Origin of the sequence: Stenotrophomonas sp. GD03680 (assembly GCF_029844625.1) — a bacterium.
Classification (GTDB): domain Bacteria; phylum Pseudomonadota; class Gammaproteobacteria; order Xanthomonadales; family Xanthomonadaceae; genus Stenotrophomonas; species Stenotrophomonas maltophilia_P.
This window is the reverse complement of sequence record NZ_JAOCKC010000021.1, coordinates 1-53,531: the sequence shown is the minus strand read 5'-3', so window position 1 is coordinate 53,531 and position 53,531 is coordinate 1. Positions and strand designations below refer to the sequence as shown.

The following is a 53,531-nucleotide window of genomic DNA, read 5'->3' as shown; positions in this document are numbered from 1 at the left end:
GAACCCCGCTGCTCACGCAGCGGGGTTTTTCCTTTTAATGAAGGCACTGCATTTTCCGGGTGGCTTCCGCCCAAGGGCAAGATCGCGAAGCTGGCGCCGCAGGCGCTGCTGCAACCGTCTCCCTGGTGAAATTAGCGCTGTGGAACCACCCGATCCCATCCCGAACTCGGAAGTGAAACGCAGCTGCGCCGATGGTAGTGTGGCTCAAGCCATGCGAGAGTAGGTCATCGCCAGGGTTTACACCCAAAACCCCGCTGCTCGCGCAGCGGGGTTTTTCTTTATGCGCGGAAAGCGGCCACTGAGCTGGGATCGCACAAAAAAAAGCGGCGCCCCGTAGGGCGCCGCTCTGACATCGATAGCGTTCAGTCGAGCATGGCGCGACGTTAGCGGGCCGGGGTCTTGGCCTTCATCATCGTGTCGCGGGCGGCTTTGAAGGGATTGCCTTCATACCAGTTCGGCCAGCGGTCGCCACCGGCAAGCTCCTTGCCGACGCCGTACATCAGCTGCAGGTCTTCGACAGTGCCGTCCAGCTTCCAGCTGGCCGCGTCGAACTCATCCTTCGGTCCATGGTAGCGGTTGGCGCCGTAGTCGGCTGCTGACTTGCGGCCGGCTTCCACTCCGCCTTCGCGCAGATCTTCGCCACCGTCGGCGTACAGCGCCGGGACGCCTGCCTTGGCGAAATTGAAGTGGTCGGAACGGAAGTAGAAGCCACTCTGTACCGAGCTTTCGCCGTGCAGGGTGCGTCCCTGGGCCGCCGCCAGCGGCTTGAGGATGTCTTCCAGCTCGGAGCTGCCGAAGCCGGTCACCGTCACGTCCTTGGCGCGGCCGGCCACGGACATGGCGTCGATGTTGATGACGCCGGCGATCCTGTCCAGCGGGAACGTCGGATGCGCAACGTAGTACTTGGAGCCGAGCAGGCCGGATTCTTCCAGGGTCACGGCAAGGAACACCACCGAACGCTCCGGCTTCGGATCCTGGTGGGCCATCGCTTCGGCGACTTCCAGGATGCCTGCCACGCCGGTCGCGTTGTCGATCGCACCGTTGTAGATGTTGTCGCCCTCCTCGCCCTCGTGCTTGCCCAGGTGATCCCAATGGGCCATGTACAGCACGGCCTCGTCGGCACGCTTGGTGCCCGGCAGGACGCCGACCACGTTGCGCGACTGCTTCTGTGCGATACGGCTCTTGAGGTCGACGGATGCGGTGGCTTTCAGCGGCACCGGCTTGAAGCCGCGCTTGCTGGCGTCCTTGTAGGCCTGGTCAAGGTCCAGGCCCGCAGCGGCGAACAGCGAGCGTGCGGCGTCGGCGCTCAGCCAGCCCTGCACCGGGATGCGTGCTTCCGGATCGTCCTTGGCCGGCAGGTCGTACTGCGGGCCGGCCCAGGAGTTCTTCACCACATCCCAGCCGTAGGAGGCGCCGGCCGTGTCGTGCACGATCAGGGCCGCGGCGGCGCCCTTGCGTGCGGCCTCCTCGAACTTGTAGGTCCAGCGGCCGTAATAGGTCATGCGCTTGCCGTCGAACAGGGTCTCGTCATCGACGTGGAACCCCGGGTCGTTGACGAACATGACGACCGTCTTGCCCTTCCAGTCCTGGCCGGCATAGTCGTTCCACTTCTGTTCCGGTGCATCGACACCGTAGCCGACGAACACCAGGTCGCTGGCATCGATGCTGATCTCGGCCTGGCCGGTACGCGTGCCGACCACCATGTCAGTGCCGAACTTCAGCTCGGTGGTCTTGCCGCCCTGGTTGATCTTCAGCACGGTGGACTCATCGGCCGTGGTTTCGGTCATCGGCACGTCCTGGAACCAGCTGTCGCCATTGCCTGGCTTCAGGCCGATGCGCTGCATCTGGTCGCGGATGTAGTTGACCGTCAGCTCTTCGCCCTTGCTGCCCGGTGCTCGCCCTTCGAACTCGTCGGAGGCCAGGGTCTTGACCATCTCGGCGAAATCGGTGGCATTGATCTCCGGCGAGAACGCATGGCCCGCGGTCGCGGTGGACGGGGCGGTACTGTCGGTGCCGGCGCTCGGCGCCGGGGAGTCATTGCCTTTGCAGGCACTGAGCGCGGCCGCGGCGGCCAGGCACAGGAGGAGTTTGCGGGGCATCATCGGTTCCTGGGAAACAAGGGAGGGCCGCATGGTGGTGCGGCCGGGAACGGGGAGTATCCCCGAATCGTTGGGCTCAGTCCGCCGGCGCGGTTTCGCTGTCGAACGGAATGGGATCGGCGCCGCTGACCGGGCCGATGCGCGCGGTGCGGTGCACGTACAGCACCACGTCCCGCTCGAAGTGCAGGGCGCCACTGACCACGGCGTTCGGGCCGATGATGACCCGCGGCTTGCGGACGGCCGTCAGCGAGACGCTGAAGCTGGGCTTGCGCACGCGCACGCCGCCGTCGACCTGGGAGCCGATGCCCACGGTGATATCGCCATTGACGGTTTCCACGTCCTTGCTGACGCGGCTCTCGACCAGGCCGATGCCACCGTTGACGGTCTCCACGCCGCCTTCGATCTGGCTGCCGCGATCACTGAAGATGCTGCCATTGACCGTGCTGACGTTGCCGCGGGCGATCACCTCACGGCCCAGGCGCACCCCGCCGTTGACCGTTTCGATGCTGCCGGTACGGGCGCGGTCGGCGACCTTCACCCCACCGTTGACGGTATCGATGCTGCCGGTTTCGCTGCCTTCACCGACGCGGATGCCGCCGTTGACGGTATCCAGCTTGCCGTAGCGCTGCCCGGCTTCGGCGGTGATGCTGCCGTTGACCTTGCTGATGTTGTCCTGTGCCCAGGCGGGACTGCTGGCCAGCAGCACGCCCAACAGCAGCGGAATGGATCGAATGTTCATGGGTCCCTCGGTGGATGTGCGGCTGGCAGGCCGCGTGCGTTGATGTCACCATTCCCCAATCGCCCCTGCAACTGCCTGAAGTCACTGGAAAGCCCTTGCGCAACAACGCCTTCCCCTCACGCCGACATCACATCGCCGCTGCCCGCGGCGGGCGCTGCCTGCTGCTGGGGCTGGCCTTGGCATTGGCGCTGCCGCTTCCGTCAGGTGCACAGAACACGTTCGAAACGGAGCGCAAGCTGCAGAAGCTGCGCAGCGAGCTGAAGGGCGTCGCGCAGGAGCGCCGCCAGCTTGAGGGCCAGCGTGGCCAGGCATCTCAGCAGCTGCGCGCGGCCGATGAGAAGGTGGCCCGCAGCGGCCGTGTGCTGGCCCAGACCGAGGCGGCGCTGCGCGAGCAGAACCAGGCACTGGCCGAGGCCGAGCGACGTCGCACGACCCTGCAGTCCAACCTGGCGCAGCAGCATCGCGAACTGGCCGGGTTGCTGCGCGCGGCCTATCAGCTGGGCAACCACGCCCCGCTCAAGCTGCTGCTGTCACAGGACACGGTGGCCGATGCCAACCGTGCACTGGCCTACCACCGGTACCTGCAGCGCGAGCGCGCGCAGCGCATCACCGCATTGACTGCCGATCTCAAGGAACTGGAGGCGCTGCAGGCACAGATTGCCGAACGCCAGCAGCAGCTGCAGGGGACCCAGCGCGAGCAGAAGCAGCAGGCGGCTGCGCTGGCGGCCGATCGTCGCGAACGTGCGCAGACCGTGGCCTCGCTGGACGAACGCTTCAAGGACCGGCGCGAGAAGGAACAGGCATTGGGGCAGGATGCCAAGGCACTGGAAACCCTGCTGGCCAATCTGCGCGCGGCCGCAGCGCGGGCCGAAGCCGAGCGTCGCGCGGCAGCGCGCCGGGCTGCCGCGGAGAAGGCCGCCGCCGAACGCGCTGCACGCCAGGCCGCCGCCGAAGGCCGACCGCCGCCGGCGACCAAGGTGCCGCCGGCCGTGGCATCGGCGCCGGCACCGAAGGTGGGGGGACTGGGGTGGCCGCTGTCGGGCAACCTGCTGGCACGCTATGGCGGCAAGCTGCCGGATGGCCGCACCAGCAGCGGCGTGCTGATCGGTGCCCCGGCCGGCAGCACGGTGACCGCGGTAGCCGATGGCACGGTCGTCTTCTCCGATTGGATGACCGGTTACGGCATGATCCTGATCGTCGATCACGGCAACGGCTACATGAGCCTCTATGCGCATAACGACACGCTGCTGAAGGATGCAGGTGCGCGGGTCAGCCGTGGCGATGCGGTCGCCAAGGTCGGCAACTCTGGCGGCCAGGGCGTGACCGCACTGTATTTCGAGCTGCGTCGTGGCGGGCAGCCGGTCAATCCGGACAGCTGGCTGCAGCGCCGCTGAACCCGGGGCCTGCACGGACTGCGTGGGTTCAACGGGAATTTAGCTGTGCTTCGCGCATAATCGGTGCCTGTGCCTTGGGCACGATGCCACCGTCGACAGGAGTGCTCCATGCGCGCAGCCCGTACCGCCACCCTCTTGCTGGCCCTGTTGCCAGCGCTGTCCTGGGCGCAGCAGACCGCGCCGGCCCCGACCGCTGCGAACAGCGGGCAGGCGGCGAGCAGCGAGGAGGCGGTGACCTCGAAGGTGCCGCTGGAAGACATCCGCCGTTTCGTGGCGGTGTACAACGCGGTGCGCGCGGCCTATGTCGACCCGGTCGACGACAACAAGCTGATGCAGTCGGCGGTCCGTGGCCTGCTGCTCGACCTCGACCCGCACAGCACGTATTTCAACAAGGAAGATGCGCAGGCCTTCGACGAGCAGGCCTCCGGTGCCTACGAGGGCATCGGCGTCGAGCTGCAGCAGCAGCCGGACAACGCCAGCATGAAGGTGATCGCGCCGATCGATGACACGCCGGCGGCCAAGGCCGGCATCCTCGCGGGCGATCTGATCATCGCCATCGATGGCAAGCCGATCAGTGCGATCGATGCCAGTGAGCCGCTGCGGGGCCCGGCCGGCAGCAAGGTGGTGCTGACCATCGTGCGCGACGGCCGGCCGAAGCCTTTCGATGTCAGCCTGACCCGGCAGACGATCCGCGTCACCAGCGTGCGCAGCCGCCTGCTGGAACCGGGCTATGGCTACATCCGCCTGAGTACCTTCCAGGCCGACACCGGTTCGGATTTCCAGAAGCATGTGCAGCAGCTGCAGAAGCAGTCCGGTGGAACGCTGAAGGGGCTGGTGCTGGACCTGCGCAGCAATCCGGGTGGCCTGCTGACCGCCGCTGTGCAGGTGGCCGACGATCTGCTGGACAAGGGCAACATCGTCAGTACGCGGGGCCGCATCAGCATCAGCGATGCGCGTTTCGACGCCACGCCGGGCGACCTGTTGAAGGGCGCACCGGTGGTGGTGCTGGCCGATGCGGGTTCGGCCAGCGCCTCGGAAGTGCTGGCCGGTGCATTGCGCGACAATGGCCGCGCACGCGTGGTTGGCAGCCGCACGTTCGGCAAGGGCTCGGTGCAGACCGTGCTGCCGCTGGACAACGGCGATTCGGTGAAGCTGACCACGGCGCGCTACTACACGCCCAGCGGCAAGTCGATCCAGGCCACCGGCATCGTGCCGGATGTGGAGCTCAAGCCTGCGCCGCGCCCTGAGGATGACGCGCTGCCGGCCAGCCTGAGCGACTACAGCGAAGCCACCCTGCCGGGTCATCTGCGCGGCGACGATGAAGGAACCGAAGGTTATCGGGCAGGCGCGGTGTTGCCGGGCGATGGCCCGATCAACGATGCGCTCGCCGAACTGAAGCATCCCGGCTCGGTGGCCGCGCGACTGAAGGCCGAAGCCGCGAAGGCGGAAGCGGAAAAGGCCGCCGACGCGGCGACCGCCAAGCCGGAAGCAAAGCCGGAAGCAAAGCCGGAAGCAAAGCCGGAAGCAAAGCCGAGCCCGGCCCCGGCAAAGCCCTGAGGTAGCGCCGGGCCACGCCCGGCGACGCCGGCCGGTTGCCTAGAACCCGTGCCGCTTGCGCAGGCGGCGCGCGATCGCTGCGCGCACGTACACGCCATACACCACGCCGAACACGAAGCCGCCGATGTGGGCCCACCAGGCCACCATGCCGAAGGTCGGGCCGATATAGGCGAACACCACCTGCAGTGCTGCCCACACGCCGATCAGCAGATAGGCCGGGGCGCGTACGAACTCCAGGAACAGGCCGAGGGGAATCACCACGCCCAGTCGCGCGCCCGGGAACAGGGCCAGGTAGGCGCCGATCAGGGCCGACACCGCGCCGCTGGCACCGATGATGATCTGGTCCGGGCTGCCCATGGTGTAGATCGCCACCAGGTTGGAGACCGCGCCGCCGACCAGGAACAGCAGCAACAGGCGCCATGGCCCCAGTACCCGCTCTGCCGGCAGGCCGAAGATCAGCAGGAAGACCAGATTGCCCAGCAGGTGCGACCAGTCCGCATGCAGGAACAGGGCTGTGAACAGGCGCAGCACGCTGCCGTCCTGCAGGGTGGCCCACCAGTCCAGCGGATGGGTCAGGCCGGTGGAGAGCGCGCCCCAGTCGAGCCACAGGCTGCCCCTGGCATCATCCGGCCGTGAGATTGACCACAGGAAAGCCAGCCACAGTGCCGCAAACAGCACGGGTGTGGCCCAGCGCAGGGCGGCCTTCTTGCGCGACGGAAGGGAAACGAACATGGCGACAAGCCTAGCGCGCCGGGCTCCGTGGCGGGGGCGCTCCTGTTCAGGTTTTGCGACGAAAAAAGCGCCGCCGCTGTTATTGTTTCATTAACGGCTCTGGGTAATACTCGCATACGGCGTCGTATGTCGGGAGGGGAATCCGGCGCGCTCCGATGGGCCCCAGGGCCTGCCGGGCGCAGGCGCACTCAGAGCAACATCACCGCTTACCGGAGAGAGAACTACGATGCAAACCGCTTCCACCATTGCCCGTCTGACCCTGCTGGCCGTCGGCGTTGCCGGTGCGCTGGCCGCCGCCGACGCCAACGCTGCTGCCTTCCAGCTGAAGGAAAACAGCGCCAAGGGCCTGGGCCGCGCCTTCGCCGGCTCCACCTCGACCGAAGGTGACGCCTCGGTCATCGCCACCAACCCGGCCTCCATGCGCCTGCTCGACGGTACCCTGCTGCAGGGCGACGTCAGCGCGATCAGCTTCGGTGCCAAGTTCCGCGGCCGTGGCGAATACGGCAACGGCGCGCCGATCTCGGGTGGCAACGGCGGCGACGCCGGCATGATCGCCCCGGTCCCGGCGGCCTACTTCCACCTGCCGTTCGGCGAGAACGAGAACATGCACTTCGGTGCCTCGCTGACCGTTCCGTTCGGCTTCAAGACCGAATACGACCGTGACTGGGTCGGCCGCTACAACGGCGTCAAGACCGAACTGCAGGCGATCGACCTGGGCGTCGCGTTCTCGTACGACGTCAACCCGTACCTGTCGTTTGGCGCTTCGGTGTTCGCCGAGCGCCTGAACGTCGACCTGACCAACGCCGTCGACACCGGCACCGCGATCAATGCCACGGCCCAGCGTCAGGCTGCCGCCCGCGTGCTGCAGGCTGGTGGTACTCCGGCCCAGGCCGCTGCCGCTTCGCAGGCTGCTGCCCGCCAGGCGGCCCAGCTGGGCTTCGCTCCGGGCACTGCTGATGGCTACCTGCGCATCAAGGGTGACGAAGTGTCGGTCGGCTATACCCTGGGCATGACCGTCAGCCCGGTGGAAGGCACCAACATCGCCTTCAGCTACCGCTCGGAGGTCGAACACAAGATCACCGACGGCACTGCCGACTTCACCATTCCGCAGAATGCCGCGGCCTTCCTTGCCAATACCGGCACCTTCATCGACAGCAACGGCCGCGCCACCATCACCCTGCCGGCCAGCGCGACCGTCGGCATCACCCATCGGGTGAACGACCAGTGGCAGGTCATGGCTGAAGTCACCCGTACTGCGTGGAGCAAGTTCGACCAGGTCACCGTCGACTATGACTCCAACCAGCCGGACAGCGTGCTGCCGTTCCACTACCGCGATACCACCTTCGCGGCGATCGGTACCGATTACAAGGTCAACGACAAGCTGACCCTGCGCGGCGGCCTGGCCTACGATCAGACCCCGACCACCTACGAGCACCGTGACGTCCGCGTGCCGGACACCACCCGCAAGTGGCTGTCGCTGGGTATGACCTACGCAGCGTCGGACAAGCTGGAGTACAGCGTGGGCTACACCCACCTGTTCACCAAGGATCCGGACATCTACTCGACCTCGGCGACGGCCAACACCGTCATCGGCAAGTACAAGGTCAGTGGCGACGTGCTGGCCGCATCGCTGCAGTACAAGTTCTGATCCAGGCTTCGGCCTAATCCAGTACACGAAGGGCCCCGCGCAAGCGGGGCCTTTTGTTTGTGCAGCGCGCATCCACGCGGGCTGTGGATCTACGACAATGGCCGCATGAACCTGTCCGATCCGAACTTCCAGCTGGAGCTGGCCGCCAACGTAGCGGTCGCAGGCTCGATCCTGCTGGCGGGACGCAACAACGTCCACACCTGGTGGCTGGGCATCGTCGGCTGCGCGTTGTTCGCCGTTGTCTTCGAGCGCTCACACCTGTTCGCCGACATGGTGCTGCAGTTCTTCTTCATCGCCATCAGCGTGCTGGGATGGTGGCAATGGCTGCGTGGCAACCACGGCGCACCGCTGCCGATCACCTCGCTGCGCCCGCGCACGGGAATGTGGCTGCTGCCGACGGCGGCCCTGGCCACGTTCGGCTACGGCTGGATGCTGACCCGCCTGACCCACGCCTATGCGCCCTACGTCGATTCGGCGGTACTGGTGCTGAGCGTGATCGCGCAGATCCTGATGATGCGCCGCAAGCTGGAATCGTGGTGGGTGTGGCTGCTGGTCAATACGATCGCCGTGCCCCTGTACTACAGCCGTGGCCTGCACCTGACGTCGATCCTGTACGTCGGTTTCTGGATCAATGCACTGGTGGCGTTGCGCCACTGGCGCAATCTGATGCGTGCCGAGGCCACGGCGGCACCTGGCTCCCTGTAGAGCCGAGCCCACGCTCGGCTGCGCTGGAAAAGCCAAGCGCGGGCTCGGTTCTACAGCAAGCGAGGCACAAAAAACCCCGCTTCCGCGGGGTTTTTCGTTGACCACATCAACCCGGTGATCAGTCGCCCAGCGTCAGCAGCGAGGCGTTACCACCAGCGGCCGTGGTGTTCACCGTGACGGTCTTCTCGGTGGCAAAGCGCAGCAGATAATGTGGGCCACCGGCCTTCGGTCCGGTGCCGGACAGGCCCTGGCCGCCGAATGGCTGCACACCGACCACTGCACCGATCTGGTTGCGGTTGACATACACATTGCCGACCTGGATGCCGTTGGTGATGCGATCGACGGTCTCGTCGATGCGCGAGTGCACGCCCAGGGTCAGGCCGTAGCCGGTGGCATTGATCTGCTCGATCACCGCGTCCAGCTGCTCACCCTTCCAGCGGATGACGTGCAGGACCGGCCCGAAGATCTCCTTCTGCAGCTGGCCCAGGTTCTTCAGTTCGTACGCGCGCGGTGCGAAGAAGGTGCCGTGGGCAGCCTCGGCGGACAGTTCAGCCGCAGCGATCAGGCGCGCTTCGCGGTCCATGCGTTCGGCATGGTCCTGCAGGATCTTCAGCGCATCGGCGTCGATCACCGGGCCGACGTCGGTGGACAGCAGGCCGGGGTCGCCGACCTTCAGTTCCTTCATGGCGCCGGCCAGCATGGTCATCACCTTGTCGGCGATGTCGTCCTGCACGAACAGCACGCGTGCGGCCGAGCAGCGCTGGCCGGCCGAGGTGAAGGCCGAACCGATCGCATCCTTGACCAGCTGTTCCGGCAGCGCCGAGGAGTCGGCGATGAAGGCGTTCTGGCCACCCGTCTCGGCGATCAGCACGCCGATGGCGGCATCACGCGCGGCCATCGCGCGGTTGATCGCACGTGCGGTGTCGGTGGAGCCGGTGAAGGCCACGCCCGCCACGCGCGGATCGGCGGTCAGCGCCGCGCCGACGGTGGCACCATCGCCCGGCAGGAACTGCACCACCTCGGCCGGCACGCCGGCGTCATGCAGCAGCTTCACGGCGTAGTAGCCGACCAGGTTGGTCTGCTCTGCCGGCTTGGCGATGACGCTGTTGCCGGCAGCCAGTGCGGCGGCCACCTGGCCCAGGAAGATCGCCAGCGGGAAGTTCCACGGGCTGATGCAGACAAACACGCCACGGCCGTGCAGCTGCAGCTCGTTGGATTCGCCGGTGGGGCTCGGCAGCTTCTCGGCATGTCCGAACTGCTCGCGTGCCTGCTTGGCGTAGTAGCGCAGGAAGTCGACCGCTTCACGCACTTCGGCAATGCTGTCGGGCAAACTCTTGCCGGCTTCCTTCACGCACAGCGCCATGAACTCGGGCATGCGTGCTTCGAGCTGGTCGGCGGCGTGCTCGAGAATGGCGGCGCGGCTTGCTGCCGGGGTGCGGTTCCAGGCCGGCTGCGCGGCCACGGCATTGGCCAGCGCCTTCTGCACGGTGGCGGTATCGGCGGGCAGCCACTGGCCGACCACTTCGCGGGTATCGGCGGGGTTGGTTACCGGTTGCGGCGCGCCTGCGGGGGTCGCACCCGGCACCAGCGGCGCGGCCTGCCACGGCTTCACTGCCGCGTTGAGCTGCCCGGCCAGGGCGCGCAGTTCGTTGTCGTTGGCGAGATTGGCGCCCATGGAGTTCTTCCTGTCGTGGTTCTGGCTGCGCAGCAGGTCAACCGGCAGCGGGATCTTGGGATGCGGAATCGATTCGAACGAGGACACCATCTCGACCGGATCGCGGATCAGATCGGAGATCGGCACGCGTTCGTCGGTGATGCGGTTGACGAAGCTGGAGTTGGCGCCGTTTTCCAGCAGGCGCCGCACCAGATACGGCAGCAGATCCTCATGCGATCCGACCGGTGCATAGACGCGGCAGGGAAGGCCGAGACGATCGGCCGGCACCACTTCGGCGTAGAGATCGTCGCCCATGCCGTGCAGCTTCTGGTGCTCGTACACGCCGCCGTTGGCAATGCTGCGCACGGCCGCGATGGTGTGCGCGTTGTGGGTGGCGAACATCGGGTAGATCACATCGGCATGCGTGAACAGACGCTTGGCACAGGCCAGGTAGGACACGTCGGTGTTCTGCTTGCGGGTGAACACCGGGTAGCCCGGGTAGCCCTCGATCTGCGCGCGCTTGATCTCGGCATCCCAGTAGGCGCCCTTGACCAGGCGCACCTGCAGGCGGCGACCGGCACGGCGGGCCATGTCGGCCAAGTGGTCGATCGTGTACGGGGTGCGCTTCTGGTAGGCCTGCACCACGACGCCGAAGCCGTCCCAACCGGCCAGCGAGGCGTCGCAGAACACCTGCTCGATGATGTCCAGCGACAGCTCGAGGCGGTCGGACTCCTCGGCGTCGACGGTGCAGCCGATGCCGTAGCTCTTGGCCAGCTGCGCCAGTTCCAGCACGCCCGGCACCAGGTCCTTCAGCACGCGCTCGCGCTTGGCATGTTCGTAGCGAGGGTACAGCGCCGACAGCTTGATCGAGATGCCCGGTGCGTTGTTGACGTCGCCGTCGGGACGGCCGCCGCGTGCCTTGTGGTCACCGCCGATGGCGTGGATCGCACGACGGTAGTCTTCCAGATAGCGCAGCGCATCCTTCATGGTCAGGGCACCTTCGCCCAGCATGTCGAAGGAATAGCGATAGCTGGCGTTGTCGCCCTTGTGCGAACGCGCGAGCGCCTCGCTGATGGTGCGGCCCATGACGAACTGATGGCCCATGATCTTCATCGCCTGGCGCACGGCCAGGCGGATCACCGGCTCACCCACGCGTCCGACCAGGCGCTTGAACGCGCTGGGTGCGTCGGCACGGGTGGCATCGTTCATCTGCACCAGCTTGCCGGTCAGCATCAGGCCCCAGGTGGAGGCATTGACCAGTACCGAGTCACTGCCGCCCAGGTGCTTTTCCCAGTCGGCGTCGGCCAGCTTGTCGCGGATCAGTTTGTCGGCGGTGTCCTGGTCCGGAATGCGCAGCAGCGCTTCGGCCACGCACATCAGCAGTACGCCTTCCTCGCTGCCCAGATCGTACTGGCGCATGAAGGCTTCGATCGCGCCCTGGTCCTTGGCGCGCACGCGCACGCGGCCGACCAGATCGGCGGCCAGCGCCTGCACCCGGGCCTGTTCCTCGGCGGGCAGGCGGGCCTGCGCCAGCAGCTCACGGACGTGGCTGGCCTCGTCCTTCAGCCAGGCGTCGGTAATGGCCTGGCGGAACGGGTTGGGGGACGCCGGCAGTTCCGGCGACAGCAGCGCGCCATGACGCGGGGCGTCGTGGGCGGCAAGGGAGGAGGAGGGTGCGTTCATGCCGGTCCGGCCAATGGAAAACTTGGCGATTTTAATCATTTTTGCGCCCTCCGGAAGTGCCCCGCGGCCGCCTTCGTGAATGCTGATAGCCCCTAACGGCGGTGGATTCAGCGTGTTCAGCAAGCGCGACACTATTTGTGCTGAATTCGTCATTTGCGGCGCCGGGCGAATGCTGTATTGCAGCATGGCAAAAAGTGTGAATGCACCCTTGCTACCGGTGAGACGGCGGGGCTACCATCGAGACGTTTCCCGCGGCAGGAACGCGGTTGCGACATGATCGAGGTGCTTCCAGCTCCAGATGGGTCAGGTACGCAGCTGCGGCTGCGTCCCCCACGGGCGCTCGATGCCCGGCAGTTCGTCCTGTTGTTCACCGTGTTGTCGGGAGCGATGTGGCTGGTCTCCGCCCTGGGGTGGTTGGCCGGCAATGCATTCGCCCCCCTGTTCGCGCTGCTGTACAGCCTGTTGCTGGCAGCCGCGTTACGTGCCCTGTGGCGCAGCGGCGAACGGCAGGAGGAAATCCGGGTAGTGCCGGCGTATGTGGAGGTCATCCCCGTACCCGGTGGATTGCCGGTGTTCCGGGCTCACCCGCATTGGGTGCGCCTGCTCGCCGACGATGAGAGGGTCCGGCTTGCGTCCAGCGGCCGGCAGGTGGAGGTGGGGAGTTTCCTCGCGCCGGCCGAACGTCAGACGCTCGCAGAGACACTTGAAGGCTTGCTCGCCGCCAGCGATGGCGGCAACCGACGACGCTAAGGGTCTAGGCAATGAAGCAAAGCAGCAGGTGGGGCACGAAGTGCGTTGCAATGGCCGCCGCAGTGGTGGCCGGGGGATGGGTTCCGGCGATGGCATGGGCCCAGGCGGCCGATCCCAAGCCGTGGCAGCTGAACATGGGCAAGGGGGTAACCCAGACCTCGCGCCTGGCCTGGGAGTCGAACAATCTCTCGCTGATCGTCTGCACGGTGATCGGCGTGATCGTGTTCGGGGCGATGGCCTACGCCATCTTCAAGTTCCGCAAATCCAAGGGGGCGGTCGCAGCCACCTTCAGCCACAACACCAAGGCCGAGATCATCTGGACGGTGATCCCGGTGATCATCCTGGTGGTGATGGCATGGCCGGCCACGGCCAACCTGATCAAGATGTACGACACCCGCGATGCCGAGATGACGGTGAAGGTCACCGGCTACCAGTGGATGTGGAAGTACGAGTACCTGGGCGAGAACGTCACCTTCACCAGCCGCCTGGACCGCGAGTCGGACCGCATGCGGCAGAGTGGCAAGGTGCCGACGCGCGAGAGCCATCCCCACTACCTGCTGGATGTCGACAACCGGCTGGTGCTGCCGGTCGATACCAAGGTCCGTTTCGTCATCACCTCCGACGACGTGATCCACGCCTGGTGGGTGCCGGCGCTGGGCTGGAAGCAGGATGCCATTCCCGGCTTCATCAACGAGGCCTGGACCAGCATCGAGCAGCCGGGCGTCTATCGCGGGCAGTGCGCTGAACTGTGCGGCAAGGACCACGGATTCATGCCGATCGTGGTCGAGGCCGTATCCAAGGAGGAGTTCAGGCAGTGGCTGGCGCAGCGCAAGCCGGCACCGCCGGCCGCAGCCCCGGCCGAACCGGCTGCGCCTGCGGCGGAGACGCCTGCCGCGCCGGCCGAACCTGCCGCCGCCGAAGCGGGTGCCGCCCCTGCCACCGCGGCCAGCGGCGCGTGATGTAAATCCCGCGGCCGCCTGCGGCCGTGGCGACAACCGATTCTGAGAGGTGTTTTGCAATGGCGCACTCGGCAGTTGGGCACGACGATCACCACCACCACCCGGGTTTCTTCGAGCGTTGGTTCTTCTCGACCAACCACAAGGACATCGGCACCCTGTATCTGCTTTTCAGCTTCATCATGTTCATCATCGGCGCGGCGATGAGCGTGATCATCCGCGCCGAGCTGATGCAGCCGGGCCTGCAGTTCGTCAGGCCGGAAACCTTCAACCAGCTCACCACCGTGCACGCACTGGTGATGATCTTCGGCGGAGTGATGCCGGCCTTCGTCGGCCTGGCCAACTGGATGGTGCCGTTGCAGATCGGTGCGCCGGACATGGCCCTGCCACGCATGAACAACTGGTCGTTCTGGCTGCTGCCGGTGGCCTTCAGCCTGCTGCTGCTCACCTTCCTGCTGCCCGGAGGTGCGCCGGCCGGTGGCTGGACGCTGTATCCGCCGCTGTCGCTGCAGGGCGGCTACAACGTGGCCTTCACTGTGTTCGCCATCCACGTGGCCGGCATCAGTTCGATCATGGGCGCGATCAACATCATCGCCACCGTGCTCAACATGCGCGCGCCGGGCATCGACCTGCTGAAGATGCCGATCTTCTGCTGGGCCTGGCTGATCACCGCCTTCCTGCTGATCGCGGTGATGCCGGTGCTGGCCGGTGCGGTGACCATGCTGCTGACCGACAAGTTCTTCGGCACCAGCTTCTTCAACGCCGCCGGTGGCGGTGACCCGGTGATGTTCCAGCACATCTTCTGGTTCTTCGGCCACCCCGAGGTGTACATCATGATCCTGCCCGCCTTCGGCGTGGTCAGCGAGATCATTCCCACCTTCAGCCGCAAGCCCCTGTTCGGCTACCAGGCGATGGTGTACGCCACGGCTGCGATCGCCTTCCTGTCGTTCATCGTCTGGGCCCACCACATGTTCACCGTGGGCATGCCGCTGGGCGGCGAGATCTACTTCATGTTCGCCACCATGCTGATCTCGATCCCGACCGGCGTGAAGGTCTTCAACTGGGTCAGCACGATGTGGCGTGGCTCGCTGACGTTCGAGGCGCCGATGCTGTGGTCGGTGGCCTTCGTCATCCTGTTCACCATTGGCGGCTTCTCCGGTCTGATGCTGGCCATCGTCGCCGCCGACTTCCAGTACCACGATACCTACTTCGTCGTTGCCCACTTCCACTACGTGCTGGTGACCGGTGCAGTGTTCGCGCTGATTGCCGCGGTGTACTACTGGTGGCCGAAGTGGACCGGTCGCATGTACAGCGAGAAGTGGGCCAAGGTGCACTTCTGGTGGTCGATCGTGTTCGTCAACCTGCTGTTCTTCCCGCAGCACTTCCTCGGCCTGGCCGGGATGCCGCGCCGTATTCCCGATTACAGTGTGGCGTTCGCCGACTGGAACCTGATCAGCTCGATCGGCGCATTCGGCATGTTCGTCACGCCCTTCATGATGGCGGCGATCCTGCTGTCCTCGCTGCGCAATGGCGAGAAGGCGGCCGATCGGTCCTGGGAAGGTGCGCGTGGCCTGGAGTGGACGCTGCCGTCGCCGGCACCGGCCCACACCTTCACCACCCCGCCGACCCTGCGCCCGGGCGATCTGGCGCATGACGACATCACGCATTGAGGTGGGGCATGCATAACGAGAGCCCGCTCCAGACCTGTAGAGCCGAGCCCGGCTCGGCTGTCGAAAAGCAGCCGGGCAGGGCCCGGCTGTACGGTGGCGAGACTCAGGGCATCGAACAGCAGCGCCGGCGTGCCCGGCGCACGGCAGTCGTGGTGGGCGCCATCGCCGTACTGGTCTATGCCACCTTCATTCTCAGCGGGGTGATCGGACGATGAGCCCGACACCGGCCAGCACACCGTCGCCCAGCGCCGGCCTGCCGCGCCTGATCGGCGTTGCCGTGGCCGTGTTCCTGCTGACCTTCTCGCTGGTGCCGCTGTATCGCATCGCGTGCGAGAAGGTGTTCGGCGTGCGCCTGGAGCGCGGCCCGGGCAGCGAGGCCAGCGTGGGGGCTGCCACCGCAAAGCGCACCGTGCGGGTGGAGTTCGATGGCGGGGTCAATTCGCGGCTGCCATGGGCATTCCATCCCGAGCAGCTGACCATGGACGTGGTGCCCGGTGAGTTGAACGAGGCGCTGTACTACGCCCGCAATGACGGCCCACAGGCGATCGTCGGCAGTGCGGTGCCCTCGGTCGCGCCAGCACGTGCCTCCGGATTCTTCAGCAAGACCGAGTGCTTCTGTTTCACCGCGCAGACGCTGCAGGCCGGCGAGAAGCGCGACATGCCGGTGCGCTTCATCGTCGATCCGGATCTGCCGCCGGAAATCAAGACGATCACCCTGTCCTACACCTTCTACCGCAACGACGCGCTGTCCGATCGGCTGGCTCCGGCCGCCACCTCGGAAGGCGCGCACGCCGCTCCCTGACCCGGATAACGACATGGCCCAGACACCGACCGACGCCAACGTGTACTTTGTCCCGGCCCAGAGCAAATGGCCATTCGTGGGCTCCATCGCGATGATGGTGACCATGGTGGGCGTGGCCAGCTGGCTCAACGATGCCAGCTGGGGGCGCTGGACGTTCTACATCGGCATCGCGATGCTGGTGCTGACCCTGTTCTGGTGGTTCAGCGACGTGGTGCGCGAATCGCAGGCCGGCAACTACAACCGCCAGGTCGATGGTTCGTTCCGGATGGGCATGGTCTGGTTCATCTTCTCCGAGGTGATGTTCTTCGGCGCATTCTTCGGCGCACTGTTCTACACCCGCCACCTGGGCCTGTCCTGGCTCAGCGGCGAGGGACGCGGGGTGATGACCAACGAGCTGCTGTGGCAGGGCTACTCCGCGGGGTGGCCTACCAACGGCCCGGCGGCGATCGGCGGGGCCTTCCAGACCATTCCGGCCTGGGGCCTGCCGTTGATCAATACGCTGATCCTGCTGACTTCCGGCGTGACGCTCACCATCGCCCACCATGCGCTGAAGGCCGGGCACCGTCGCCAGCTGCTGGTCTGGCTGGGCCTGACCGTGGCGCTGGGCCTGGGCTTCCTTGCCCTGCAGGCGGAGGAGTACATCCACGCCTACAAGGAGCTGAACCTGACGCTCGGCTCGGGCATCTACGGGTCGACGTTCTTCATGCTGACCGGTTTCCACGGTGCGCACGTGCTGCTGGGCACGATCATGCTGATCGTGATGTGGCTGCGCTCGGCGAAGGGGCATTTCACCCGCGACAACCATTTCGCGTTCGAAGCCGCTGCGTGGTACTGGCACTTCGTCGACGTGGTGTGGCTGATGCTGTTCCTGTTCGTCTACGTGCTGTAAGCGCCGATGCCGGTGGCGTGCTCAGCCACCGATGCCGTGCGGTTTGATCCAGCCCATGTAGATGCTCACGATCACCAGTACGATCAACGCCACCGACACCGCGATGCGGCGCGTCAGTGCGTTGACCGTGCGCTTGGTCTGGCCCCGGTCGACCAGCAGGTAGTACAGCCCGGCGCCCAGGTTCCAGACGATGACGATCAGAAACGCGATCACCAGCAGGGTCTTCAGCGAATCACTCATGCGCGGCTCGAGGGCAGGGTGGATGTGCCTATCTGACCGCGTTTGCGCGGACTTGTCATGATGCGCCAGCACACGCGGGTGATCGGCTGGTTGCTGGCGCTGGTGGCGATCACGGGATTCACCGCGCTGGGCCTGTGGCAGTTGCAGCGCATGCATGCAAAGCAGGCCATGCTGGATGCGCAGGGCCCCGCTGCGGCGCAGGCACTCCCGCTGGCGCAGGCACTGGCGGCGCCGGGCGCGCTGCATGGCGTGGCCGACCATGGCCGCTTCCTGCCGGGCGTGGTGCTGCTGGACAACCAGACCCGGCACGGCCGGGCCGGGGTGAAGATCTATCGCCCCTTCCGCAGCGACGGCGGCAGCGTGCTGCTGGTCGACCTCGGCTGGCGCGCGCTGCCCGCCGACCGCACGCTCCCCGACCTGCCGCCGCCGCCTTCGCCGGTGGCCGTGCGCGGGCTGCTGGCGCCGCCGCCGTCGGCAGGGTTGGCGCTGGGCCCGGCGTTCTCTGCAACCGGTGAGGCGCAGCGCTGGCTGGCCAGCCGGCTGCCTGCCGAGGGCCTGGCGACGGCGCTGGGGCTGCCTGCACTGCCGGAGCGCGTGCTGCGGCTTGATCCGGCGCTGCCCTTCGGTGATGAACGCGACCTCGATCTGCTGCCGAACACGCTGCCCCCGCAGCGCCACCTGGGTTACGCCGTGCAATGGTTCGGCCTGGCGCTGACCGTGCTGGTGGTTGCGCTGGTGCTGGAAGGGCGCAGCAGGCGCGTTCCACGATAGCGCGGGCCCGACTTCGGGCGCCCGGCATCCCCTGTCCAACCATGAGAAAATGCCCGCATGAACACTGCTACATCCCCGCAGGCGCGCGGTTCCGGTCGCCGGACCCTGGTGTTGTTGTTCGCCGTGTTCTTCGGGGCAATGGCGCTGGCGGCCGTGCTGCGCTTCTCCGGATGGCAGCCTACCGGCCACCGCAACAGTGGACAGCTGCTCAAACCCCCGGTGGACCTGCGCCAGCAGCCACCGACCCTGGCCGACGGCACGGCCTATCCCTGGAATCCGGAGGCGCGCACCTGGCGCCTGCTGGTGGCACCGGCCGGTGCCTGCGACGCGCAGTGCGTCACTTTGTCGCAGGGGCTGGGCAAGGTGTGGCAGCTGTTCGGCCATAACGCCGATAATGTCGAGATCCTGTGGCTGGGTCCGCCACCGGCGTCGATCGCCTCGCTGCCCGCGCTGCGGCCGCTGGCACCGTCGCCAGCGCTGCGCGCGGCCCTGCCCGGCGTCGACGATCCGGCTGGCCTGCCGGTCTACGTGATCGATCCGAACGGCTTCGTGATCATGCGCCATGCCCCGGGCAGCGACCTCGGGGGCCTGCGCAAGGACATGGCCACGTTGCTGAAACTGAAGTGAGTCCTGTTTGATGAGCCTTTCCGCGCGTCCGGCGCTGCACCGCAATTTCCACCGCCTGGCGTGGTTCGCCATGATCATGACCGCGAGCACGATCATGTTCGGTGCCTTCGTCCGTCTGTCCGATGCGGGGCTGAGCTGCCCGGACTGGCCGACCTGCTATGGCCGCGCGACCTGGCCGCAGCACATCGAGGAGACGGTTGGCCACCCGGCCGCCGATATCCGTCCGCTGGAAACGCACAAGGCCTGGCGCGAGCAGGTTCACCGCTTCCTGGCCGGCGCGCTGGGCATCGAGATCCTGACCCTGGCCCTGCTGGCCACGCGCAGGCGCCGGTTCGGAACCACGGCGGTCGTCACCGCCTGCGTGCTGGTGGCTGCCGGCATACCGTTGTACATGATGGGCTGGCATGCAACGGCCAGTGCCCTGGCCCTGAGTGGTGAGGCGATACTGCTGATTGCCGCCTTGCGCTGGAACAACATCGATCTGGCGCGCGCGGCGGTACTGACCCTGGCGGTGGTGATCTTCCAGGCCCTGCTGGGCATGTGGACGGTGACGCTGCTGCTGAAGCCGATCGTGGTGATGGGCCACCTGCTGGGCGGCATGCTGATGTTCGGCCTGCTGGTGTGGCTGGCGTGGCGGGCCACGCATCTGCCGATCACGCTGGCCGAGGCGCCCAGGCTGAAGTGGCTGCTGCGTGCCGCCGTGGTCGTGCTGGTCACCCAGATCGCACTGGGCGGCTGGGTCAGTGCCAACTATGCGGCGCTGGCCTGCGGCGGCGGCAGCGCCTCGCTGGACAACTTCCCACGCTGTGCCAACCAGTGGTGGCCGCAGCACAACTTCGTCGAAGGCTTCACCCTGTGGCGTGGCATCGGCGTGGACTACGAAGGGGGCGTGCTCGATGGCGCCTCGCGCATCGCCATCCAGCTGGCGCATCGCCTGTTCGCCATCGTGGTGGCTGCCTACCTGCTGTGGCTGGGCGTGCGTCTGTTCCGCCTGCCGAGCATGCGGGGCTGGGCGACTGCGCTGATCGTGTTGCTGGTGCTGCAGGTCACCCTCGGCATCCTCAACGTGAAGCTGGCGCTGCCGCTGGAAGTGGCGGTGGCGCACAACGGCGTGGCCGTTGCCCTGTTGTTCGTGCTGGTCAGCCTGCTGGCCCGCCTGCGTGCCCCGGACTGATCCGATGTTCTCCAATTACCGCCAGTACTGGGACCTGACCAAGCCCAAGGTCGTCGCCCTGATCGTGTTCACCGCCCTGGTGGGCATGGTCCTGGCCATTCCAGGCGTGCCCAGCTGGGAACAGGTACGCGCGGGCCTGCTCGGCTTCCTCGGCATCTGGCTGGCGGCCTCGGCTGCGGCTGCGATCAACCAGCTGCTGGATGCGCACATCGATGCGCAGATGGCGCGCACCTCGTGGCGGCCGCTGGTGGTCGGCAAGGTCAAGCCGTGGCAGGTGCTGGTGTTCGCCGGCGCGCTGATCGTGCTGTCGATGACGATCCTGGTGCTGTGGGTGAACGTGATCACCGCCGTGCTGACCTTCGCTTCGCTGATCGGTTATGCGGTGATCTATACGGTCTACCTCAAGCGTGCGACCTCGCAGAACATCGTCATCGGTGGTCTGGCCGGCGCGATGCCACCGATGCTGGGCTGGGCCGCCGTCACCGGAATGCAGGGCTCTTCGGACTGGGCGTACTCGTCGCTGCTGGTGCTGATCATCTTCATCTGGACGCCGCCGCATTTCTGGGCGCTGGCGATCTTCCGCCGCGAGGACTACGCCAAGGCGAAGATCCCGATGCTGCCGGTGACCCACGGCGTGGTGCATACCCGCAGGCAGATCATGGTGTATTCGGTGGTGCTGGCCCTGGTCTGCCTGCTGCCCTATCTGGTGGGCATGAGCGGACCGTTCTACCTGGGCGGTGCGATCGTGCTCAACGCGGTGTTCCTCTGGTATGCGTGGCGCATGCTGGATCCGCCGGATGAGCTGTTCTCGATGAAGATGTTCCAGTACTCCATCGTCTATCTGATGGCGCTGTTCGCCTTCCTGCTGATCGACCACTGGATCCTGCCCTGGTTGTAACGGGCGCCTGCCGCCGGGCATGGCCCGGCGCTACCGTATCCCAGGGAAAGGCGGGCGCATCAGCCGGATGCATGACGGCCGTCGCAGGGAGGACATGCTTGACCTGATCGAGGCGGCACGCGTGCTGCGCAGCCACGCCGTGCGTGGACGGTCTTCCACAGAACTCCGTGCGTTCAATGTCGGCTTCCGCTCGCCGGAGGCGGCACTTTGCCAACCCGCCGAGCCGCTACGGTGTAGGGATCTGCCGCGCTGCTGACTCACCGCGGGCAGTGGATCACAGATACGGATGGATCCGGCAGGCGGGATGGTCGAATGTGGATACACAGGATTTGCGAGATCAATCGCAATTCTGTGGAGCAATCAATGAGATGCCATGTTTCTCTGCCCATCGTCCTCTGTGCTGCGCTTGCGTGCTTGGCCGGCAATGCAACAGCAGAAGTAAAAGCACTGAGTCGGGCCAACTGCATTGGATTCGTCAATGAATCCGTTACCTACGAACGGCCCCAGTTCCGCAACTTCCAGGGCTCTGCCGCATCCAGGCATATCCCGCTTGGAAACATCGAGCCGAAGCATGTCCTTGCTGCTCCCAACAATGGACTGTACTCCTGGCGCTTCTACGCAGGCGATGGCACCGATCCGGAACGGATGGTTGTTCATGGTTACCACACATGGGGGCTGGGCGGGCGTGTATTCACCCAGTCCACGAGCGCAGTCGATTGCCAACTTTCGGAGTGGTGAGCATCATGAAAAGCGTTTGCTTTCTTGCAACCTCACTGCTGATGTCGATGTCGGCCCAGGCATCGCAGACCGATGCAGCTCCTGATCCGGTGGGACGTTGGCTGCACCAACGTGCCATGCAAGCTGCAATGCAGGAGGCCTCGACGACGAGAGGGTCGTTCGTAGGCGCTGGCAGCTACCAGATCGTGCGGCTGGCAGACCTGGATGCCCCCGAAGCGGTGAAGCATCAGCTTCGCGCGGATATGGACCGGTCAGCAGGTGTGGTGCAGGTTGCAGAAGGGGACATCCCAACGCGGGCCGAACTGCTGGCTGCGTTGCCCCGCCGATATCGCTCGGCGTCGGAACTACGCCAGCGCCTGCCGCAGCCCCCCAGCAGCCTGGAAGCAAGCCTCCTGGGACCGGCAGAGCTGATCGGTATGGAGCCCAGTGGCGCTCTGGATGGAGGCAGGTCCTCGGGGCTGAGCCGTTTCTTCCAGCTGGAAGGCATCGGCGTCGTGGAGTTCAGCGAGAACAACTTCCTCGCTGCGGGCACGCATATCGAGGTCATTGCCGAGGCGCAGAACACAACAGTGAAAGGCGCGCTCGCGCACTTGAAGAAGAGCATTGACAGTGCTGGCCGCACCCGCGTCGAGCTTGTCTGGACGGGAGACAGCAAGACCTTCAGCCTGATCGCAACCGGGGAGCGCGGCACCGACGTGGAGCGTAGCGCCCGATTGCTGCACGACATCGCTGCCGCCATCGTGGATTAGCGACGGCGCGAGGGGCGTCCACACGTGGCGTGGCATCAGCCGAGCATGGGCTCTGCTCTGCAGTAGTTCCACGCCATGTGTGGATGAATTTCCGGGTCAGGAGCTGCGCCGTGCGTAGCGCTGCGCGATCACGCCGCAGACGATCAGCTGGATCTGGTGGTAGATCATCACCGGCAGCACGATGGCACCGAGGCTGCCCCCGGCGAACAGCACCTTGGCGATCGGCACGCCAGTGGCCAGGCTCTTCTTGGAGCCGCAGAACACGATGGCGATCTCGTCCTCGCGGTTGAAGTGCAGGCGACGGGCGATGAAGGTGATCAGCGGCATGGCGATACCGAGCAGGACGGCAGCTACCACGGCCACTGCCAGCAGCGACAGCACAGGGGTCTTGCTCCAGAGCCCTTCGGTGACGGCTTCGCCGAACGCCGAATACACGACCAGCAGGATGGTGGCCTGGTCGGTGTAGCGCAGCAGCGCGCGCTGCTTCTCGACCCAGCCGGCGATCCACGGGCGCAGCAGGTGGCCGGCCACGAACGGCACCAGCAGCTGCAGCATGATGCCGCCGATCGCATGCAGCGGGTCATGCACACCGCCGGAGGTGCCGGCCAGCGCGGTCAACAGCAGCGGCGTGAGGAACACACCGAGGATGCTCGACAGCGATGCGCTGCAGACGGCCGCCGGCACATTGCCGCGCGCCATCGAGGTGAAGGCGATGGACGACTGTACGGTGGAGGGCAGGGTGCACAGGAACAGCACGCCCAGGTACAGCTCCGGGGTCAACAGCCAGCCCGACAGCGGCTTGAACATCAGGCCCAGCATCGGAAACAGCAGGAAGGTGCAGGCGAGAATGGTCAGATGCAGGCGCCAGTGCAGCATGCCGCCGATGATCGATTCGCGCGGCAGGCGCGCCCCGTGCAGGAAGAACAGCGCGGCGATGGCGACCGTGGTGACATCGTCCAGGACGATGGCGGCGGCGCCCTTCATCGGCAGCAGCGACGCCAGGCCGACCGTGCACAGCAGGGCCAGGGTGAAGTTGTCCGGTCGCAGGCGCGACCACCAGCGGGTCATGGGGGGCAGACTCCTTGGTGTGGAGGGTTCAGGGCGAGGTGACCGGTGTGGCCAGACGCTGGCGGGTGGCCGCTTCCAACGACTTCAGGCCGGCGCGCTGGCCCAGCTGAAGCGCCTGTTCCGGGCTGGCATGTTCGTAGCGTGCATTGACCAGGCCGAGCACGGCACCGGCGCGGTTGCCGGACGCGCAGTGCAGCAGCACCGGCCCCTGGCTCTGCTGCAGGGCCTGGTGCACGGCGCGCACATTGGCCGCATCCAGGCCCTCGGCGCCGGCCACCGGGATGCGCACATAGCGCAGGCCCAGCGATTCGGCCGCGCGGGTTTCATCGAAACCACGGTCCTCGTCGGGCTGGCGCAGGTCGATCACGGTGCGTACGCCTTGCGCAGCCAGTTCGCGCAGGTGTGCCGCACTGGGCTGGCCGCCGGCATACAGGCCGGGGCGGACTTCATTGAGCGGGGCATCTGCGGCCAAGGCCGCCAGCGGCAGGCAGAGGGACAGCAACAGCAGGCAGGTCAGGCGCAGCAGCATGGTCCTCTCCGTTAAAACGTTCCGCCGCTACCGGCCCAGGCTGGCGCGGGCCTTGAGCAGCTCGCGCAGTTCGTACTTGTCAGTATCGTCCAGTCCCTGCTGCCGCTGCTTTGCCAACAGCTCTTCCAGACGTTGCTGCAACAGTTGTTTCTCCAGCTGGGCCACGGCGTCGTGCAGTTCCTGGGTCCAGATCGCTTCGCTGCCGGGCAGGGTCTGGGCGGCCAGCGTGTGCAGCGAGGCCTGTTCCTCACGCCCGTCGAAATGCTCCAGCAGCGCGCCGGTGCTGATATCGGGACGCTGTTCGACCAGCGCCAGCAGCTCCAGCAGCAGCTCCACACCCGGCAGGCGCAGGCCCTGGAAGTGATGCTTGCCGCCCAGGGTCAGCGCCAGCGACGGCTGCTGCAGCAGCACGGCGATCGCACCCCGCACCAGGCTGCGCTTGGCCACCGGCTGGATCGACCGTGCCGGAGGGCGCTGCGGCATCGCCGTGCGGGTATTCTGCGTGGCCGCACCGAGCCCGGTCAGCTGCGCCAGCTGCTGCTTCATCAGGTCACCGAACGCGCCATCGGGAATCTGCGCCAGCATCGGCCTGGCCCGCTCGGCCAGGCGTGCCCGGCCGTCCAGCGTGCCCATGTTGATCTCGCGGGTCAGCTCGTCGAAGAAGAACTGCGATAGCGGCGTGGCCTGCTTCAGGCGTTCGTTGAAGGCCTCAGCGCCTTCCTTGCGCACGATGGTGTCCGGGTCCTCGCCGTCGGGCAGGAACAGGAAGAAGGCCTGGCGGCCGTCCTTCATGCGCGGCAGCACCGACTCCAGTGCCTTCCAGCCGGCGCGGCGGCCGGCGGCATCGCCATCGAAGCAGAAGAACACGTCCGGTGCGTTTCGGAACAGCAGCTCGGCATGGTCGGGCGTGGTCGCGGTGCCCAGCGTCGCCACCGCCTGGGTGACGCCGAACTGGAACAGCGAGACCACGTCCATGTAACCCTCGACCACGATCAGCCGCTCGATCTTCTGGTTCGCCTGGCGCACCTGCCACAGGCCGTACAGTTCGCGGCCCTTGTGGAACAGCGCGGTTTCGGGCGAATTGAGGTACTTGGGACCGTCGTCCTTCTCGAACACCCGGCCACCGAAGGCGATCACCCGTCCACGGCGGTCGAAGATCGGGAACATCACCCGGTCGCGGAACTTGTCGTAGACGTGCCCCCGGTCGTTCTTGGAGAACAGGCCGGCACGGTCGAGCAGCTTCATCCGCCGCTCGTCCTTGCCCAGCGCATCGCGCAGGCCGCTGTAGCCGTCGGGCGCATAGCCGATCTGGAAGCGGGCGCGGTTCTGTTCGTCCACGCCACGGCCGTCAAGGTAGGCGCGGGCCTTGTCGCTGCCCTCCAGGTTCTTCTGGAAGAAGCGCGCCGCTGCATCCAGTGCCGAATAGAGTTCGCGGCTGTCGTCCTGCTGCTGGGCGCTGCGCGGGTTCTCGCTGCGTGGCACGTCCATGCCGGCGCGCTTGGCCAGCTCATCCACCGCGTCGAGGAACTCGAGGCGGTCGTAGTTCATCAGGAAGCTGATTGCGGTGCCGTGCGCACCGCAGCCGAAGCAGTGATAGAACTGCTTGGTCGGCGAGACGGTGAACGAGGCCGAGCGCTCGTCATGGAACGGGCAGCGTGCCGCGTACTCCTTGCCCTGTCGCTTCAACGGCACGCGGCTGCCCACCACCTCGACGATGTCGGTGCGGGCCAGCAGGTCGTCGATGAAAGCGTCGGGGATACGGGCCATGGGCAGCAGGGCAGGGCGCGGCCGCCGGGGCGCGCAGCAGGGGCGGCAGGTCCCCCTAGTTTACTCGCTGGCGATGGTCGGGCCGGCCTGTTGTTCGCTGCTGCCGCCGGCGCTGGCGGCAGCCCGCTGTGCCCGGGCACTCAGGCGCTCGTCGATCACCGCGGTCATCAGGGCGCCGACGAAGAACACCGCGGTAGCGTAGTAGATCCAGACCAGCGCGATCACCAGGGCGCCCATCGAACCGTAGGCGCTGCCGGGTGCCACGGTGGCGATGTAGACGCCGATGCCGTAGCGCCCCAGGGCGAACAGGAGCGAGGTGATGGCCCCGCCGATGAAGGCCTGGCGCCAGGCCACGCGACGGTCGGGCAGATAGTGGTAGAGGAAGGCGAAGGCCAGCGTGTACAGCAGCAGCGTGGTCACGTAACCGATGGCCGGCAACACCGATGGCAGCTGCGCGAATACCACCTGCAGGGCGGTGGTGGCGGTCATCGACAGGATCAGCAGGAAGCCCAGCGCCAGCACCACGCCGAAGGAGAACACGCGCTTGCGCAGCCAGGCCTGGACGCCTTCCAGGCGCTGGCCGCTGGTATGGAAGATGCGGTTGAGTGCGTTCTGCAGCTGTGCGAACACGGCGGTGGCGCCGACGAACAGCAGCAGGGTGCTCCACAACCCGGCCAGCGAGCCCATGCTCGGCTGGCTGTTGGCGTTGTGCAGCACGGTATCGGCCACGCTGGCCACGCTGCTGCCGGCCACCGAGCCGATCTGGCTGATCAGCGCCTGCTGCGCGGGCGGGTACAGCGAGGCGGTCAACCACAGCAGCAGCACCAGCAACGGCGCCATCGACAGCAGGGAATAGAACGAAACCGATGCGGCCTGGGTCAGGACGTCGATTTCGACGAAGCGCTTGGCCACGGCCATCGGGAAGCTGTCCTGCAGCTTCTCCAGGCGCGATCGGACGATGGGCAGGAAGGTGCGGGGATGCGGCATCTACGGCGTCGGCTGGAGCGGTACAGGCTTGCTTTTCTAGCAGATGCCGGCGTTGCGGCAGGTGAAGTGGAAGCGCGGTCGCAGAATGCAGCGAAGTCCGCGTTATCCTTCTGCCCGGACCGAGGGCGCGCTGGGGCTGCCGCCGCGGTATCCGGGCCCACCGCCGGTGTGCGGGGCCACGACAATCCAACTTCTCTGCAAAAGGACGCGTTATGAAAGGGATGGTCTGCACCACGATGGTGTTGCTGCTGGCGACGAGCGGTTCGGCCGCTGCGGCGTCCACGGCCTGCGAAAAGGCCTTCAAGACGGTAGGGGATCCGCGCAATGGCGCGATGTACATGGCCGACCTGACGGTGCCCGGTCTGAAGGTGCAGAGTGCACTGGACCAGCTTCGCAAGATCGGTGCCGATGACCAGTTCGAGGTGGGCGGCCAGCTGGTGGAAGGCGATACCGGCAACCAGTACCTGATCCAGACCAAGGGCCTGCGCACGCCGCTGGTGCTGATCGGCACCGCCGACCGCAGCGGCCGGGTCACCCTGGCCACCAAGCTGGCCCGCGGCCAGACCATCGCCCAGGAGGATGCCCGCAAGTCGATGTGCGACATGCTCGACAAGCTCAAGGGGGGCAGCCAGGGGGACGCGCTGGCTGCCGCCGCGCGCGCGCAGTATCCGACTTCCGTGGCGGAGGAGGTGACCGCGCCGGACCTGTCCAAGAAGATGGGCAAGGAGGTGCGCGATACGATGGCGGCCTACAACGCTGCGGGCAGCTTCAAGGACCTGCTGCTGGGCACCACCACCAACAAGGAAGATCTGGGCGACCGTTCGGCCACCTTCCTGCCGGTGTATGCCAAGTACATCGGTCGCCGCTACCGGATCGACGGCCAGATCTACACGGTCAACTCGAACAGCTACTCCAGCCGTCCGGGTGAGGTCGGATCGATCAACTACCTGGTGACGCCGACCCGTGGCCTGTTGCGGATCCGCCAGAATGACACCTTCAACAACAACAACTACACCATCCGTTGCGAATTCGCTCCGGACCAGGCGGCCAACTTCGCCATGCTGCGCGAGCGCGACTGGGCCAAGCTGGAAGGCGAGGTCAGCGCGGTGGAGGGCAGTTCCATGACCCTGCGCAACTGCCGCCAGGTGTAAGCGCTGGCCTGGCCGCTGCAGCAATGACAAGGCCCGCGTGAAGCGGGCCTTGTCGTGTCCGGCAGGGGCGGTGGCGGATCAGCCAGCCAGGGCCTGCTTGACCAGCCTGGACACCACGCCCATGTCGGCCTGACCGGCGAGCCTGGGCTTCAGCGCCCCCATCAGCTTGCCCATGTCGGCCGGGCCGGTGGCACCGGTTTCGGCAATGGCGGCCTGGATGGCGGCGGCGATCTCGGCCTCACCCATCTTGGCGGGCAGGTAGGCCTCGATGACCACGATCTCGGCACGCTCGATCGCGGCCAGGTCTTCACGGTTGGCCGCTTCGTACTGGCTGACCGAGTCCTTGCGCTGCTTGACCATCTTGTCCAGCACGGCGATCACGGCGGTGTCGTCGAGCTCGATACGCTCGTCCACTTCCTTCTGCTTGATCGCGGCGTTGATCAGGCGGATCACGCCCAGCTTGTCCTTCTCGCCCGCCTTCATGGCGGCCTTCATGTCATCGGTGAGCTGCTGCTTCATGCTCATGGGAGACCTCGTGGTGGTAGTGGGGCAGGGCGGTTGCCCGGGCCCGGAAACGCAAAAAGCCGGCGACGCTCGCGCGTGCCGGCTTCGGCTTCACCGCGGAAGGACGAACCCGCCGCAATGAAGATGCGTCCGATCAGTACAGGCGCTGACGCTTGGTGACGTCGCGCGACGAGCGGCGCAGCTGACGCTTCACAGCAGCGGCGGCCTTGCGCTTGCGCTCCTGGGTCGGCTTTTCGTAGAACTCGCGCTTGCGGGTTTCGGCCAGCACACCGGCCTTTTCGCAAGTGCGCTTGAAGCGGCGAAGAGCAAACTCGAAGGGCTCGTTCTCGCGGACTTTGACGCTGGGCATGGAATCTCCGGGACACAGTAGAACCGGGTCACGCCCGGCGAGCCGCACATTATAGCGGCGGATCAACAAACTGCAAGCACGCAAGCCTGAATGCGGGCCAGCAATACGGATGCAGTGGGATCTGCACGTCACCCCGAGGGGGCGGCAGGGGCGTCATAATAGCAGGCATGCGAGTCCTTGGCATCGAATCTTCCTGTGATGAGACCGGCGTGGCGGTGTACGACACCGACCTGACCGGCAGCGCGGCCCTGCGCGCCCATGCGGTCTACAGCCAGATCGCCCTGCACGCCGAGTACGGCGGTGTGGTGCCCGAGCTGGCCAGCCGTGACCACGTGCGCAAGCTGCTGCCGCTGGTCCGGCAGACCCTGGCCGAGGCGGGCCTGGGCGTGGACGACATCGATGGCGTGGCTTATACCGCTGGCCCCGGGTTGGTCGGTGCGCTGCTGGTCGGTGCCGGGGTGGCCCGTGCCCTGGCCTGGGCACTGGAGGTGCCGGCCGTGGGCGTGCACCACATGGAAGGGCACCTGCTGGCGCCCTTGATGGAGGACGATCCGCCGCAGGCCCCGTTCGTGGCCCTGCTGGTGTCCGGTGGCCACACCCAGCTGGTGGCGGTCGATGCCATTGGCCGCTACCGCCTGCTGGGCGAGACCCTGGACGATGCGGCCGGCGAAGCCTTCGACAAGACGGCCAAACTGATGGGGCTGCCCTATCCCGGCGGCCCGCAGCTGGCCAAGCTGGCCGAACAGGGCACCCCGGGGGTCTACCGTTTCGCGCGGCCGATGACCGATCGCCCGGGTCTGGATTTCAGCTTCTCCGGCCTGAAGACCCAGGTGCTGATGGCCTGGCGTGACAGCGACCAGAGCGACCAGACCCGCGCCGACATCGCGCGCGGTTTCGAGGATGCGGTGGTGGAGACCCTGTCGATCAAGTGCGAACGCGCGCTGGAAGCAGCCGGCACCAATGTGATCGTGGTGGCCGGCGGTGTCGGTGCCAATACGCGGCTGCGTGCCCGCCTGCAGCAGATGGCCGAACGCCTCGGGGGGCGTGCCTGCTTCCCGCGGCCGGCGCTGTGCACCGACAACGGCGCGATGATCGCTTTCGCCGGCGCCCTGCGCCTGCAGGCCGGGCAGCACAACCCGCCGAACGTTGACGTGACCCCGCGCTGGGACATGGCGACGCTGCCCGCGGTGTGACCCGCGGCGCACCCATCCACACAGGCTGCGACCGTAGCGGCGGACGTGCCGGGATCCGGTCGTTTCAGGCAGTGGTGGTTCCGTGCCGTTACCATGACCGTCTGTTTTCCCGCTGGTAACCGCAATGGACAAGGTTTTCATCGAGGGGCTGACGATCGACGCCCTGATCGGCATCTACGATTGGGAACGGCGGATCCGGCAGGACCTGGTGTTCGACCTGGAGATGGGTTTCGACAACCGGCGCCCGGCAGCGACAGACGATATCGCCCATACCCTCAACTACAAGGCGGTCAGCAAGCGGCTGGAGCAGTTCGTGCGCGAATCGGAGTTCGGCCTGGTCGAGACCCTGGCCGAACGTTGCGCGCAGATCGTGCTCGACGAGTTCGATGTGCGCTGGCTGCGGCTGAAGCTGAGCAAGCCGGGAGCGGTGCGCGGCGCGCGCGCGGTCGGCGTGATCATCGAGCGCGAACGCGGCTGAAACAGCAGCGTCGGCCGGCGGCCGGCAACTTCTTCATGCGAAATGACTGAAACAGGAGACGACTGATGGTGGATGCGGTGGTGGCGGTACAGTGGATGGAGCGGCTGCAGAACACACTGGAACCCTATCCCGGCGCCTACCTGGCGTTGATGATTTCGGCCCTGCTGCTCGCGGCGGGCCTGGCCAACTGGGTGACCAAGCGCATCCTGGTGCGCGGCCTGCGCCGTCTGCTGCAGCGCCTGCCCGGTGCCGAATCCGGGCGTGGCAGCCATCTGATGCGGGTCATCTCGCGGTTGTCCAACGTGGTGCCCAGCCAGGTGATCGCCTCTGGCATCACCCTCATTCCCGATCTGCCGCCCGGGCTGGTCAGCGTCATCGTCAAGCTGTGCATCGTGTGGGCGGTGCTGACCGTCTCGCTGGCGTTCTCGCATGCGCTGGATGCGGCCAACAGCCTGTACGAGCGCAAGCCGGATGCGCGCAACAAGCCGATCAAGGGCTACCTGCAGGTGGTCAAGATCGTGATCTTCGTGGCGGCTGGCCTGGCGATCATCTCCACCCTGCTGGGCGTGGCGCTGGGCCCGCTGGTGACCGGCCTGGGTGCGGCCACGGCCGTGCTGATGCTGATCTTCCAGGACACCATCCTCTCGCTGGTGGCCAGCGTGCAGATCAGTGGCGATGGCCGCGTGCGCATCGGCGACTGGATCGAGATGCCGAGCCAGAACGCCGATGGTGACGTCATCGACATCGCCCTGCACACCATCACCGTGCAGAACTTCGACAAGACCATCACCACCATCCCGACCAAGAAGCTGGTGACCGAGTCGTTCAAGAACTGGCGCGGCATGCAGGAGGCCGGTGGCCGCCGCATCAAGCGCGCGCTGTATCTGGACCAGCACAGCGTCGGCTTCCTGGACGAGGGCGACCTGGCCTTCCTCGGTGAGTTCGCCCTGCTGCGCGACTACCTGCGCGACAAGGAGCAGGAGCTGGGGCAGTGGAACGGCCGCCTGCGCGAGCAGGGCGTGGCGGACGTGAACAGCCGCCGGGTGACCAATCTGGGCACGTTCCGGGCCTATGTGGAGCGCTACCTGCGCAGCCACCCGGGTATCCACACCGACATGACCCTGCTGGTGCGACAGCTGCAACCGACCACCGAGGGCCTGCCACTGGAGCTGTACTGCTTCACCCGCACTACCGCCTGGGCGGAGTACGAGGCCGTGCAGTCGGACATTTTCGACCATCTGCTGGCGATCCTGCCGGCCTTCGGCCTGAGGGTGTTCCAGGCGTCCAGCGACGCCATGTTGATGGCCGGGCAGCGCCAGTCGGCCCGCTCGGAGTAAGCTGCCGTGCCGCCCGCGGGACCGTACGGACCCCGCTGGTGGATGAAACTGAATGCCGAAACCTCTCGCCAAATGGCCCGGGATCGCTAGAATGCCGGGCTTGTAAACGTTTTCATCAAGGACTGCCGGTGGCCTCCGAACGCATCGAATCCCTCATTGCCCAGATGACCGTCGAGGAAAAGGTCGGCCAGCTGGGTGTTTTCGCGGACATGGTCCGCCCGTTCGCCCCGGACGTGAACCCGGAAGCCAACGTGCGCAATGCCGACCAGGTGCTGCAGCAGGTGCGCGAGGGCAAGGTCGGCTCGCTGTTCAACGGGGTGGGGGCCGAACTGGGCCGCCGCATCCAGCAGGTCGCGACCGAGGAGAGCCGGCTGGGCATCCCGGTCATCCTCGCTGCCGACGTCATCCACGGCATGCGCACCGTGTTCCCGATCCCGCTGGGCGAGGCCGCCAGCTTCGAGCCGGACCTGGCCGAGCGCACCGCCCGCGCCACTGCGGTCGAGGCCACCGCCGCCGGCCTGCACTGGACCTATGCGCCTGCCGTGGACATCGCCCGCGACCAGCGCTGGGGCCGTGGCGCCGAAGGCGCAGGCGAGGACGTGGTGCTGGGCTGTGCCTTCGCCGCCGCCCGTGTGCGCGGCTTCCAGGGCAGCGACCTGCGTGCCGCCGATTCGCTGCTGGCCACGCCCAAGCATTTCGCCGCCTATGGCGCGGTGATGGCCGGCATGGAATACAACATGGTGGACATCTCGCCGCAGACCCTGCGCGACGTGCACCTGCCGCCGTTCAAGGCGGCCTTTGATGCCGGTGCGATCACGGTGATGTCCTCGTTCAACGACATCAACGGCGTGCCGGCCAGCGCCAATGCAGAACTGCTCACCGACATCCTGCGTGGCGAGTGGAAGTTCCCGGGTGTGGTGATCTCCGATTACACCGCCGACATGGAACTGGTGGCGCACGGCTACGCCGCCGATGACCGCGACGCCACCGCCAAGGCCTTCACCGCAGGCCTGGACCTGAGCATGCAGAGCGGCTTCTATGCCGAGCACCTGCCAGGCCTGGTGGAAAGCGGCGAGGTGCCGATGGCGGTGCTGGATGAGGGCGTGCGCCGCATCCTGTGGCTGAAGGAAACCATCGGCCTGTTCGACGACCCGTACCGGTCGCTGGACCCGGCCCGCGAAGCGGACGACTCGCACATCGCCGCACATGATGAGCTCTCGCGCGATGCCGCGCGCCGTTCGATCGTGCTGCTGAACAACCGTGACAACGTGCTGCCGCTGCAGAAGACCGGGCAGAAGATCGCGCTGATCGGCCCGTTCGTGCAGGACCGCGAAAACATCGAAGGCTGCTGGACCCTGTTCGGCGACAAGCAGCGTTATGTGGACCTGGAAACCGGTGTGCGTGCCGCCATCGGTGACGCGTCGCTGCTGGAGATCGTGCCCGGTTGCGATCTGGAAACCGCGATCCCGGGGGGCACCGAAGCCGCCGTGGCGGCTGCGCTGCGTGCCGACGTGGTGGTGTTGGCGCTGGGCGAGCCTCAGCGCTACAGCGGCGAAGCGCAGTCGCGCGTGGAGATCACCCTGCCGCCGGCGCAGCAGGCACTGGCCGAGGCGGTGGCAATGACCGGCAAGCCGCTGGTGGTGCTGCTGCGCAATGGCCGCGCGCTGGCCCTGCAAGGTGCGGTGCGCAATGCGCAGGCCGTGGCGGTCACCTGGTACCTGGGCACGCAGACCGGTCATGCGGTGGCCGATGTGCTGTTCGGCGACTACAGCCCGTCCGGCCGCCTGCCGGTCAGCTTCCCGCAGGTGTCCGGCCAGCAACCGTACTTCTACAACCATCCGCGTACCGGCCGCCCCGAACTGCCGACGATGTCGGAGTTCAAGGCACGCTGGCGCGAGATTCCCAACGAGCCGCTGTATCCGTTCGGTCATGGCATCGGCTACACCACCTTCGCCTATGGCGTGCCGCAGCTCAGCACGGCACAGCTGGGCTGGGACGACACCCTGACCATCACCACCACGCTGACCAACACCGGTACCGTGGCCGGCGAGGAAGTGGTGCAGCTGTACATCCATGACCGCGTGGCCAGCCGCGTGCGGCCGGTGCGCGAGCTGAAGGACTTCCGCAAGATCGCACTGCAGCCGGGCGAATCCACCGATGTGGTGTTCACCCTGCATCGCGAGCAGTTGGCGTTCACCGGCCGCGATGGCGTGCTGCGTGCCGAGCCGGGCCTGTTCGAGCTGTGGGTGTGCGCGTCGTCAGCGGCTGGCGAGCCGGTGCAGTTCGAACTGCTGAAGGGCTGAACGGGAACGGTAGCGCCGGGCCATGCCCGGCGTCGTCACCCATGGCAAACACGCCGGGCCTGACCCGGCGCTACCATCGGGGTTCGTGATCCGATGGAGCCCGACCATGCGCAAGAGTGCTTTCCTTGCCCCCGCGCTGCTGCTGGCAGCCTGTGCACAGCCGGCGCCGCCGACCGCACCGGAGGCAACGCCCGCTGCCGCACCGCCGGCCGAACCCGTGCAGGCAGCACCGGCAGCACCTGCGGCACCCGCGAGCGAACAGACCGAAGATGCGCGCGCGCGCATCGAGACACTGCTCGGTGATGCGGCGCAGTACGAGAAGGTCTTCGATGCCTTCAGAACGGCGGTGGTCGGCGGTGATCGCGCGGCGGTCGTCGAGCAAATACGTTTCCCGTTGAACATCAGCGGCGGAAAGACGATCGCCGGACCGGGCGAATTCCAGCGCAGCTACGAGAAGATCATCACGCCGGCCGTGGTCAAGGCGGTGTCCGCACAGGATTTCGGCAAGGTGTTCGTCAACCAGCAGGGCGTGATGATCGGCGATGGCCAGGTGTGGTTGAGCGGCCAGTGCCTTGATGCGGCCTGCACCCGGACCGAAGTGAAGGTCATCACCATCCAGTGAGCGTGCGGGGTGACGGGCTCTGGCCCGCCACCCTGCGTTACCTGATCAGGTCTTCGGCGTGAGCTTGAGCAGGCGCGCCTTGCTGCCATCTTCAAGCAGCCACAGCGCGCCATCGGGCCCCTGTTCCACTTCACGGATGCGCTCACCCATGTTGAAACGTTCCGCCTCGCGCGCGTTGTCGCCCTCGAAGGCTACGCGCACCAGTGATGTGGAGGACAGGCCGCCGATGAAGCCGCTGCCCTTCCACTGCGGGAACAGGGTGCCGCTGTAGATGACGAAGCCCGCAGGCGAGATGACCGGCGTCCAGGTCACCTTCGGCGCGGCGAACTCCGGGCGCGTGTCGTGGTCGGGAATCGGCCGGCCGTCGTAGTGGTCGCCGTTGGAGACCACCGGGTAGCCGTAGTTGGCGCCCCGCACGATCAGGTTCAGTTCGTCTCCGCCCGCCGGCCCCATCTCATGCGCCCACAGCTTGCCGTTGGCATCGAAGGCCATGCCCAGGATGTTGCGATGGCCGAGCGACCACACCTGTGCAGCCACGCCGCCCTGTGACGCGAACGGATTGTCCGCCGGCAGGCTGCCATCGTCGTTGAGGCGGATGATCTTGCCGAGGTTGCCGCCCATGTCCTGCGCGGGGTCGAACTTCTGCCGTTCGCTGGAGCTGATCCAGAGCTTGCCGTCCGGACCGAACACCAGGCGATGGCCGTAGTGGCCCTGTCCGCTGACCTTCGGTGTCTGTCGCCAGATCACCTTCAGATCCTTGAGCTGGCCACCGCCGTCGGCGTCCAGGGCGAGCGTGGCGCGGGCCACCGCGGCGCCGCGGGTATCCAGCGTGCCTTCCTCGGCATAGCTGAGGTAGATCACCTGGTTGCGGGCAAAGTCCGGGTGCAGGATGACGTCGCCGAAGCCGCCCTGGCCACCATAGGCGACCTTCGGTACGCCGGTGATCTCATGCTTCTGGCCGCTGGCCACGTCCAGGTGCTGCAGCTTGCCGCGCTTTTCGGTGACCAGCAGACTGCCATCGGGCAGGAAGGTCATTGCCCACGGTTGATCGAAACGGCTGACTTCCGTGGCGGTGAACGGCCGCTGGTCGGTTGCGGCCGCAGCCGCAGCCGGTGCAGCAGCGGTGGCGGCAGTACCGGCAGTAGCGGATGCAGGATCGGCGGCGTTGCAGGCAGTGGTGGCGAGAATCGGCGCCAGGCCGAGGGCAAGCAGCAGGGGCGTGCGGGTCATGGGAATCTCCAGGGCGGGGATGCGGATGGCCAAGCGTTCCCTTGTATACCACTGCGGGTGTGACCGTCGTGGCCCGAAGGTCCTGCTACCCCCTGTGCGACGTGGGGCGGATCGTCTAGGGTGGGCACGCCCGGGCAATGCATGCCCGTCTGTCTGCCAAGGATCTGCAACGCACACTGTTCCGACCCACAAGCCATCTCCCGCCTTCGTCGCCGCTTCGTGGGTGGCGCTGCTGCTTGGCGCGGTGGCTTATCTGATCGGCCTGTTCAACGCCGAAATGGCCCTGAACGAGAAGGGCTACTACCTGGCGCTGCTGCTTTATGGCCTGTTCGCGGCGGTATCGCTGCAGAAGAGCGTGCGCGACCGCGTGGAGGGCATCCCGGTCAGCGGCCTGTACTACGCGCTGTGCTGGTTCGCCCCGCTGTCGGCGCTGCTGCTGTTGCTGGTGGGCCTGTGGAATGCCACGTTGCTGTTGAGCGAGAAGGGCTTCTACGCCATGGCCTTCGCACTTGCGCTGTTCGGCGCGGTCGCGGTGCAGAAGAACACCCGCGACCTGATCGCCGCCAACGGCGGCAATGCACGCGGTCAGGCCGTGCCGCCGCTGCCGGAACACGACTGACCCCCGGATTGCGCAGAGCCGGGACCAGCCCGGCTCTGCCGCAGTGCCGAAGGACAGCCGGGCATGGCCCGGCCGCAGCGGGGCGTGCCCTCAGGTGCCGCGCGGTACGCCCCGGTCCAGGCGCTGGTCCAGGTTGACCGCTTCTTCCCAGCCGCGGCGGACGGCGTTGCGGGCCTGCGCCCACTCCAGCCGGCTCTTGCCGCGCTCGCTCGCCCAGCGCGACTCGAGTTCGGCTTCCACCTCTTCGTACGCGCGGATCATGTCCTGCGCACGGGCAGCGTGGCCGATGCGATAGGCCGGCTCGTAGTCCTCGAAGAACAGCTGGTTGTCGTAATAGGGTTCAGCGGTGTAACGCTCGCGCCAGAAGTCGGAAACGGCCTGGCGCGGTGCGCTGTCATCCGGCACGCGGCCGGGGATCTGGTACTCGGGGCTCATCGATCGGGCTCCGTGGTGGATGAGCTTCGATCATGCCGCCATGGCGGTTAACGGTCCGGTCCGCTCGCGTGAAGGGGAGGTGTCCTCCATCCGCGCCGTCGCCGCCGATCATCAGGCGCCTACGTCCTTGCGCGGCAGTTTGTAGATCACTGCGCCGATGGCGAAGGCGACCAGTGCGGCGGCGATGTTCTGCCAGCTGGCACTGGCGAACAGGGCCAGGCAGAGCAGCAGGGCCAGGACCGGAATCAGCGGCCCGCCCGGCAGCTTCAGTGCGCCCGGCCGGTCGGCGTAGCGCTTGGCCAGCACCAGCACGGCCGCCGCGGTTCCGATATAGGCGAACAGTCGCGTGGTCATCGACAGCAGCGCCAACTGCACGAACGAACCGGACAGCGCCAGGCCGAGGGCGATCAGCCCCTGGCAGAAGATCGCGGCAGCCGGTGTGCGGAAGCGCGGATGGACCTGCGCGAGGATCTTCGGCCCGTAGCCATCGCGGGCAAGCGCGAACAGGAAGCGCGGGCCCATCATCATCGTATTGCTGTTGGTGCCGAGGATGGAGATGGTCGCACCGACGGTCAGGATCAACGCCAGTGCCTCACCGCCGAATCCGGCTGCGGCATCGGCCAGCGGTGTCGGCGACGACGCAAGCCCGGCCAGGGTGCCCTGCGCCACCACCTGCACCGCGCCGTAGATGACGGTGACGGTGATGATCATGGTGATCAACGCGAATGGAATGTCGCGACGGGGATTGCGGTACTCGCCGGCTGCCGCCGGGATGTTCTCGAAACCAGCGTAGGCATACAGCAGCAACAATGCGGCCTCACCCATGCGCTGCAGGTCGTGCGGGTCCGGGCGCTGGCCGGAGAACGCCAGCTGCGGATCGATGTAGAACGCGCCGATGGCCACGAACAGCAGCAGCGGCAGCATCTTGCCGATCACCAGCACGATGCCGGTGCGGGCCGCCGAGCGCACGCCGATGATGTTCACGCCGGTCAGGAAACCCAGCGACAGCACGATCACGGCAAGGCGACCCGTGCCGGCCCCGGCCCAGGGCCAGAAGCGCGCGACCGCATCGGCCAGCGCATTGCTGAGTGCGGCCGCCGAGCTGATACGGGTCAGCCAGATCATCCAGCCGATCTCGAAGCCGGCGAAGCGGCCAAAGGCTTCGCGGGCATACAGATAGCTGCCGCCGGGTTCATCGAAGTAACTGGCGGCCTGCGCGTAGCACAGCACCAGCAGGGCCACCACGATGCCGGCGGCGACCACGCCCCACAGGCTGAAGGGGCCCAGCAGGGCGACGGTGGCCGCCGGCAGCAGATAGATGCCGCTGCCGATCACGTCGTTGATCGACAGGCCGACGATCTGCCAGCGGCTGACCGCGCGCTGCAGCTGCGGTTCGTCCTGGGCGCTCAACGCAACGCTCCGGTCAGGGCCGGCAGCTGCCACGGCCCCTGCAGGTTGTCGTACTCCGTCTTGGGCAGCAGGACGAAGACCGCGCGCGTGTCCGGCTTCAGCCAGGCCAGCAGGGCCGTCATGTGGCGCGGCTCCATTGCCGTACAGCCGGCCGTGGCCTCGCCCGGTTTGCGCCAGAGGTGGGCGAAGATGCAACTGCCCTTGCCCGGCCTGCGGCTGCTGTTGTGCTCGATCACGAAGCCCTCGCGGTAGCGCACATCGCCCTTGTTGTGCAGGTCCAGCCGCATCGGTTCGGTGGAGCCTTCTACTGCGGCGGTACCTACGTCCGCCGCATCGACGATGCGGTTGTAGTAGCGCGAGGCGGGTACATCCATGCAGTAGTGGCTGGCCGTCATCGGCAGATACGGCATCGCGCTGGCGATCGTCGGCGCGTAGCCGAACGCGGGGCCGATATCGAAGACGCCGGCCGGACTGCGCCCGTCGCCTTCCGTCTTCTGCGGCCCCTGGTTGTGCAGCGACTCACGGCCCACGCCCCACGCGCTGCCCTCACGCCCCACGGCCACGGTGAAGGCCGGGCCGTGCGGGCGCCACGTGTCGTCGCTGCTCCTGCGCTCATAGGCCTGCAGCCGGCCCTGGGTGGCATCCCAGCTGTCGGTGACCACCACGATGGCCTGCAGACTGCGCGCCATCGGCGGCAGCGGGGTGAGCGCGCCGGCCGGCAGCGCGGTGGCCAGAGCGGTGACAGCGAGGGCGGTACGCAGCAGCGGCAGCATCGTGGACTCCAGTGAACCAGGGGTCGATCAGGCGTCGATCAGGTGTTCGATCCGTTCCAGGTTCACCCCGAGCTGGCGGTGGCGGTCCGGGTTGGCATGGCACAAAAGCACGAAGACGAAGTCGAGCAGGGACTGCAGTGAAGCACGGTACAGCAGCTGCGCCACGTGCGGTTCGGGGTCATGGGCGCAGACCACCAGTGACTGGTCGGCATGTGCGCGCAGTGGGTTGGCGGTGTGGCGGGTGATCGACACCACCTTCCCGCCCACGTCCTGGAACTGCCGCGACAGCTGGAACAGCTGCGGCAGCTTGCCGAACTCGGAGAACACCAGCATGGCATCACCGGCCCGCGCCGCTGACAGGTTGGCCATCATCAGGATCGGATCGGCATGGTGCACGGTCAGCATGCCCAGCAGCGACAGTCGCATGGCGAACTCGCGCGCGTACAGGCCGTCATCGCCAAGGCCGTACACGAACACTTTGGGCGCCCTGTCGAGCAGTCGCACGATGGCCTCCACATCAGCCTGCGCATTGGCCAGGCTGGTCTCTTCCTCGGCGGCTGCCCGGCTCAGGCGCAGGCGCCCGGCGATGTCGGCGTAGTCATCGGCGCTCGGCGACGGCGGGCGTGCCTGCGGATCGTGGCCGGCGCGCGCCACGTCCTGGCCGATCGAGTACTTCAGGTCCGGGTAACCCTTGAAGCCCAGCTTCTGGCTGAACTTCACCACGCTGGACTGGCTGATGCCCAGCGCGCTGGCCAGCTGCTGCGACGAGTAGTCGCGCAGCAGGTGCGCGTTGTCGAGGATGAAGTCGGCGATGCGGCGTTCGATGGCCGACATCTGCCCGCGCTCGGAGCGGATTTTCACCAGGGGTGGCATGGGGCTCAGCGTGGGTCCGGTTGCAGGAAGGGTAAGCGGGATCAACGGTCGGCGGTAGCGCCCGTGCAGCGGCCTACCAGCGCGGCGGCGTGATCATCTCCAGCCCGCGCACCTCGGTGATTCCCAGCCCCGGCGCATCGCTGATGGTGATCTCCGACTCGTTGAAGTTGACCCCGCCGCTGACCGGGTCGAACTGGCCCAGCGAAGGGCCGTCCAGGTCGACCTTGGTGATCACATCACTCCTGGCCACGGCCAGGTGCACGGCCGCGGCCACGCTGATGCTCGATTCGATCATGCAGCCGATCATGCACGGCACGCCGTAGATGCCGGCGATGTCGGCGATGCGGATGGCATTGGACAGGCCACCGGTCTTCATCAGCTTGATGTTGATGATGTCCGCCGCGCGCTGCTGGATCAGGTCCATCACCTGGCTGGGACTGAACACGCTCTCATCGGCCATGACCGGCGTGTTGACCCGGTCGGTCACGTACTTCAGGCCACTGATGTCGGCGGCCTTCACCGGCTGCTCCAGCAGCTCCAGCACCACGCCGGCATCCTCCAGCGTGCGCATCGCGTGCACCGCCTGCTTGGCGGTCCAGCCCTGGTTGGCGTCCAGGCGCAGCAGGGCGCGGCCTTCAACCGCCGCGTGGATCGCCTTGACCCGCTCGATGTCCAGGCCGATGTCCTTGCCGACCTTGATCTTCAGCGACTCGAAGCCACGCTCGATCGCCGACAGCGAATCGGCCACCATCTTGTCGATGTAGTCCACGCTGATGGTGATGTCGGTGGTGATGACCGGGTCGCCGCCGCCGAGCATCTGGTACAGCGGCGCACCATGCAGCTGCGCCCACAGGTCGTACAGGGCGATCTCCACTGCGGCCTTGGCGCTGGTATTGCGCTCCATCGACGTCTGCACCAGCCCGCACAGGCGGTTGAGGTTGGCAACGTCCTGCCCGATCAGGCGTGGAGCGATGAAGTGGCGGATCGCTTCGATGATCGAGCCATGCGTATCACCGGTGATCACCGCGGTGGCCGGCGCCTCGCCGTACCCGGTGTGGCCGCTGTCGGTGCGGACCAGCACCACCACGTCCTCCACGGTTTCCACGGTGCGCAGGGCGGTCTTGAAGGGGGTCTTCAGCGGCACGCGCAGCATGCCCAGTTCAATGGCGGTGATCTTCATTCAGGGGTCTTGGCCCGCAGGCGCTGGATGTTGGTGATGCGGTCGATGTAGCGGACCGTGTCGCTGGCCATCATCGGCTCCAGCGGCGTGACCGAAACACCATTGAGATGGGCCTGCACACGCGTGCCGTCGGCGCCGAACCAGCTGCCGCCGGCCGTATCGTGGATGACCCAGGTGCGGCCGTCGACGTGGCCGATGGCCATCATCACATGGCCGGGGATGTAGACCAGATCACCGACCTGCAGGCCGGTGACGGCACGTTCGCGCGCGGCCTTGCCATCCCTGCTGGTGAACGGCAGGCGATCCAGTGCCGGGCTGATCGCCTGGGCGCTGGTATTGCGCGGCAGCAGCACGCCGAAGCTGCGGTAGATTTCCGAAACGAAGCCGCTGCAGTCGCGGGTATCGTAGTCATGGCCCCAGCCATAGCGCTCACCCAGGAACTTGAACGCCTGCTGCAACAGCCGGCGAGGGGTCAGCGGCAGGTAATCGGCGGCCGTGTCCTGCGAGCGCGGCAGCAGTGCCGGAACCAGCTTCAGTCGTCCATCGGCCTCGCGCACGGGCAGCTGCACCACCCATGAGGCGTGGGCCTGCTGGCCGTTGACCGGCGTGGCCGCAGGCCAGTCGGCCAGCACCGGCAGGCGCACGCCCATGTCCAGCTGCAGGCGCGAGACGCGCGGCTCTTCCGGCGTGTAGACGGTGTGCGCGGTGGCGCCGGTGACGATGCGGTACGGGCCGGCGCTGCCATAGCCGAGCACGCTGGTCTTGTCGCCGGTGGCCACGGCGTCCGTTTCGATCCATGCGCTGTAACGCTCGCTGTGCACGAACAACCAGCGGCCATCGCTGCTGCGATGGACCACGGCGACCTTGTCACCGGGGAACAGCGCCGATTCCTGGAAGCGATCGATATCGGTATCGCCCACCGTGCTGAAGACCCGCTCGCGGGTCGGGAAGGTGCGCAGTGCGGCACGCTTCACCACCAGCCCGTAGTCGGGCGCCACCTGTGCGGGAATCGCATCCAAGCCGAGGTTGGCTTCGATGGCCTTGCGCACTGCCGGTGCGATCGCCTGCCCCTTGGCGTTGTAGAGCGTACGCGTGGGCCAGCTCGACAGCGCCGTGATGCTGCTGCGTACCTGTGCCGCATCCAGCTGGGCGGGCAGGGCGGCGATGTCCTGGATATGGGCATCCTCTGCGCGCATCCGTGCGTTCTGCGCCTGGATCTGTGCGCGGTCGAGGATCGGCGCATCGGCATCGTCCAGCCGGGCGGCCCAGTAGTCCGGGGTCAGGTAAGCCTCGTGCAGACCGATCACATACGGCAGCGGCGCGCCCGGATCGGGCGCGGCAGCCTGCACGAAGGCCGGTGCGGCGAACAGGCACAGGGCCAGGGTCAACCGGCGCGGCCACTGCCGGCGCGGTTCGCGGGAAGCCAGGATCATGCGCAGCACACCCTCCTCGAATGCCTTAAGGAATATTTATTCCTTTCGCCTGCGAAAGCAAGAATAAATTATTGACCGGTCCTCCGGCCCGTGTTACACAGCCGTTACCACCCGCGCTTGGGAAGTGTCGCTGTGGATCCTGCCGTTCGCAAACCGCGTCTGCCTGCCGCCGCCGGCCTGTGTGCCGCGCTGCTGCTGTGGGCGTCGGCCACGCACGCGGCAGACGCGCGCGACAGCCGGCAGCTGCAGGTGATCGACCTGATCGACAGCGGGCGCTTCAGCGACGCCCAGGCGCTGCTGGCGACCGGGCACGATGCTGCCGAAGACGCATTCCAGCGCGAGCGCATGCGCCGCATCCGCCTGGATTTTTCCCTCGACGAAGCGGCGGCCAAAGCGGCGGTGCGTCGCTGGATTCCGGATCTGACCGACGAGGAGTTCGCGCGCTGGGACCAGCTGGGGCTGATCGAGCACCTCGATATCGATGGCAGGCGCGCGTACTTCAAGCGCGCGCCCTCAAACCTGTTCCTGCTCAGCGATGAAGCGCGTGCACGCCGCCGTGCCGATGCACCGATGCCGTCTCCGGGCCCGAATGAAGTGCTCAACGCGCACCACGCACGTGTCGTTGCTGCTGCCGGTCAAAGCGGCCAGGGCTCGGTGCTGCCGCAGCGCATCGCGTTCACGCAGTCGCTCACGGTCAAGGCCGATGCGGTCCCGGCGGGCGAAACCGTTCGCGCCTGGATTCCCTATCCGCGCGAGATTCCGGGCCAGCAGGAGCGCGTGCAATGGCTTGGCAGTACACCGGACAAAGCACGCGTGGCACCCGCCAGTACCCTGCAGCGCACCGCCTATCTGGAAGCGAAGGCCGTCGCCGGGCAGCCCACGCGCTTCGAGATCCGTTATGCCGTCACCCTGTTCGCCCGCCACACGGCAATCGATCCGGCCCGGGTGCAGCCGACACCGGCCGACGCCGCGCTGCAGCCTTACCTGAGCGAACACTTGCCGCATGTGCGTTTCACGCCGGCATTGAAACTGTTTTCCGACCAGGTGCTGCAGGGCGAAACACGCCCCTACGAGATCGTGCGCAGGCTGTTCGCGGCGGTCGATCGCATCCCATGGGCCGGCGCACGCGAGTATTCCACCCTCAGCAACATCAGCGACTACGCGCTGCGTGCCGGCCATGCCGACTGCGGCCAGCAGACGCTGCTGCTGATCGCGCTGCTGCGCATGAACGGCATTCCCGCGCGCTGGCAGTCGGGCATGGTGTTCTCCGACGATGGCAGCGGCTACAACAACCTGCATGACTGGGGACAGGTCTATCTGGCGCCGTATGGCTGGCTGCCGATGGATGTGACCACCGGTGCACTGGCCAGCGATGTACCTGCGCTGCGCGATTTCTACCTGGGTGGCCTCGACGGCTACCGCATCGCCTTCAACGACGATTTCGGCCAGCCGTTCGTGCCGGCCAAACAGCATTTCCGCTCGGAAACGGTCGACTCGCAGCGCGGCGAGGCCGAGTGGGCAGGCGGCAACCTGTACTTCGACCAATGGAGCTACGACTTCCAGTGGCAGGTACTGCCCGCCGGGCAACGCTAGCGCGACACACCACCATCGGCACCATTCAATTCTTGCAGGAGAGAGCAGGGGATGAAGGCATACAACATCAAGCGGGCGGCGCTGTGCGTCGCCCTGGGTACCTGTCTGGGCGTGATCGCGCCCGGCGCCTTCGCGCAGGATGGCTCCGTCGCCGGCCGGCTGGTCAGCGATGCCGGCCAGGTTCCCGCCGGCGCCACGGTCACGGTGCGCAATCCGGCCACCGGCTTCGTCCGCTCGGTACAGGCCGATGCCAACGGCAGCTATCGCATTCCGCTGCTGCCGGTGGGCACCTATGAGATGGAGGTGAGCCTGCCCGGCGGCGGTGCCAGCCGCGTCGGCCAGGTCACCGTCGGCCTGGGCAGCGCAACCACCGTCAATGTGCCGCTGGGTGCGGTCAGTACCCTGGGAACGGTGGAGGTGCGCGCGCCGCAGGTGGTATCGATGGTGGATGTGAAGTCCACCGAATCGGCCACCAACATCACCCGCGAGGAGCTGTCGCGCCTGCCGGTGGACCGTGACATCACCGCCGTCGCGCTGCTGGCGCCGGGCGCAGTGAAGGGCAAGGGCTCGCTGGGCGGGCAGGGCATTTCGTTCGGCGGCTCGTCAGTGGCCGAGAACACCGTGTACATCAATGGACTGAACGTCACCGACTTCTACAACCGGGTGGGCTTCTCGTCAGTACCGTTCTCCTTCTACCAGGAGTTCCAGGTCAAGACCGGAGGCTATTCGGTGGAGTTCGGGCGCAGCACCGGTGGCGTCATCAACGCCGTCACCCGCTCGGGCAGCAACGACTTCAAGGCCGGTGCCGAGCTGGTGTTCGAACCCCGCGCGTGGCAGTCGCAGGCCCGCGACCGCTATGACGGCCAAGGCAGCCGTTACATCACCGCCAGCCGCGACGACTACAGCCGCAGTGCGCTCAACGTGTTCGCCTCCGGTGCCCTGGTCCAGGACCGGCTGTTCTTCTTCGGCATGTACGAGGCCCGCGACTATCGGCCAACCTCGACCAACGACGCTGGTACGCGCCTGAGCCAGGGCAAGGCCGATGACCCGTTCTGGGGCGGCAAGATCGACTGGCAGATCACCGACAACCAGATGCTGTCGCTGTTCGGCTTCTCGGACAAGAGCAAGACGCTTACCGATGTCTACAACTACGACTATGCCAGTGGCCAGACGGTAGGCGAGCGCAGCAACCAGATCTACAACACCGTGGGCGGCAGGAACTGGTCGGGCACCTACAGCTGGCAGGTCAACAACGACCTGACCATGAAGCTGATGTATGGCGAGAACAAGCGCAACCGCGCGCAGAGCTCGTTGATGGACGAAAACTGCAACCGCGTGTTCGACAACCGTACCGCCAGCCAGGGCGTGCCCTCGCAGCTGCAGGGCGACCGCAGCTGCACCAGCAGCTCGCTGCTGGAATCGGCACTGGATACGCGCAAGGCCGCACGCGCCGACTTCGAGTGGACCCTGGGCGACCATCTGCTGCGCTTCGGCCTGGACCGCGAAGAGAACACCTCCGACTACAGCCGCGCCTATCCCGGTCCGGGTGGTTTCCGCTACGACATCTACTACCGCACGCCGGGCAGCTCGCTCAATGGGGGCATCGTGCCGGCCAGTGGCCTGGTCGCGCGCACCCGCCGGTATGAAGTGGATGGCTCGTTTGAAACCATCAACTCGGCGTATTACCTGGAAGACAACTGGCAGGTCACCCCGAACCTGCTGCTGAACATGGGCCTGCGCCTGGAAGCCTTCGACAACAAGGGCGGCGACGGCAGCAGCTACATCAAGATCGACGACATGCTGGCCCCGCGCCTGGGCTTCGCGTGGGACGTGCGCGGTGATGGCACCACCAAGGTGTTCGGCAACCTTGGCCGTTACTTCCTGCCGGTGGCCAACGTCATCAACATCAAGCAGGCCGGTGGCTTCCTGGACGAACGCACCTGGTACGAATTCCTCGGCTATAGCGGTGCCGCCAACAACGTGCCGAACCTGGGGGCGCAGATCGGGCCGGTCGACAATTCGCAGGGTGATGGCAGCGTGCCGGACCTGCGTGCCGAAGTGAACCGGGACATGGACCCGGTCTACCAGGACGAGGCGATCCTCGGCTTCCAGCAGATGATCAACGAAGCCTGGTCGGTCGGTGCCAGCGTGACCTATCGGCGCCTGCACAACGCGATCGATGACATGAACATCACCGCCACCGGCCAGTGCGGTGCCATCGACAGCGTCTGGATCATGGGCAATCCCGGGCGCAGCAATACCGTCTGGGGCGATACCAACTGCGACGGCAGCAACGATGGCTGGATCAGCATCGATACGTCGAAGGAAGGCTGGGCGCTGTATGACGATGACGGCAACTATGTTGGCCAGCGCGGCTGGGTGAAGCCCAAGCGCGACTACAAGGCGCTGGAGCTGCAGGTCGATCGCGCCTGGGATGGCAAGTGGGGCTTCAATGCGTCCTATACGCTGGCCTACGGCCGTGGCAACGCCGAAGGCCCGGTCAACTCCGATACCGACTTCGCCGATGCCGGTCGTACCGAGAACTTCGACAACCCCTGGGTGAACTACGGCGGCTATGGCTACCTGGCCAATGACCGGCGGCATCAGTTCAAGTTCCGTGGCAGCTATGCGTTGACCGAGAACCTGAGCGTGGCGGCGACGCTGGGCGTGCAGTCGGGCAGCCCGATCACCCGCTTCGGCGCCGGCAATCCGTTCGACGACACCGACTTCCACAGCTATTACGTGTGCGTCTCCAACTGCCAGGCGAGTGTGCCGTCCGAGCGCGTGTTCGTGCATTCCCCGCGCGGTGGCGATGGCCGCACGCCGTGGACCTACGACCTCGACGTCAGCGTGTCGTACAAGGTGCCGATCCCCACCGACCTGCGCCTGAAGCTGGCGGTGTACAACGTACTGAACCAGCAGCGCGTGGTGACGGTGGACCAGGACTACGAACCGCAGGACAGCATCGGTACGCCGAACCCGCTGTATCGTTATGGCACCGGCTTCCAGTCGCCGCGCTATGCGCAGCTGACGGTGACCTGGAGCTACTGACGGTGTGCCCGCGCCGCTCGAAGGGGCGGCGCGGGCAATGACACAAGGGAGCGGGCCTGTGCTTCAGCTGATCGTCCTTGCTGCACTTGCCGCCTCGCCTGCTGCGCTGGCGGAGCCCGCGCGCTTCGATGCCGATATCGCCACCGTTGTCGCACGCGAGCACCTGCCTGGGATGGCGGTGGCGGTGGTGGACCAGGGACAGGTGGTGTACCGCCATGCCGAAGGCATGCGGGGTGATGGCGGTCGCATTGATGAGGACACGCTGTTCAAGATCGCCTCCAACAGCAAGGCGATGACCGCCGCGCTGCTGGCACGGCTGGTGCAGCAGGGCCGGCTGCGCTGGGATGACCCCGTGCAGCGGCATCTGCCCGGCTTCCGCATGCACGACGCCTGGGTGGGGCAGCAGATGCAGGTGCGTGATCTGCTGATCCACAACAGTGGCCTGGGGCTGGGCGCCGGTGACCTGATGCTGTGGCCCGAGCCCAATGCCTTCACCCGCGCCGACATCATCGCCGGGCTTGCGCATCTGAAACCCGTCATCAGCTTCCGCAGCGGCTATGCCTACGACAACCTGATGTACGTGGTCGCCGGTGAAGTGGCTGCTGCCGCAGGGGGCAAGCCCTATGACCAGCTGATGCGCGAGCAGGTGTTTGAGCCGCTGGGCATGGCCCGTTGCCAGGTCGGTCGCTGGTCGGTGCGTGACGTCGGCAACGTCGCCCAGCCGCACGCGCGGCGCGACGGCCGCACGACGGTGGTCAACGCCGACGGTGAGATCAGCGCCGATCTGCCATCGATGGCGGCCGGTGGCATCCGCTGCTCGCTGCGCGACATGACGCGCTGGATGCAGGTGCTGCTGGATCCCGACCTGGTGCCGGACTGGCTGGACACGCCACAGCGGCGCGCGCTGTGGACGCTGCACATGCCGATGCCGCTGGGTGACATGCAGCGGCGCTGGGACAACGCACACGTCCATGGCTATGGCTACGGCTGGCGCCTGTCGGACATCGATGGCCACTGGAAGGTGGCGCATACCGGCACCCTGTCCGGCATGTATTCGTCGCTGGCCCTGCTGCCCGACCGTGGCATCGGCGTGGTGATCCTGATCAATGGCGAGGGCGAGCAGGCACGTACGGCGCTGATGCAGTCGATGCTGAAGGCGTACACCGCGCCGCAGGACCGCAGGCGTGCCGCCGACTACCTCGATGAACTGGAGCGCGCGCAGGCGTCCAAGCGTGCGCAGGGGCATGTGGCGCCTTCGACGGAACGTGCGCGCGCCGTATCCGGCACGGCCTTGCCGCAGTGGCAGGGCCGCTATGCGGATCCGTGGCTGGGAACCGCCTGGCTGTGCCCAGGCCCCGACGGCCTGCGGTTCCGCGTGGAGAAATCGCCTCGCCTGCAGGCCCGGGTGATGCAGCTGCAGCAGCGTTGGCTGCTGCGTTGGGATACGCTGGGTGAGGACGCGCAGGCGTGGCTGCAGCCCGGCGATGGCCCGGTGCCGCCCCTGCAACTGCGCGCGATCGACCCGGACATCGACTTCAGCTATGACTTCCAGGATCTGCATTTCACTCGCACTGGCGACTGCACTGGCGAGCCCCGCGCACGCCAGTGAGGCGCCGCGCCTATCGTCGGCCACCGATGCGTCGCAGGCCGGGCTGGTGGAGATCCGCACGGTGTCGCCGGGAATCGAGCTGGACATCCGCTATGCCGGCGCCGGCAACTTCACGGGCGCACGCGTGCCTGGCTATGAAGCGCCGGCCTGTTATCTGCTGGCGCCGGTCGCGACCGCACTGGCACGGGTCGAAGCGGATCTGCGCGCGCAGGGCTTCGCTCTGCGCATCTACGACTGCTATCGCCCGGTGCGCGCGGTGCAGGCGTTCGTGGCCTGGGCACATGACCCCGCGGAGCAGTCACGCAAGTCACTGCAGTATCCGGATCTGGAAAAGCCGCAGCTGTTGAGCGAAGGCTACATCGCCGAGCGCTCGGGCCACAGTCGCGGCGCCACCGTGGACGTCGGCCTGCTGGCGTGCCGGCGCGACACGTGCACGCCGCTGGACATGGGCACCGATTTCGATTTCTTCGGTCCGCGGGCGCACACCGCGGCCGAGGGACTCAATGACGCACAGCGGGCCCACCGTGCCCGTCTGCTGCAGGCGATGGCCCGGCATGGCTTCAGCAACTATGCGCAGGAGTGGTGGCACTACACGCTGCAGCCCGAGCCGGACCCGATGACCGCCTACGACGTGCCCGTTCGATAGCAGCACCGGCGGGTCCGCGCCGCCGAGACCCTCCGTCGTACACTGGCCGCCTTTCCCCTCCTGCGCACCCGATGAATCTTCCCCTGCATTTCGGCCTGCTCGGTACCCTGGAAGCTGGCGCCATCGCATTGCTGGTTGGCCTGCTGGTGTACCTGCTCTGGCATCGGCTGTGCCGCCTGCTGCACTGGACGGTAGGCCATGCCATCGGCTGGTCGTGCGTCATCGCCGTGGTGATCTCGGCCGGCATCGATGCATGGAAGCTCTTCTACATGGGAATCGTGCGGCTGGAGTCGCCGCTGTATGCGCGGTTGTTCCTGGCCACCATCCACGATCCGAACGAACTCGGCAGCCGCGTGGTGCTGGAGATTGCCGGAGCGCTCGCCGGTGTGGCGCTGGGATGGGTGTTGTTCAGTTCGCGGTCATCGTCCCAGAACGTCGAATGACGCAGGTTTTTCGTTGCCTGCGGGTTAAATCCAAGGGCGTTGAATGTTCGCCTTATGGGCCGATCACTCCACCCTAACCACCGCGCTAATGCATGCACGCCGGGCAGTGGTTAACCGCGCGTGTGGATGACGGTCGCGGCGCAAAATCGATTCAGAAACGGGGTGGCAGGGTAGGTGCCGTGCGGAAACAACAGGCCGCGCAACACCACCCCAAGGAGACATCCCTGATGACCATTCGCAACCGCAAGCCCCTGATCGCCCTGATTGTCGCCGCCGGCAGCGTACTGGCCATTCCGGCCATGGCACAGACCGCGCAGCAGCAGGCCGCACAGGCGCAGAATGATGCAGCGCAGGCCCAGCAGGCCGCCGCGCAGGCAGGCCAGGCCGCGAACCAGGCCACTGACGCAGCGGCGGCCGCGTCGGCGCAGGCCAGCGGCGGCGGCCAGACCTGGGCCAGCATCGATACCGACGGCAACGGCACCATCAGCAAGTCCGAGGCACAGGTCAACGCCGGGCTTGCCCAGGTGTTCGACCAGGCCGATGCCAACAAGGACGGCGAGCTGAGCGCCGATGAGTACAAGGCCTATGTGGCCGCCCAGCAGGCCGGTGCCGGCGGCGCCGCACAGGGCCGCTGATCCACCGTTGATTCGGGACAACCGGTGCATGGGTACCCGGGCGGCGCCAGCCGCCCGGGTTTTTTTCGCCCTCGCCGCGCCTGTATCCTTGTCCGATGAACACCTCCACGCCTGCGCCCGCGCGCGCCATCGGCCTGGTCGGTTTTGACGGTGACGACACGCTGTGGAAGAGCGAGGACTACTACCGCAAGGCCGAGCAGAACTACCTTGACCTGCTGTCGCGCTACATCGACGTGCACGACACCCAGACCGCCCGTCACCTGCTGGAAGTGCAGCAGCGCAACCTGGGTGTGTTCGGTTACGGCGTGAAAGGCATGGCGCTGTCGATGATCGAGGCGGCCATCGACATCACCGGCCAGCGCATCGAGGCCAGGGACATCCAGCGCATCCTCGATATCGGCCACGACACCCTGCGCCATCCGGTCGAGCTGATCGACGGTGTGCGTGAATCGGTGGCGGCCATCGCCGAGCACTATCCGGTGGTGCTGATCACCAAGGGCGACCTGTTCCACCAGGAAGCGAAGATCAACGTTGCCCGGCTGCATGAACTGTTCCCGCGCATCGAGATCGTCTCGGAGAAGGACCCGGCAACCTATGCCCGCGTGCTGGCCGAGTTCGACCTGCCGATCGAGCGCTTCGTGATGGTCGGCAATTCGCTGCGCTCGGACATCGAGCCGGTGGTCACGCTGGGGGGCTGGGGCATCCATACGCCCTATGCGGTCACCTGGGCGCATGAGACCCAGCATGGCGTGGCCGACGACGAGCCGCGCATGGTCAGCGCCGATACCGCCTGGGACTGGCCGGCCGCACTGGCCGCGATCGAAGCCAAGGCCAGCGTCGCGGCCTGACAGGGCGCGACGGCTGCGGCAGAATCGGGGCATGAATGCTCGCCTGCTCACGCTGCTGATGCTCCTGCTGCTGGCGCCGGCCACCGTGCTGGCACAGCAGACGGCCGAACGCTCGGCGGCCTATGAGGTGGACACCGGCGACCGCTGGATCGACGCCCAGCTGCGCGACATCAACCACTACGCCGAGCGCTACCCCGATGCCTTCCTCGACGAGGTCTCGCGCTATGCCGATGTGCCGCGTGGCTATGTCAGCGCGCTGTTCAGCACCCACGGCTGGCAGGCGGGTGATCTGTACTTCGCCTGCTTCTGGGCCAAGGCCAGCGGCCAGACCTGCCGCGACAGCGTGCGTGCCTTCAGCCGTGACCCGGCCGGCGGCTGGCAGGCCGTGGTGAAGCGGATGCCCAAGGCACCGGACAACCTGCACTACCGCGCCGTGCGCCACGCCATCGTGGCCAGCTATGAGCATTGGGACCGGCCGATCACCCTGGATGCCACCCTGAAGCGCCAGCTCAACCGGTAGCGCCGGTCCGCTCCATGCTGCTCTGCATATCGCCGCCGGCCCCGCGCTCCGGCGACAATACGGGTCCGAGCTGTTCCCCGTTCCCGTAATCGAGTGACTGATGAGCGCCTCTTTCGTTTCGCCTGATGTGATCCGCCGCCTGTTCGCCCAGGCCATGTCCCGCATGTACCGCACCGAAGTGCCGCTGTACGGCACGCTGGTGGAACTGGTGGAGCGGATCAACGCGCAGGTGCTGGCGCAGGACCCTGCATTGGCTGCGCAGCTGCAGCGCAACGATGAGCGCGGCCGGCTGGACGAGGAGCGGCACGGCGCGATCCGCGTCGGCACCGTGCAGGAGCTGGCCACCCTGCGCCGCCTGTTCGCGGTGATGGGCATGTTTCCGGTCGGCTACTACGACCTGTCGGTGGCCGGTGTGCCGGTGCATTCCACCGCGTTTCGCCCGCTCACCGGTGCGGCGCTGGCGCAGAATCCGTTCCGCGTGTTCACCTCGCTGCTGCGCCTGGAACTGATCGAGGACGAGGTCCTGCGTGCGCAGTCGGCACAGATCCTGGCCCGCCGCCGCATCTTCACCGATGCCGCCCTGGCCCTGATCGACCAGGCCGAGCGCGATGGCGGGCTGTCGCAGCACGACGCCGAGCGCTTCGTGGCGGAGGCGCTGGAGACCTTCCGCTGGCACGGTGACGCCACCGTCGACCTGCCGACCTACCATGCGCTGCACCAGGCACACCGGCTGGTGGCCGACGTGGTCAGCTTCCGTGGCCCGCACATCAACCACCTGACCCCGCGCACGCTGGACATCGATGCCGCGCAGGCGGCGATGATCGAGCAGGGGATGGCCGCCAAGGCGGTCATCGAAGGTCCGCCGCGCCGCGCCTGTCCGATCCTGCTGCGGCAGACCAGTTTCAAAGCGCTGGAAGAAGCCGTGCATTTCCCCGATGAGCAGGGCGGTGATGCCGGCACCCACACCGCGCGGTTCGGCGAGATCGAGCAGCGTGGCCTGGCCCTGACGCCGAAGGGGCGCGCGCTGTACGACCAGCTGCTGGCGCAGGCGCGCAACAGCGAAGGTGCCGGCAGTACCGGTGGCGACTATGGCCAGCGCCTGCTGGCAGCGTTCGCAGCGTTCCCGGACGACCATGACACCCTGCGCCGCGAGGGTCTGGGCTACTTCCGCTACCAGCTGACCGAGGCCGGCCGCGCCGCGCCTGGCGGGATTGGTGACCTGCCGGCGGAAGCCCTGATCGCGGCGGGGCTGGTGGTGGCCGACCCGATCGTCTACGAGGATTTCCTGCCGGTCAGCGCCGCAGGCATCTTCCAGTCGAACCTGGGTGGCGAAGAGCAGCGCGCCTATGCCGCACATGCCAACCGCGAAGCGTTCGAGCAGGCGTTGGGCGTGCCGGTGAACGATGAGTTCGACATCTACGAGCGCCTGCAGGCCGAATCACTGGCGAG

At 66.8% G+C, this 53,531-nt stretch carries 49 protein-coding genes, 1 rRNA gene and 1 pseudogene; 32 read left to right on the top strand and 19 right to left on the bottom strand.

Annotated features, from left to right (window positions below):
• The first annotated feature begins 121 nt into the window (after nucleotides 1-121).
• Nucleotides 122-236, top strand: a 5S ribosomal RNA gene (gene rrf, locus N5J29_RS16240).
• A gap of 147 nt (nucleotides 237-383) precedes the next feature.
• On the opposite strand, the gene N5J29_RS16235 is transcribed toward rrf, so the two are convergent.
• Both N5J29_RS16235 and N5J29_RS16230 read right to left on the bottom strand, forming a co-directional pair.
• The gene (locus N5J29_RS16235; RefSeq protein ID WP_164151084.1) at nucleotides 384-2,099 is read right to left on the bottom strand and encodes a M28 family metallopeptidase; all 1,716 of its coding nucleotides are present in this window, start codon (nucleotides 2,097-2,099) and stop codon (nucleotides 384-386) included.
• Nucleotides 2,100-2,175: 76 nt separating this feature from the next.
• Nucleotides 2,176-2,838 carry a hypothetical protein gene (locus N5J29_RS16230; protein WP_053520207.1) on the bottom strand — a complete coding sequence of 221 codons (663 nt, stop codon included), beginning with the start codon at nucleotides 2,836-2,838 and terminating at the stop codon, nucleotides 2,176-2,178.
• Nucleotides 2,839-2,933: 95 nt separating this feature from the next.
• On the opposite strand from N5J29_RS16230, the gene N5J29_RS16225 reads away from it, so the two are divergent.
• Both N5J29_RS16225 and N5J29_RS16220 read left to right on the top strand, forming a co-directional pair.
• Nucleotides 2,934-4,232, top strand: coding sequence for a peptidoglycan DD-metalloendopeptidase family protein (locus N5J29_RS16225; RefSeq protein WP_279924481.1), 1,299 nt, complete (start codon nucleotides 2,934-2,936; stop codon nucleotides 4,230-4,232).
• Between the two features lie 108 nt (nucleotides 4,233-4,340).
• Nucleotides 4,341-5,789: a S41 family peptidase gene (locus N5J29_RS16220; RefSeq protein WP_111186645.1), complete on the top strand. Its 1,449-nt coding sequence runs from the start codon at nucleotides 4,341-4,343 to the stop codon at nucleotides 5,787-5,789.
• Between the two features lie 39 nt (nucleotides 5,790-5,828).
• Here N5J29_RS16220 and N5J29_RS16215 read toward each other — a convergent pair whose 3' ends face one another.
• Nucleotides 5,829-6,521 (bottom strand): rhomboid family intramembrane serine protease, encoded by a 693-nt coding sequence (locus N5J29_RS16215; protein ID WP_053520204.1) that lies wholly within the window; start codon nucleotides 6,519-6,521, stop codon nucleotides 5,829-5,831.
• A gap of 226 nt (nucleotides 6,522-6,747) precedes the next feature.
• Here N5J29_RS16215 and N5J29_RS16210 point away from each other — a divergent pair, with 226 nt between their 5' ends.
• Both N5J29_RS16210 and pnuC read left to right on the top strand, forming a co-directional pair.
• A complete protein-coding gene (locus tag N5J29_RS16210) occupies nucleotides 6,748-8,169 on the top strand; it encodes an outer membrane protein transport protein (protein WP_164151079.1) in 1,422 nt (473 codons plus the stop codon).
• Nucleotides 8,170-8,274: 105 nt separating this feature from the next.
• Nucleotides 8,275-8,874 carry a nicotinamide riboside transporter PnuC gene (gene pnuC, locus N5J29_RS16205; RefSeq protein WP_065175455.1) on the top strand — a complete coding sequence of 200 codons (600 nt, stop codon included), beginning with the start codon at nucleotides 8,275-8,277 and terminating at the stop codon, nucleotides 8,872-8,874.
• A 118-nt stretch (nucleotides 8,875-8,992) separates the two neighbouring features.
• Here the strand turns inward: pnuC and putA are convergent, their stop codons facing one another.
• Entirely contained in the window at nucleotides 8,993-12,211 is a 3,219-nt protein-coding gene (putA, locus tag N5J29_RS16200) for a bifunctional proline dehydrogenase/L-glutamate gamma-semialdehyde dehydrogenase PutA (RefSeq protein WP_053520202.1), read from the bottom strand.
• A 273-nt stretch (nucleotides 12,212-12,484) separates the two neighbouring features.
• Here putA and N5J29_RS16195 point away from each other — a divergent pair, with 273 nt between their 5' ends.
• From N5J29_RS16195 to N5J29_RS16170, 6 genes are read left to right on the top strand one after another with little or no spacing between them, the layout of a single operon-like run.
• Nucleotides 12,485-12,961: a DUF2244 domain-containing protein gene (locus tag N5J29_RS16195; protein ID WP_065182572.1), complete on the top strand. Its 477-nt coding sequence runs from the start codon at nucleotides 12,485-12,487 to the stop codon at nucleotides 12,959-12,961.
• A gap of 11 nt (nucleotides 12,962-12,972) precedes the next feature.
• Nucleotides 12,973-13,920 carry a cytochrome c oxidase subunit II gene (coxB, locus tag N5J29_RS16190; protein ID WP_053519495.1) on the top strand — a complete coding sequence of 316 codons (948 nt, stop codon included), beginning with the start codon at nucleotides 12,973-12,975 and terminating at the stop codon, nucleotides 13,918-13,920.
• 59 nt (nucleotides 13,921-13,979) lie between these two features.
• Nucleotides 13,980-15,587, top strand: coding sequence for a cytochrome c oxidase subunit I (gene ctaD / locus N5J29_RS16185; RefSeq protein ID WP_074902089.1), 1,608 nt, complete (start codon nucleotides 13,980-13,982; stop codon nucleotides 15,585-15,587).
• An 8-nt stretch (nucleotides 15,588-15,595) separates the two neighbouring features.
• On the top strand, nucleotides 15,596-15,802 hold the full coding sequence (locus N5J29_RS16180; protein ID WP_065182571.1) for a hypothetical protein: 207 nt from the start codon (nucleotides 15,596-15,598) through the stop codon (nucleotides 15,800-15,802).
• Nucleotides 15,799-16,389, top strand: a complete 591-nt coding sequence (locus N5J29_RS16175; protein ID WP_053519492.1) for a cytochrome c oxidase assembly protein — start codon at nucleotides 15,799-15,801, stop codon at nucleotides 16,387-16,389. The genes N5J29_RS16180 and N5J29_RS16175 overlap by 4 nt, the downstream gene beginning before the upstream one ends.
• Before the next feature lie 13 nt (nucleotides 16,390-16,402).
• Entirely contained in the window at nucleotides 16,403-17,278 is an 876-nt protein-coding gene (locus N5J29_RS16170; RefSeq protein ID WP_053519491.1) for a cytochrome c oxidase subunit 3, read from the top strand.
• A 21-nt stretch (nucleotides 17,279-17,299) separates the two neighbouring features.
• On the opposite strand, the gene N5J29_RS16165 is transcribed toward N5J29_RS16170, so the two are convergent.
• Complete coding sequence (locus tag N5J29_RS16165) at nucleotides 17,300-17,518, bottom strand: twin transmembrane helix small protein (protein WP_008264755.1); 219 nt, start codon at nucleotides 17,516-17,518, stop codon at nucleotides 17,300-17,302.
• Between the two features lie 57 nt (nucleotides 17,519-17,575).
• Here N5J29_RS16165 and N5J29_RS16160 point away from each other — a divergent pair, with 57 nt between their 5' ends.
• Genes N5J29_RS16160 through cyoE form a run of 4 tightly spaced genes read left to right on the top strand, consistent with a single transcriptional unit; the run spans nucleotide 17,576 to nucleotide 20,988 of the window.
• On the top strand, nucleotides 17,576-18,289 hold the full coding sequence (locus N5J29_RS16160; RefSeq protein WP_065175446.1) for an SURF1 family protein: 714 nt from the start codon (nucleotides 17,576-17,578) through the stop codon (nucleotides 18,287-18,289).
• Between the two features lie 57 nt (nucleotides 18,290-18,346).
• Nucleotides 18,347-18,916: a hypothetical protein gene (locus N5J29_RS16155; RefSeq protein WP_053519489.1), complete on the top strand. Its 570-nt coding sequence runs from the start codon at nucleotides 18,347-18,349 to the stop codon at nucleotides 18,914-18,916.
• 10 nt (nucleotides 18,917-18,926) lie between these two features.
• A complete protein-coding gene (locus N5J29_RS16150) occupies nucleotides 18,927-20,090 on the top strand; it encodes a COX15/CtaA family protein (RefSeq protein ID WP_053519488.1) in 1,164 nt (387 codons plus the stop codon).
• A gap of 4 nt (nucleotides 20,091-20,094) precedes the next feature.
• Nucleotides 20,095-20,988 carry a heme o synthase gene (gene cyoE / locus N5J29_RS16145; RefSeq protein WP_053519487.1) on the top strand — a complete coding sequence of 298 codons (894 nt, stop codon included), beginning with the start codon at nucleotides 20,095-20,097 and terminating at the stop codon, nucleotides 20,986-20,988.
• 360 nt (nucleotides 20,989-21,348) lie between these two features.
• Here cyoE and N5J29_RS16140 read toward each other — a convergent pair whose 3' ends face one another.
• On the bottom strand, nucleotides 21,349-21,645 hold the full coding sequence (locus N5J29_RS16140; protein ID WP_164151077.1) for a hypothetical protein: 297 nt from the start codon (nucleotides 21,643-21,645) through the stop codon (nucleotides 21,349-21,351).
• Between the two features lie 86 nt (nucleotides 21,646-21,731).
• Here N5J29_RS16140 and N5J29_RS16135 point away from each other — a divergent pair, with 86 nt between their 5' ends.
• On the top strand, nucleotides 21,732-22,475 hold the full coding sequence (locus N5J29_RS16135; protein WP_164151075.1) for a hypothetical protein: 744 nt from the start codon (nucleotides 21,732-21,734) through the stop codon (nucleotides 22,473-22,475).
• A gap of 96 nt (nucleotides 22,476-22,571) precedes the next feature.
• On the opposite strand, the gene N5J29_RS16130 is transcribed toward N5J29_RS16135, so the two are convergent.
• Genes N5J29_RS16130 through N5J29_RS16115 form a run of 4 tightly spaced genes read right to left on the bottom strand, consistent with a single transcriptional unit; the run spans nucleotide 22,572 to nucleotide 26,826 of the window.
• A complete protein-coding gene (locus N5J29_RS16130; RefSeq protein WP_065175442.1) occupies nucleotides 22,572-23,543 on the bottom strand; it encodes a bile acid:sodium symporter family protein in 972 nt (323 codons plus the stop codon).
• Nucleotides 23,544-23,571: 28 nt separating this feature from the next.
• Nucleotides 23,572-24,072 carry a protein tyrosine phosphatase family protein gene (locus tag N5J29_RS16125; RefSeq protein ID WP_065182568.1) on the bottom strand — a complete coding sequence of 167 codons (501 nt, stop codon included), beginning with the start codon at nucleotides 24,070-24,072 and terminating at the stop codon, nucleotides 23,572-23,574.
• A gap of 27 nt (nucleotides 24,073-24,099) precedes the next feature.
• Complete coding sequence (gene dnaG, locus N5J29_RS16120) at nucleotides 24,100-25,839, bottom strand: DNA primase (protein WP_053519483.1); 1,740 nt, start codon at nucleotides 25,837-25,839, stop codon at nucleotides 24,100-24,102.
• A 60-nt stretch (nucleotides 25,840-25,899) separates the two neighbouring features.
• Nucleotides 25,900-26,826 (bottom strand): YihY/virulence factor BrkB family protein, encoded by a 927-nt coding sequence (locus tag N5J29_RS16115; protein ID WP_053519482.1) that lies wholly within the window; start codon nucleotides 26,824-26,826, stop codon nucleotides 25,900-25,902.
• Nucleotides 26,827-27,038: 212 nt separating this feature from the next.
• Between N5J29_RS16115 and N5J29_RS16110 the strand changes: the two genes are divergently transcribed.
• The gene (locus N5J29_RS16110; protein WP_239519760.1) at nucleotides 27,039-27,977 is read left to right on the top strand and encodes a hypothetical protein; all 939 of its coding nucleotides are present in this window, start codon (nucleotides 27,039-27,041) and stop codon (nucleotides 27,975-27,977) included.
• 78 nt (nucleotides 27,978-28,055) lie between these two features.
• On the opposite strand, the gene N5J29_RS16105 is transcribed toward N5J29_RS16110, so the two are convergent.
• Both N5J29_RS16105 and rpsU read right to left on the bottom strand, forming a co-directional pair.
• The gene (locus N5J29_RS16105; RefSeq protein ID WP_053519481.1) at nucleotides 28,056-28,502 is read right to left on the bottom strand and encodes a GatB/YqeY domain-containing protein; all 447 of its coding nucleotides are present in this window, start codon (nucleotides 28,500-28,502) and stop codon (nucleotides 28,056-28,058) included.
• A gap of 133 nt (nucleotides 28,503-28,635) precedes the next feature.
• The gene (gene rpsU / locus N5J29_RS16100) at nucleotides 28,636-28,851 is read right to left on the bottom strand and encodes a 30S ribosomal protein S21 (protein ID WP_002808376.1); all 216 of its coding nucleotides are present in this window, start codon (nucleotides 28,849-28,851) and stop codon (nucleotides 28,636-28,638) included.
• 167 nt (nucleotides 28,852-29,018) lie between these two features.
• On the opposite strand from rpsU, the gene tsaD reads away from it, so the two are divergent.
• From tsaD to N5J29_RS16075, 5 genes are all read left to right on the top strand, one after another.
• Complete coding sequence (gene tsaD, locus N5J29_RS16095) at nucleotides 29,019-30,044, top strand: tRNA (adenosine(37)-N6)-threonylcarbamoyltransferase complex transferase subunit TsaD (protein ID WP_164151073.1); 1,026 nt, start codon at nucleotides 29,019-29,021, stop codon at nucleotides 30,042-30,044.
• A 124-nt stretch (nucleotides 30,045-30,168) separates the two neighbouring features.
• Nucleotides 30,169-30,522, top strand: a complete 354-nt coding sequence (gene folB, locus N5J29_RS16090; protein ID WP_053519479.1) for a dihydroneopterin aldolase — start codon at nucleotides 30,169-30,171, stop codon at nucleotides 30,520-30,522.
• A gap of 65 nt (nucleotides 30,523-30,587) precedes the next feature.
• Nucleotides 30,588-31,859, top strand: coding sequence for a mechanosensitive ion channel domain-containing protein (locus tag N5J29_RS16085; protein WP_065175436.1), 1,272 nt, complete (start codon nucleotides 30,588-30,590; stop codon nucleotides 31,857-31,859).
• Between the two features lie 128 nt (nucleotides 31,860-31,987).
• Nucleotides 31,988-34,162 (top strand): glycoside hydrolase family 3 N-terminal domain-containing protein, encoded by a 2,175-nt coding sequence (locus N5J29_RS16080; protein WP_111186641.1) that lies wholly within the window; start codon nucleotides 31,988-31,990, stop codon nucleotides 34,160-34,162.
• Between the two features lie 106 nt (nucleotides 34,163-34,268).
• Nucleotides 34,269-34,784 (top strand): hypothetical protein, encoded by a 516-nt coding sequence (locus N5J29_RS16075; RefSeq protein ID WP_164151071.1) that lies wholly within the window; start codon nucleotides 34,269-34,271, stop codon nucleotides 34,782-34,784.
• 45 nt (nucleotides 34,785-34,829) lie between these two features.
• Here the strand turns inward: N5J29_RS16075 and N5J29_RS16070 are convergent, their stop codons facing one another.
• Nucleotides 34,830-36,014 (bottom strand): PQQ-dependent sugar dehydrogenase, encoded by a 1,185-nt coding sequence (locus tag N5J29_RS16070; RefSeq protein WP_164151070.1) that lies wholly within the window; start codon nucleotides 36,012-36,014, stop codon nucleotides 34,830-34,832.
• 187 nt (nucleotides 36,015-36,201) lie between these two features.
• Here N5J29_RS16070 and yiaA point away from each other — a divergent pair.
• A pseudogene (gene yiaA, locus N5J29_RS16065) lies at nucleotides 36,202-36,633 on the top strand (inner membrane protein YiaA); the annotation flags it as partial.
• Between the two features lie 90 nt (nucleotides 36,634-36,723).
• Here yiaA and N5J29_RS16060 read toward each other — a convergent pair.
• The 6 genes from N5J29_RS16060 to N5J29_RS16035 form a co-directional block, all read right to left on the bottom strand.
• A complete protein-coding gene (locus tag N5J29_RS16060) occupies nucleotides 36,724-37,068 on the bottom strand; it encodes a hypothetical protein (RefSeq protein ID WP_053519473.1) in 345 nt (114 codons plus the stop codon).
• Between the two features lie 111 nt (nucleotides 37,069-37,179).
• Nucleotides 37,180-38,478 carry an amino acid permease gene (locus N5J29_RS16055; protein WP_164151066.1) on the bottom strand — a complete coding sequence of 433 codons (1,299 nt, stop codon included), beginning with the start codon at nucleotides 38,476-38,478 and terminating at the stop codon, nucleotides 37,180-37,182.
• Nucleotides 38,475-39,251, bottom strand: a complete 777-nt coding sequence (locus N5J29_RS16050; protein WP_053519646.1) for a L,D-transpeptidase family protein — start codon at nucleotides 39,249-39,251, stop codon at nucleotides 38,475-38,477. The genes N5J29_RS16055 and N5J29_RS16050 overlap by 4 nt, the downstream gene beginning before the upstream one ends.
• A gap of 27 nt (nucleotides 39,252-39,278) precedes the next feature.
• A complete protein-coding gene (locus tag N5J29_RS16045) occupies nucleotides 39,279-40,124 on the bottom strand; it encodes a MurR/RpiR family transcriptional regulator (RefSeq protein WP_164151064.1) in 846 nt (281 codons plus the stop codon).
• A gap of 73 nt (nucleotides 40,125-40,197) precedes the next feature.
• Nucleotides 40,198-41,304: a dipeptide epimerase gene (locus N5J29_RS16040; RefSeq protein ID WP_065182564.1), complete on the bottom strand. Its 1,107-nt coding sequence runs from the start codon at nucleotides 41,302-41,304 to the stop codon at nucleotides 40,198-40,200.
• Nucleotides 41,301-42,737: an SH3 domain-containing protein gene (locus tag N5J29_RS16035; protein WP_111186651.1), complete on the bottom strand. Its 1,437-nt coding sequence runs from the start codon at nucleotides 42,735-42,737 to the stop codon at nucleotides 41,301-41,303. Before N5J29_RS16035 ends, N5J29_RS16040 begins: the two co-directional genes overlap by 4 nt.
• A 132-nt stretch (nucleotides 42,738-42,869) precedes the next feature.
• Here N5J29_RS16035 and N5J29_RS16030 point away from each other — a divergent pair, with 132 nt between their 5' ends.
• The 9 genes from N5J29_RS16030 to N5J29_RS15990 all read left to right on the top strand — a co-directional run.
• On the top strand, nucleotides 42,870-44,330 hold the full coding sequence (locus N5J29_RS16030) for a transglutaminase-like domain-containing protein (RefSeq protein ID WP_065175429.1): 1,461 nt from the start codon (nucleotides 42,870-42,872) through the stop codon (nucleotides 44,328-44,330).
• A 51-nt stretch (nucleotides 44,331-44,381) separates the two neighbouring features.
• Entirely contained in the window at nucleotides 44,382-47,381 is a 3,000-nt protein-coding gene (locus N5J29_RS16025) for a TonB-dependent receptor (RefSeq protein WP_111186633.1), read from the top strand.
• A 58-nt stretch (nucleotides 47,382-47,439) separates the two neighbouring features.
• Nucleotides 47,440-48,990: a serine hydrolase domain-containing protein gene (locus N5J29_RS16020; RefSeq protein ID WP_164151063.1), complete on the top strand. Its 1,551-nt coding sequence runs from the start codon at nucleotides 47,440-47,442 to the stop codon at nucleotides 48,988-48,990.
• Nucleotides 48,923-49,636, top strand: coding sequence for a M15 family metallopeptidase (locus tag N5J29_RS16015; protein WP_053519652.1), 714 nt, complete (start codon nucleotides 48,923-48,925; stop codon nucleotides 49,634-49,636). Before N5J29_RS16020 ends, N5J29_RS16015 begins: the two co-directional genes overlap by 68 nt.
• Nucleotides 49,637-49,707: 71 nt before the next feature.
• Nucleotides 49,708-50,079 carry a hypothetical protein gene (locus N5J29_RS16010; RefSeq protein WP_065182560.1) on the top strand — a complete coding sequence of 124 codons (372 nt, stop codon included), beginning with the start codon at nucleotides 49,708-49,710 and terminating at the stop codon, nucleotides 50,077-50,079.
• Nucleotides 50,080-50,306: 227 nt separating this feature from the next.
• Complete coding sequence (locus N5J29_RS16005; RefSeq protein WP_065175425.1) at nucleotides 50,307-50,714, top strand: EF-hand domain-containing protein; 408 nt, start codon at nucleotides 50,307-50,309, stop codon at nucleotides 50,712-50,714.
• A gap of 95 nt (nucleotides 50,715-50,809) precedes the next feature.
• Nucleotides 50,810-51,562 carry an HAD family hydrolase gene (locus tag N5J29_RS16000; protein ID WP_164151061.1) on the top strand — a complete coding sequence of 251 codons (753 nt, stop codon included), beginning with the start codon at nucleotides 50,810-50,812 and terminating at the stop codon, nucleotides 51,560-51,562.
• Nucleotides 51,563-51,593: 31 nt separating this feature from the next.
• Nucleotides 51,594-52,082, top strand: coding sequence for a hypothetical protein (locus N5J29_RS15995; RefSeq protein ID WP_053519656.1), 489 nt, complete (start codon nucleotides 51,594-51,596; stop codon nucleotides 52,080-52,082).
• 100 nt (nucleotides 52,083-52,182) lie between these two features.
• The coding region (locus N5J29_RS15990; RefSeq protein ID WP_279924478.1) for a VOC family protein at nucleotides 52,183-53,531 on the top strand (1,349 nt) is incomplete at its 3' end.

Bases quoted from the DNA above. Each gene is read 5' to 3' on its own strand.
- N5J29_RS16235 (WP_164151084.1), bottom strand. From the start codon at position 2,099: ATGCCCCGCAAACTCCTCCTGTGCCTGGCCGCCGCGGCCGCGCTCAGT.
- N5J29_RS16230 (WP_053520207.1), bottom strand. From the start codon at position 2,838: ATGAACATTCGATCCATTCCGCTGCTGTTGGGCGTGCTGCTGGCCAGC.
- N5J29_RS16220 (WP_111186645.1), top strand. From the start codon at position 4,341: ATGCGCGCAGCCCGTACCGCCACCCTCTTGCTGGCCCTGTTGCCAGCG.
- N5J29_RS16215 (WP_053520204.1), bottom strand. From the start codon at position 6,521: ATGTTCGTTTCCCTTCCGTCGCGCAAGAAGGCCGCCCTGCGCTGGGCC.
- N5J29_RS16210 (WP_164151079.1), top strand. From the start codon at position 6,748: ATGCAAACCGCTTCCACCATTGCCCGTCTGACCCTGCTGGCCGTCGGC.
- pnuC (WP_065175455.1), top strand. From the start codon at position 8,275: ATGAACCTGTCCGATCCGAACTTCCAGCTGGAGCTGGCCGCCAACGTA.
- putA (WP_053520202.1), bottom strand. From the start codon at position 12,211: ATGAACGCACCCTCCTCCTCCCTTGCCGCCCACGACGCCCCGCGTCAT.
- N5J29_RS16195 (WP_065182572.1), top strand. From the start codon at position 12,485: ATGATCGAGGTGCTTCCAGCTCCAGATGGGTCAGGTACGCAGCTGCGG.
- coxB (WP_053519495.1), top strand. From the start codon at position 12,973: ATGAAGCAAAGCAGCAGGTGGGGCACGAAGTGCGTTGCAATGGCCGCC.
- ctaD (WP_074902089.1), top strand. From the start codon at position 13,980: ATGGCGCACTCGGCAGTTGGGCACGACGATCACCACCACCACCCGGGT.
- N5J29_RS16180 (WP_065182571.1), top strand. From the start codon at position 15,596: ATGCATAACGAGAGCCCGCTCCAGACCTGTAGAGCCGAGCCCGGCTCG.
- N5J29_RS16175 (WP_053519492.1), top strand. From the start codon at position 15,799: ATGAGCCCGACACCGGCCAGCACACCGTCGCCCAGCGCCGGCCTGCCG.
- N5J29_RS16170 (WP_053519491.1), top strand. From the start codon at position 16,403: ATGGCCCAGACACCGACCGACGCCAACGTGTACTTTGTCCCGGCCCAG.
- N5J29_RS16165 (WP_008264755.1), bottom strand. From the start codon at position 17,518: ATGAGTGATTCGCTGAAGACCCTGCTGGTGATCGCGTTTCTGATCGTC.
- N5J29_RS16160 (WP_065175446.1), top strand. From the start codon at position 17,576: ATGATGCGCCAGCACACGCGGGTGATCGGCTGGTTGCTGGCGCTGGTG.
- N5J29_RS16155 (WP_053519489.1), top strand. From the start codon at position 18,347: ATGAACACTGCTACATCCCCGCAGGCGCGCGGTTCCGGTCGCCGGACC.
- N5J29_RS16150 (WP_053519488.1), top strand. From the start codon at position 18,927: ATGAGCCTTTCCGCGCGTCCGGCGCTGCACCGCAATTTCCACCGCCTG.
- cyoE (WP_053519487.1), top strand. From the start codon at position 20,095: ATGTTCTCCAATTACCGCCAGTACTGGGACCTGACCAAGCCCAAGGTC.
- N5J29_RS16140 (WP_164151077.1), bottom strand. From the start codon at position 21,645: ATGAACAACCATCCGTTCCGGATCGGTGCCATCGCCTGCGTAGAAGCG.
- N5J29_RS16135 (WP_164151075.1), top strand. From the start codon at position 21,732: ATGAAAAGCGTTTGCTTTCTTGCAACCTCACTGCTGATGTCGATGTCG.
- N5J29_RS16130 (WP_065175442.1), bottom strand. From the start codon at position 23,543: ATGACCCGCTGGTGGTCGCGCCTGCGACCGGACAACTTCACCCTGGCC.
- N5J29_RS16125 (WP_065182568.1), bottom strand. From the start codon at position 24,072: ATGCTGCTGCGCCTGACCTGCCTGCTGTTGCTGTCCCTCTGCCTGCCG.
- dnaG (WP_053519483.1), bottom strand. From the start codon at position 25,839: ATGGCCCGTATCCCCGACGCTTTCATCGACGACCTGCTGGCCCGCACC.
- N5J29_RS16115 (WP_053519482.1), bottom strand. From the start codon at position 26,826: ATGCCGCATCCCCGCACCTTCCTGCCCATCGTCCGATCGCGCCTGGAG.
- N5J29_RS16110 (WP_239519760.1), top strand. From the start codon at position 27,039: ATGAAAGGGATGGTCTGCACCACGATGGTGTTGCTGCTGGCGACGAGC.
- N5J29_RS16105 (WP_053519481.1), bottom strand. From the start codon at position 28,502: ATGAGCATGAAGCAGCAGCTCACCGATGACATGAAGGCCGCCATGAAG.
- rpsU (WP_002808376.1), bottom strand. From the start codon at position 28,851: ATGCCCAGCGTCAAAGTCCGCGAGAACGAGCCCTTCGAGTTTGCTCTT.
- tsaD (WP_164151073.1), top strand. From the start codon at position 29,019: ATGCGAGTCCTTGGCATCGAATCTTCCTGTGATGAGACCGGCGTGGCG.
- folB (WP_053519479.1), top strand. From the start codon at position 30,169: ATGGACAAGGTTTTCATCGAGGGGCTGACGATCGACGCCCTGATCGGC.
- N5J29_RS16085 (WP_065175436.1), top strand. From the start codon at position 30,588: ATGGTGGATGCGGTGGTGGCGGTACAGTGGATGGAGCGGCTGCAGAAC.
- N5J29_RS16075 (WP_164151071.1), top strand. From the start codon at position 34,269: ATGCGCAAGAGTGCTTTCCTTGCCCCCGCGCTGCTGCTGGCAGCCTGT.
- N5J29_RS16070 (WP_164151070.1), bottom strand. From the start codon at position 36,014: ATGACCCGCACGCCCCTGCTGCTTGCCCTCGGCCTGGCGCCGATTCTC.
- N5J29_RS16060 (WP_053519473.1), bottom strand. From the start codon at position 37,068: ATGAGCCCCGAGTACCAGATCCCCGGCCGCGTGCCGGATGACAGCGCA.
- N5J29_RS16050 (WP_053519646.1), bottom strand. From the start codon at position 39,251: ATGCTGCCGCTGCTGCGTACCGCCCTCGCTGTCACCGCTCTGGCCACC.
- N5J29_RS16045 (WP_164151064.1), bottom strand. From the start codon at position 40,124: ATGCCACCCCTGGTGAAAATCCGCTCCGAGCGCGGGCAGATGTCGGCC.
- N5J29_RS16040 (WP_065182564.1), bottom strand. From the start codon at position 41,304: ATGAAGATCACCGCCATTGAACTGGGCATGCTGCGCGTGCCGCTGAAG.
- N5J29_RS16035 (WP_111186651.1), bottom strand. From the start codon at position 42,737: ATGATCCTGGCTTCCCGCGAACCGCGCCGGCAGTGGCCGCGCCGGTTG.
- N5J29_RS16025 (WP_111186633.1), top strand. From the start codon at position 44,382: ATGAAGGCATACAACATCAAGCGGGCGGCGCTGTGCGTCGCCCTGGGT.
- N5J29_RS16015 (WP_053519652.1), top strand. From the start codon at position 48,923: ATGACTTCCAGGATCTGCATTTCACTCGCACTGGCGACTGCACTGGCG.
- N5J29_RS16010 (WP_065182560.1), top strand. From the start codon at position 49,708: ATGAATCTTCCCCTGCATTTCGGCCTGCTCGGTACCCTGGAAGCTGGC.
- N5J29_RS16005 (WP_065175425.1), top strand. From the start codon at position 50,307: ATGACCATTCGCAACCGCAAGCCCCTGATCGCCCTGATTGTCGCCGCC.
- N5J29_RS16000 (WP_164151061.1), top strand. From the start codon at position 50,810: ATGAACACCTCCACGCCTGCGCCCGCGCGCGCCATCGGCCTGGTCGGT.
- N5J29_RS15995 (WP_053519656.1), top strand. From the start codon at position 51,594: ATGAATGCTCGCCTGCTCACGCTGCTGATGCTCCTGCTGCTGGCGCCG.